The 48978-nt window shown below is 67.3% G+C and carries 47 protein-coding genes and 1 pseudogene; 30 read left to right on the top strand and 18 right to left on the bottom strand.

Going from position 1 to position 48978, the window contains the following annotated elements; genetic code table 11:
• Positions 1 to 586: 586 nt before the first annotated feature.
• The 4 genes from ABD260_RS30810 to ABD260_RS30795 all read left to right on the top strand — a co-directional run bounded on the left by ABD260_RS30810 (position 587) and on the right by ABD260_RS30795 (position 5055).
• Positions 587 to 1210: a ClpP family protease gene (locus ABD260_RS30810; RefSeq protein WP_184834850.1), complete on the top strand. Its 624-nt coding sequence runs from the start codon at positions 587 to 589 to the stop codon at positions 1208 to 1210.
• 29 nt (positions 1211 to 1239) lie between these two features.
• On the top strand, positions 1240 to 1851 hold the full coding sequence (locus tag ABD260_RS30805; RefSeq protein ID WP_184834848.1) for an ATP-dependent Clp protease proteolytic subunit: 612 nt from the start codon (positions 1240 to 1242) through the stop codon (positions 1849 to 1851).
• 158 nt (positions 1852 to 2009) lie between these two features.
• The gene (gene clpX / locus ABD260_RS30800) at positions 2010 to 3305 is read left to right on the top strand and encodes an ATP-dependent Clp protease ATP-binding subunit ClpX (protein ID WP_344239183.1); all 1296 of its coding nucleotides are present in this window, start codon (positions 2010 to 2012) and stop codon (positions 3303 to 3305) included.
• A gap of 103 nt (positions 3306 to 3408) precedes the next feature.
• Positions 3409 to 5055: an alpha/beta hydrolase gene (locus ABD260_RS30795; RefSeq protein WP_344239181.1), complete on the top strand. Its 1647-nt coding sequence runs from the start codon at positions 3409 to 3411 to the stop codon at positions 5053 to 5055.
• On the opposite strand, the pseudogene ABD260_RS30790 reads toward ABD260_RS30795, so the two are convergent.
• The 7 genes and pseudogenes from ABD260_RS30790 to ABD260_RS30755 all read right to left on the bottom strand — a co-directional run.
• Positions 5018 to 5950, bottom strand: a pseudogene (locus tag ABD260_RS30790) (aspartate aminotransferase family protein); the annotation flags it as partial. The gene ABD260_RS30795 and the pseudogene ABD260_RS30790 sit on opposite strands and share 38 nt — an antisense overlap.
• A 387-nt stretch (positions 5951 to 6337) precedes the next feature.
• Positions 6338 to 7693, bottom strand: coding sequence for a hypothetical protein (locus ABD260_RS30780; protein WP_344239178.1), 1356 nt, complete (start codon positions 7691 to 7693; stop codon positions 6338 to 6340).
• Positions 7686 to 8495: an amidohydrolase family protein gene (locus tag ABD260_RS30775; RefSeq protein WP_344239176.1), complete on the bottom strand. Its 810-nt coding sequence runs from the start codon at positions 8493 to 8495 to the stop codon at positions 7686 to 7688. The genes ABD260_RS30780 and ABD260_RS30775 overlap by 8 nt, the downstream gene beginning before the upstream one ends.
• Complete coding sequence (locus tag ABD260_RS30770; protein ID WP_344239174.1) at positions 8492 to 9250, bottom strand: amidohydrolase family protein; 759 nt, start codon at positions 9248 to 9250, stop codon at positions 8492 to 8494. The genes ABD260_RS30775 and ABD260_RS30770 overlap by 4 nt, the downstream gene beginning before the upstream one ends.
• Complete coding sequence (locus ABD260_RS30765; RefSeq protein WP_344239172.1) at positions 9243 to 11381, bottom strand: heparinase II/III family protein; 2139 nt, start codon at positions 11379 to 11381, stop codon at positions 9243 to 9245. The genes ABD260_RS30770 and ABD260_RS30765 overlap by 8 nt, the downstream gene beginning before the upstream one ends.
• Positions 11378 to 12433 (bottom strand): Gfo/Idh/MocA family protein, encoded by a 1056-nt coding sequence (locus ABD260_RS30760; protein WP_344239170.1) that lies wholly within the window; start codon positions 12431 to 12433, stop codon positions 11378 to 11380. The genes ABD260_RS30765 and ABD260_RS30760 overlap by 4 nt, the downstream gene beginning before the upstream one ends.
• 32 nt (positions 12434 to 12465) lie before the next feature.
• Positions 12466 to 13755 carry an ABC transporter substrate-binding protein gene (locus ABD260_RS30755; protein ID WP_344239168.1) on the bottom strand — a complete coding sequence of 430 codons (1290 nt, stop codon included), beginning with the start codon at positions 13753 to 13755 and terminating at the stop codon, positions 12466 to 12468.
• A gap of 178 nt (positions 13756 to 13933) precedes the next feature.
• Between ABD260_RS30755 and ABD260_RS30750 the strand changes: the two genes are divergently transcribed.
• The 4 genes from ABD260_RS30750 to ABD260_RS30735 are packed head-to-tail and all read left to right on the top strand — an operon-like array spanning position 13934 to position 17993.
• Positions 13934 to 14815, top strand: coding sequence for a carbohydrate ABC transporter permease (locus ABD260_RS30750; protein WP_344239166.1), 882 nt, complete (start codon positions 13934 to 13936; stop codon positions 14813 to 14815).
• The gene (locus ABD260_RS30745; protein ID WP_344239164.1) at positions 14815 to 15627 is read left to right on the top strand and encodes a carbohydrate ABC transporter permease; all 813 of its coding nucleotides are present in this window, start codon (positions 14815 to 14817) and stop codon (positions 15625 to 15627) included. Before ABD260_RS30750 ends, ABD260_RS30745 begins: the two co-directional genes overlap by 1 nt.
• 36 nt (positions 15628 to 15663) lie before the next feature.
• Positions 15664 to 17181 (top strand): hypothetical protein, encoded by a 1518-nt coding sequence (locus tag ABD260_RS30740; protein ID WP_344239162.1) that lies wholly within the window; start codon positions 15664 to 15666, stop codon positions 17179 to 17181.
• Positions 17178 to 17993: a fumarylacetoacetate hydrolase family protein gene (locus tag ABD260_RS30735; RefSeq protein ID WP_344239160.1), complete on the top strand. Its 816-nt coding sequence runs from the start codon at positions 17178 to 17180 to the stop codon at positions 17991 to 17993. Before ABD260_RS30740 ends, ABD260_RS30735 begins: the two co-directional genes overlap by 4 nt.
• An 85-nt stretch (positions 17994 to 18078) precedes the next feature.
• On the opposite strand, the gene ABD260_RS30730 is transcribed toward ABD260_RS30735, so the two are convergent.
• On the bottom strand, positions 18079 to 18930 hold the full coding sequence (locus ABD260_RS30730; protein ID WP_344239158.1) for an NAD(P)H-binding protein: 852 nt from the start codon (positions 18928 to 18930) through the stop codon (positions 18079 to 18081).
• A 124-nt stretch (positions 18931 to 19054) separates the two neighbouring features.
• Here ABD260_RS30730 and ABD260_RS30725 point away from each other — a divergent pair, with 124 nt between their 5' ends.
• The gene (locus tag ABD260_RS30725) at positions 19055 to 19954 is read left to right on the top strand and encodes an AraC family transcriptional regulator (protein WP_344239157.1); all 900 of its coding nucleotides are present in this window, start codon (positions 19055 to 19057) and stop codon (positions 19952 to 19954) included.
• On the opposite strand, the gene ABD260_RS30720 is transcribed toward ABD260_RS30725, so the two are convergent.
• Positions 19951 to 21000 carry a helix-turn-helix transcriptional regulator gene (locus ABD260_RS30720; RefSeq protein WP_344239156.1) on the bottom strand — a complete coding sequence of 350 codons (1050 nt, stop codon included), beginning with the start codon at positions 20998 to 21000 and terminating at the stop codon, positions 19951 to 19953. The two genes, ABD260_RS30725 and ABD260_RS30720, sit on opposite strands and share 4 nt — an antisense overlap.
• Before the next feature lie 142 nt (positions 21001 to 21142).
• On the opposite strand from ABD260_RS30720, the gene ABD260_RS30715 reads away from it, so the two are divergent.
• From ABD260_RS30715 to ABD260_RS30700, 4 genes are all read left to right on the top strand, one after another.
• Positions 21143 to 21514 carry a DUF1304 family protein gene (locus ABD260_RS30715; protein WP_344239155.1) on the top strand — a complete coding sequence of 124 codons (372 nt, stop codon included), beginning with the start codon at positions 21143 to 21145 and terminating at the stop codon, positions 21512 to 21514.
• 117 nt (positions 21515 to 21631) lie between these two features.
• Positions 21632 to 23173, top strand: coding sequence for an alkaline phosphatase D family protein (locus ABD260_RS30710; RefSeq protein WP_344239153.1), 1542 nt, complete (start codon positions 21632 to 21634; stop codon positions 23171 to 23173).
• Positions 23174 to 23175: 2 nt separating this feature from the next.
• Positions 23176 to 24429 carry a hypothetical protein gene (locus ABD260_RS30705; protein ID WP_344239151.1) on the top strand — a complete coding sequence of 418 codons (1254 nt, stop codon included), beginning with the start codon at positions 23176 to 23178 and terminating at the stop codon, positions 24427 to 24429.
• Positions 24430 to 24617: 188 nt separating this feature from the next.
• Complete coding sequence (locus tag ABD260_RS30700) at positions 24618 to 24995, top strand: COG4315 family predicted lipoprotein (protein ID WP_344239149.1); 378 nt, start codon at positions 24618 to 24620, stop codon at positions 24993 to 24995.
• 54 nt (positions 24996 to 25049) lie between these two features.
• Here the strand turns inward: ABD260_RS30700 and ABD260_RS30695 are convergent, their stop codons facing one another.
• The gene (locus tag ABD260_RS30695) at positions 25050 to 25511 is read right to left on the bottom strand and encodes a nitroreductase/quinone reductase family protein (protein ID WP_344239147.1); all 462 of its coding nucleotides are present in this window, start codon (positions 25509 to 25511) and stop codon (positions 25050 to 25052) included.
• Positions 25508 to 25930, bottom strand: coding sequence for a PPOX class F420-dependent oxidoreductase (locus ABD260_RS30690; RefSeq protein WP_344239145.1), 423 nt, complete (start codon positions 25928 to 25930; stop codon positions 25508 to 25510). Before ABD260_RS30690 ends, ABD260_RS30695 begins: the two co-directional genes overlap by 4 nt.
• A gap of 73 nt (positions 25931 to 26003) precedes the next feature.
• Here ABD260_RS30690 and ABD260_RS30685 point away from each other — a divergent pair, with 73 nt between their 5' ends.
• Together ABD260_RS30685 and ABD260_RS30680 are read left to right on the top strand one after the other, a co-directional pair.
• Positions 26004 to 26444 (top strand): MarR family winged helix-turn-helix transcriptional regulator, encoded by a 441-nt coding sequence (locus tag ABD260_RS30685; protein ID WP_344239143.1) that lies wholly within the window; start codon positions 26004 to 26006, stop codon positions 26442 to 26444.
• Between the two features lie 132 nt (positions 26445 to 26576).
• Positions 26577 to 27503 (top strand): AEC family transporter, encoded by a 927-nt coding sequence (locus ABD260_RS30680; protein ID WP_344239141.1) that lies wholly within the window; start codon positions 26577 to 26579, stop codon positions 27501 to 27503.
• Here the strand turns inward: ABD260_RS30680 and ABD260_RS30675 are convergent.
• From ABD260_RS30675 to valS, 3 genes are all read right to left on the bottom strand, one after another.
• A complete protein-coding gene (locus tag ABD260_RS30675) occupies positions 27492 to 28931 on the bottom strand; it encodes an ATP-binding protein (protein WP_344239139.1) in 1440 nt (479 codons plus the stop codon). The two genes, ABD260_RS30680 and ABD260_RS30675, sit on opposite strands and share 12 nt — an antisense overlap.
• A 131-nt stretch (positions 28932 to 29062) precedes the next feature.
• Positions 29063 to 29812 (bottom strand): hypothetical protein, encoded by a 750-nt coding sequence (locus ABD260_RS30670; protein WP_344239137.1) that lies wholly within the window; start codon positions 29810 to 29812, stop codon positions 29063 to 29065.
• Between the two features lie 195 nt (positions 29813 to 30007).
• A complete protein-coding gene (valS, locus tag ABD260_RS30665; RefSeq protein WP_344239135.1) occupies positions 30008 to 32578 on the bottom strand; it encodes a valine--tRNA ligase in 2571 nt (856 codons plus the stop codon).
• A gap of 74 nt (positions 32579 to 32652) precedes the next feature.
• Between valS and ABD260_RS30660 the strand changes: the two genes are divergently transcribed.
• The 9 genes from ABD260_RS30660 to ABD260_RS30620 all read left to right on the top strand — a co-directional run bounded on the left by ABD260_RS30660 (position 32653) and on the right by ABD260_RS30620 (position 41678).
• Positions 32653 to 34137: a bifunctional folylpolyglutamate synthase/dihydrofolate synthase gene (locus tag ABD260_RS30660; protein ID WP_344239133.1), complete on the top strand. Its 1485-nt coding sequence runs from the start codon at positions 32653 to 32655 to the stop codon at positions 34135 to 34137.
• On the top strand, positions 34134 to 34496 hold the full coding sequence (locus ABD260_RS30655; protein ID WP_344239131.1) for a DUF4233 domain-containing protein: 363 nt from the start codon (positions 34134 to 34136) through the stop codon (positions 34494 to 34496). The genes ABD260_RS30660 and ABD260_RS30655 overlap by 4 nt, the downstream gene beginning before the upstream one ends.
• A gap of 3 nt (positions 34497 to 34499) precedes the next feature.
• Positions 34500 to 34910: a nucleoside-diphosphate kinase gene (gene ndk / locus ABD260_RS30650; RefSeq protein ID WP_344239129.1), complete on the top strand. Its 411-nt coding sequence runs from the start codon at positions 34500 to 34502 to the stop codon at positions 34908 to 34910.
• Positions 34911 to 35157: 247 nt separating this feature from the next.
• Positions 35158 to 36186 carry a rod shape-determining protein gene (gene mreB / locus ABD260_RS30645; protein ID WP_272948512.1) on the top strand — a complete coding sequence of 343 codons (1029 nt, stop codon included), beginning with the start codon at positions 35158 to 35160 and terminating at the stop codon, positions 36184 to 36186.
• 10 nt (positions 36187 to 36196) lie between these two features.
• Positions 36197 to 37132 (top strand): rod shape-determining protein MreC, encoded by a 936-nt coding sequence (gene mreC, locus ABD260_RS30640; RefSeq protein ID WP_344239127.1) that lies wholly within the window; start codon positions 36197 to 36199, stop codon positions 37130 to 37132.
• 4 nt (positions 37133 to 37136) lie between these two features.
• The gene (mreD, locus tag ABD260_RS30635) at positions 37137 to 37667 is read left to right on the top strand and encodes a rod shape-determining protein MreD (protein WP_344239125.1); all 531 of its coding nucleotides are present in this window, start codon (positions 37137 to 37139) and stop codon (positions 37665 to 37667) included.
• A complete protein-coding gene (gene mrdA / locus ABD260_RS30630; RefSeq protein WP_344239123.1) occupies positions 37664 to 39715 on the top strand; it encodes a penicillin-binding protein 2 in 2052 nt (683 codons plus the stop codon). Before mreD ends, mrdA begins: the two co-directional genes overlap by 4 nt.
• A 10-nt stretch (positions 39716 to 39725) precedes the next feature.
• Entirely contained in the window at positions 39726 to 40892 is a 1167-nt protein-coding gene (rodA, locus tag ABD260_RS30625; protein WP_344239121.1) for a rod shape-determining protein RodA, read from the top strand.
• Between the two features lie 69 nt (positions 40893 to 40961).
• Positions 40962 to 41678, top strand: coding sequence for a hypothetical protein (locus ABD260_RS30620; protein WP_344239119.1), 717 nt, complete (start codon positions 40962 to 40964; stop codon positions 41676 to 41678).
• 57 nt (positions 41679 to 41735) lie between these two features.
• On the opposite strand, the gene ABD260_RS30615 is transcribed toward ABD260_RS30620, so the two are convergent.
• On the bottom strand, positions 41736 to 42155 hold the full coding sequence (locus tag ABD260_RS30615; RefSeq protein ID WP_344239117.1) for a MarR family winged helix-turn-helix transcriptional regulator: 420 nt from the start codon (positions 42153 to 42155) through the stop codon (positions 41736 to 41738).
• Positions 42156 to 42212: 57 nt separating this feature from the next.
• On the opposite strand from ABD260_RS30615, the gene ABD260_RS30610 reads away from it, so the two are divergent.
• From ABD260_RS30610 to ABD260_RS30600, 3 genes are all read left to right on the top strand, one after another.
• Positions 42213 to 42725, top strand: coding sequence for a DUF6790 family protein (locus ABD260_RS30610; RefSeq protein ID WP_344239115.1), 513 nt, complete (start codon positions 42213 to 42215; stop codon positions 42723 to 42725).
• Positions 42726 to 42792: 67 nt separating this feature from the next.
• Positions 42793 to 43224 carry a carboxymuconolactone decarboxylase family protein gene (locus ABD260_RS30605; RefSeq protein WP_344239113.1) on the top strand — a complete coding sequence of 144 codons (432 nt, stop codon included), beginning with the start codon at positions 42793 to 42795 and terminating at the stop codon, positions 43222 to 43224.
• Positions 43173 to 44063: a sigma-70 family RNA polymerase sigma factor gene (locus tag ABD260_RS30600; RefSeq protein ID WP_344239111.1), complete on the top strand. Its 891-nt coding sequence runs from the start codon at positions 43173 to 43175 to the stop codon at positions 44061 to 44063. Before ABD260_RS30605 ends, ABD260_RS30600 begins: the two co-directional genes overlap by 52 nt.
• On the opposite strand, the gene ABD260_RS30595 is transcribed toward ABD260_RS30600, so the two are convergent.
• Positions 44054 to 44464, bottom strand: coding sequence for a DUF2000 domain-containing protein (locus ABD260_RS30595; protein WP_344239109.1), 411 nt, complete (start codon positions 44462 to 44464; stop codon positions 44054 to 44056). The two genes, ABD260_RS30600 and ABD260_RS30595, sit on opposite strands and share 10 nt — an antisense overlap.
• 79 nt (positions 44465 to 44543) lie before the next feature.
• Between ABD260_RS30595 and ABD260_RS30590 the strand changes: the two genes are divergently transcribed.
• From ABD260_RS30590 to ABD260_RS30580, 3 genes are all read left to right on the top strand, one after another.
• The gene (locus ABD260_RS30590) at positions 44544 to 44999 is read left to right on the top strand and encodes an Lrp/AsnC family transcriptional regulator (RefSeq protein WP_344239107.1); all 456 of its coding nucleotides are present in this window, start codon (positions 44544 to 44546) and stop codon (positions 44997 to 44999) included.
• A 10-nt stretch (positions 45000 to 45009) separates the two neighbouring features.
• The gene (gene pcaD / locus ABD260_RS30585; RefSeq protein ID WP_344239104.1) at positions 45010 to 45753 is read left to right on the top strand and encodes a 3-oxoadipate enol-lactonase; all 744 of its coding nucleotides are present in this window, start codon (positions 45010 to 45012) and stop codon (positions 45751 to 45753) included.
• A 72-nt stretch (positions 45754 to 45825) separates the two neighbouring features.
• Entirely contained in the window at positions 45826 to 47757 is a 1932-nt protein-coding gene (locus ABD260_RS30580; protein WP_344239102.1) for a TIGR03960 family B12-binding radical SAM protein, read from the top strand.
• Between the two features lie 252 nt (positions 47758 to 48009).
• Here ABD260_RS30580 and ABD260_RS30575 read toward each other — a convergent pair whose 3' ends face one another.
• Positions 48010 to 48387, bottom strand: a complete 378-nt coding sequence (locus ABD260_RS30575; RefSeq protein WP_344239100.1) for a hypothetical protein — start codon at positions 48385 to 48387, stop codon at positions 48010 to 48012.
• 276 nt (positions 48388 to 48663) lie between these two features.
• The coding region (locus tag ABD260_RS30570; RefSeq protein ID WP_344239098.1) for a hypothetical protein at positions 48664 to 48978 on the bottom strand (315 nt) is incomplete at its 5' end.

The raw sequence follows: 48978 nt of genomic DNA, 5'->3' as shown, positions 1-48978 counted from the left end.
ACCCCAGCCCAAGCACTAGCCGAACTACTCGTTGCTTAGACCACTGGACCCCGCCCCTCAACAGCAGTGGATATCCACCGGTGTGGGCGGGCGTACGCAGATCCGCGTGGGTCGTACGAAGGGCCAGGTGGGCGCGCGCGGACCGCGCCGTGCGGCGAGCATGCGCCGTACGCATTTTGCGAACCGGTTGAGAAGAAACTGTCGGCTGGACCGCCTACGGTGGACGGTGAATCGATTTCCAGCTGAAAGGACCGGTGTGGCCGCGCTGTTGCAGGAGCCGGAGGTGCTGGTGGACCAGGAGCACCCTGGGCGCCGGCAAGCACCGAAACCGGGAGCGCGCGGAACAGCGCCTGGAACAGCGCCTGGAACAGCGCCTGGAACAGCGCGCGGAACAGCGCCTGGAACAGCGCGCGGAACAGCGCCCGGAACAGGGCTCGAGGCAGCGGCCGGAGGGACGGTCGCCGCGGCGGCTGAGGAGCCCGGGTCCGTGGTTCTCTGCGGCTGGTGATTCACCCGCGATGCGCCGTGAGCGAACACCTCCGGCCCAGCCTTAGGTCTGTCGCCGCCGACCAGTAATGTCGGGTTCGTGAACGAGACATTTGCAGCCAGCCCCAAAGCCGCGGGCGGCAACGGATCCGGCGGACTCGACGACCACATCTACCAGCGCCTGCTGCAGAACCGGATCATCTTCCTGGGGTCCGAGGTTCGCGACGACAACGCGAACGCGATCTGCGCGCAGATGCTGCTCCTCAACGCCGAGGACCCCAACCAGGACATCTGGCTGTACATCAACTCGCCGGGTGGCTCGGTGGACTCCGGCATGGCGATCTACGACACGATGCAGTGGATCTCCAACGACGTCGCCACCGTCGGGATGGGCCTGGCCGCCTCGATGGGCCAGTTCCTGCTCTGCGCCGGCGCGAAGAACAAGCGCTACGCGCTGCCGCACGCGCGGATCATGATGCACCAGCCGTCCGGCGGTATGGGTGGTACGGCGTCGGACATCAAGATTCAGGCCGAGCAGTCGCTGCACATCAAGGCGCAGCTGTTCAAGCTGATCGCCGAGCACACCGGCCAGCCGCTGGAGCAGGTCGAGAACGACGCCGACCGGGACCGCTGGTTCACCGCCGACGCGGCCAAGGACTACGGCTTCATCGACCACGTCGTGGCCAGCGCCGCCCAGCTGACCTCCGGCAGCCCGAACTCCTGATCTCCCACTCCGTCAGTTAAGGACGCACCATGAACTACTTCATCCCGCAGTGGGAGGAGCGCACGTCGTACGGCATGCGCCGGATCGACCCCTACACCAAGCTGTTCGAGGACCGGATCATCTTCCTCGGCACGCCGATCACCGACGAGATCGCGAACGCGGTGATGGCGCAGCTGCTCTGCCTGCAGTCGATGGACTCCGACCGCGACATCAGCATCTACATCAACTCTCCGGGCGGCTCGTTCACGGCGCTGACCGCGATCTACGACACCGTCCGCTACATCAAGCCGGACGTCCAGACGGTCTGCCTCGGCCAGGCCGCCTCGGCCGCCGCGGTGCTGCTCGCGGCCGGTACGCCGGGCAAGCGGCTGGCGCTGCCGAACAGCCGGATCATCATCCACCAGCCGGCCACCGAGGGCACCTACGGCCAGTCGAGTGACATCGAGATCCAGGCGAACGAGATCCTCCGGCTGCGCGCGCTGCTGGAGAAGATGCTCGCCGACGCCAGCGGCAAGTCGCACGAGGAGGTGTCCCGCGACATCGAGCGGGACAAGTTCCTGACCGCGGAGCAGGCGATCGAGTACGGCCTGATCGACGATGTCCTGCAGACTCTGAAGACCCCGGTTCCGGCCGGCGTCTGAACGAGTTCGAAAACCAGCCCGGCCGGTTCGGCGGGCTGTCAAGGGCCTGACGCGTTCGCCACCGGCGTAGTCACAAGCTGGTGGCGAGCGCGGTTTTTGGGCCCCGGACGGGGTACCGTCGAAATCGGTCCGACTGCGCATAGAAGGGATCTGTCCCGGTGGCACGCATTGGTGACGGCGGCGACCTGCTCAAGTGCTCGTTCTGCGGCAAGAGTCAGAAGCAGGTCAAGAAGCTCATCGCCGGTCCCGGCGTTTACATCTGCGACGAATGCATCGATCTCTGCAACGAGATCATCGAGGAGGAGCTGAACGAGGGCTCCGAGGTCGGACTCACCGAGCTGCCGAAGCCGCGGGAGATCTACGACTTCCTCAATGCGTACGTCGTCGGTCAGGACGTGGCCAAGAAGGCGCTCGCGGTGGCGGTGTACAACCACTACAAGCGGGTCCGCGACGGTCAGGGTTCGTCCAGCGCGGGACGGCACGCGAAGGACGAGGCGGTGGAGCTGGCCAAGTCGAACATCCTGCTGATCGGCCCGACCGGCTGCGGCAAGACGTACCTGGCCCAGACGCTCGCCCGGATGCTGAACGTTCCGTTCGCGATCGCGGACGCGACCGCGCTGACCGAGGCCGGATATGTCGGCGAGGATGTGGAGAACATCCTGCTGAAGCTGATCCAGGCCGCGGACTACGACGTGAAGAAGGCCGAGACCGGGATCATCTACATCGACGAGGTCGACAAGATCGCCCGCAAGAGCGAGAACCCGTCGATCACCCGCGATGTCTCCGGTGAAGGTGTCCAGCAGGCGCTGCTGAAGATCCTGGAAGGCACCACCGCGAGTGTGCCGCCGCAGGGTGGCCGCAAGCATCCGCACCAGGAGTTCATCCAGATCGACACCACGAACGTGTTGTTCATCGTCGGCGGCGCGTTCGCCGGGCTGGACCACATGGTCGAGCAGCGGGTCGGCAAGAAGACGCTCGGCTTCAACACCTCGCGGGAGCCGGAGAAGCCGAAGGAGCTCGGCGGGTACGCCGACGTGATGCCGGAGGACCTGCTCAAGTTCGGTCTGATCCCGGAGTTCATCGGCCGGTTGCCGGTGATCACGACGGTGTCGCCGCTGGACCGCGACGCGCTGATCAAGATCCTGTCGGAGCCGAAGAACGCGCTGGTCAAGCAGTACCGGCGGCTGTTCGAGATCGACAGCGTCGAGCTGGAGTTCACCGACGACGCGGTCGAGGCGATCGCGGACCAGGCGCTGCTCCGCGGCACCGGCGCCCGCGGCCTGCGGGCGATCATGGAGGAAGTGCTCCTGAACGTCATGTACGAGGTGCCGAGCCGTGACGATGTCGCCAAGGTGGTCGTCACCGGCGATGTGGTGCTGGAGAACGTGAACCCGACGCTGATTCCGCGCGAGCAGATCGAGCGCAAGCGGGACCGCCGGGAGAAGAGCGCCTGACCGAAGTCTCGTGATGGAGGCCGGGGTCCGCTGAACGGCGGAGTCCCGGCCTCCTTCTCGTGGTGGACGCGCCCGGAGTGGTCAGCCGCCTACGGTCGGTGCCATGACGCCCAGAACAATTCTTCGAAGACTGTCGGCTGCCGCTGTGGCGCTGGTGCTGCTGACCCCGATGACCGCTGCCGTCGCGGAAGCCAAGAGCCCAGTGCAGATTCCGGGGCAGGCCAGGCAGCTGAAAGTGCCGGCGATCGCGTGGGGCAGTTGCGGCGCCGATCCGAAGCTGAAGCCGTTCCAGTGCGCGTCGGTCGAGGTCCCGACCGACTACGACAACCCGCGCGGCGCTACCACCACGATCGCGCTCACCCGGCTGCCGGCCGGCGACCCCGCCCACAAGATCGGCACCCTGTTCACCAACCCCGGCGGCCCGGGCGGTTCCGGTGTCGACTTCGTCCACAACGCCGCCCAGGTGGCGTACACGCCGGAGCTGCGGGCGAAGTTCGACATCCTCGGCTTCGATCCGCGTGGGGTCGGGCACTCGGACCCGGTGACCTGTTACCCGACGGCCGCCGAGGAGGCGAAGGCGACCGCGGGCTGGCCGCCGTTCCCGGTGGGGGCGAAGGAAGAGCGCCAGTTCATCGTCGACGGCGCGAAGCTGGCGGCACACTGCCAGACGACGTCGCCGGATCGGCTCGCGCACTTCTCGACCGCGAACGTGGCGCGGGACATGGACCTGCTCCGCCAGGCGGTCGGCGATACGAAGCTGACGTACGTGGGCTACTCGTACGGCACGTACCTCGGCGCGACGTACGCGAAGCTCTTCCCGAAGAACGTCCGCGCCCTCGTACTCGACGGCACTTTGAGCCCGGAGTCGTATTCCGGATCGAACGGTGACAAGAACCCGGTCGGCGTACGCCTGAAGCAGGGCGAAGGCGCTTCGGACACGTACGAGCAGTTCCTTGCCGAGTGCAAGAAAGCAGGCGCGAACTGTGCGCTGAACAAGCTCGGTGACCCGAAGACCGTTGTCGAGAGCACGTTCACCCGGCTGAAGACGCACCCGCTGGACGTTGCGTTGCCGGACGGTTCGACGCTGAAGGTGACGTACGCGCTGGCTGTGGCGCTGACGTTCTCCAACCTGTACGACCCGGCCGGCTTCCCGGCGCTCGCCGACATGTGGGCGCAGTTCGCCCAGCTGTCGAACCCGAACCAGGCGAAGGCCAAGTCCGCCGCCAAGGCACCGCAGGCGCTGATCGAGTGGAACCGCCGCAAGGAGGAGTACTCCACCTCATTCGGTACCGTGCTCCAGCCGTGCGTCGAGGCGAAGCAGTCCGGTCGCCCACTCGCGTACCCGGCGTACGCAGCGGCCGCCGATCGGCGCGCCCCGCACTTCGGCAGCTACCGTGCTTGGGTCGGTCTGCAGTGCGAGTTCTTCGGTATCAAGGACGCCGACGCCTTCCTCGGACCGTGGCAGAACCAGGTGAAGCAGCCGGTCCTGGTGTTCGGTACCCGGCATGACCCGGCGACGCCGTACGAGGCGACCCGTCCGTACGCCGACCTGTGGCCGGACGCGCGGATGGTCACGGTCGAGGGCTTCGGGCACACGACGCTGCTGAAGAGCGCCTGCGCCGACCGGATCACCACCGAGTACCTGACCGACCTGAAGGCGCCGGCCGACGGCTCGACGTGCAACCAGGACCGGAAGGCGTTCGATCCATCGCCTACAGGGAAGAAAGCACTGACTCTGCTACCGCAATAGTCTCGTCGACCTGGTCCGCGGTGTGCTCGGTGGACAGGAACCACAACCCACGCGGGACGATGCTGATCCCAGCAGCGAACAGCCCGGCGTGGAACCGAGCCATCGCGGCCCGGTCGCAGCGGGCGAACGAGCGGTAGTCGGTGACCGCCGGCTGGTCGGTGATGTAGGTCTGGAACACCGGACCGGGACCGTCGACCAGCAGCGGTACGCCGTGCCGCTCGGCCGCTGCACGCAGTCCAGCCATCAGCCGTTGACCCGTAGCGATCAGCGGCGGGTAGATGTCGTCGCGGTGCTCATCCAGTTGGCGCAGCACCGCGTCGGCAGCTGCCATCGCGACCGGGTGGGAGTTGAAGGTCCCGGCGTGCGCAACCTTGCCGTCGGCAATGGTCCCCATCACCTCCGCCGAGCCGACCAGTGCGGACACCTGCATGCCGCCGGCCATCGCCTTGCCAAATGCCGCCAAGTCGGGTACGACGCCGAACAGCTCGCCCGCGCCGCCCGGAGCGACCCGGAAGCCGGAGATGATCTCGTCGAAGATCAGCAACGCACCGTACTGGCTGGTCAGCTCTCGTAGTCCTTCGAGGTAGCCGGGCTGTGGTGTGATGCAGCCGGTGTTGCAGAGCAGCGGTTCGAGGATGACGGCAGCGACCTCGTCACCGCACTGCGCCAACACATCAGCAACAGCCGTAAGGTCGTTGTACGGAAGGACAATCAAGTCATCCGCGTCATGGCGTGGCTGACCTGCCGTACCGCCGACCGCTGTGGGGTGCCGGGCATCTCCGGCGAGTGCGAGGTCCGGGTGCACGCTGTACAGCACCGGGTCGAGCCAACCGTGGTAGTTCCCCTCGAACTTCACGATCTTCGGCCGTCCGGTGTGCCCACGGGCCAGGCGGAGTGCGCCGTGTACAAGTCGGAGGCCAAGCGGTCTTAGGAAGACAACTCACAAGACCAACTCCTTGGCTCACAGAACGACATGGCTACGATCCGACCTCGTGTTGCGCGGCGTACGCGACCCCGCGCCGTACTTGGGCAGACACCGCGTCCGCGACCAACGGTGCTGCGTGGCCTAGCAGGTTCGGACCCTGGCCGAGGACGTAGTCGAGGTAGCGGTTGCCGTCCACGTCCCACAGCTCCGCGCCGAGGGCGTGGTCCACGAAGAGCGGCCGGTCCGCGCGCCGTGCATCACTGGAGACGCCACCGGCGATCACCTGCCGTGCGCGCGCGTACAGGCGGTCGGCTTGGTCGTGTGTCTGCACAGACTCCTCCAAGAACAAGTTGGGAGTTAATCGAGCTTCTCGGTGAGCAGCCGGAACTGCTGGCGTGGTCGGCCTCCACCAGTGGACCGAGCCGGTGGCAACGGCCAGGCCAGCCCGGCCTCTACCAGCTCCTTCAGCATCCGGCGGCCGGTCCGCTGGGTGACCTGCATGATCGCGGCGACGCTCTCCACGTCTACGACCACCTGTCGTCCCGGGGTGGCGCTCATGGCCGATGCGATCGACGTAACGATCTCCAGCGCCCGCTGGTCGATCTGCGGCGTACTGTCCACGGGTGCGGCGTTCGCTGTCGCCGGACCGGGCTCCAGGTCCAGCCGATCACTACCGCCGTCCAGATAGACCGCGACCTTCCCGCCAGCGGCTACAGACTCTTCAACCGCCATCAGCGCGTTGGCCTCAGCTGCACGAGCTGTCTGACCGGTGCCGGCGCCTACAGCAACCGGTACGCCAAGCTGCGCTGTCAGCGCACTCAGGAAAGGCGCAACGGTGAACTGCTCAGTCAGGCGTACTAGAGCGCCGTGGGTAGTCGTGACCAGGAACAGCGTGTCGGACCGGCGCGTGACTGATGCTCCGACCTGACGTGCTTCCGACAGCAGCTTCTGGTGCGTCGACAGCGCCAGCTCCTGCTGCCAGTAGTCACCAGACTCAGCACGGGAGCCACCAGTCGGAATGACTTGGACAGCGATCATCGCCAGCTGGTGCGCGCCCATCCTGGTGCCTTGGCCGAGCAAGACCGCAGTCTCCAGCGCATCTCGTACGCTCGACCGGGTCGGTGCAATGCGCAGCACGGGCACGCCTTCCGTACGCAGCTCGCGCTCAACGGACAAGATCGTGGTGAGAGCGACTGTTGCCCGCTTCTGCCGGTGGAACGGAGCGAACTTGGCTACCGACTCAGGACCTTCGTACGGCAGGTCGTAGACGTGTGCGGTGTCCAGACCGATCTCCGCGTACGCCTCTGCGACATCGGCCTGCGAAAGGGAGTCGATGCTGACTCGGCGCAGGTCGACGTTCTCGATGGTCAGTGAGGCGCGTAGCAGGGCTGCGTACAGCGCGGCGCCGGTGAGGGGGAGATGCGTGGACGGAACAGTCAGCCAGTGGCCTGTCGTCGCCAGGTCGAATGCCCACGGACCTGGGAACACCGCGGAGTCGATCCGGTCGCGCAGCCGCAGGTAGCGCTCTTCGGCCTCGGACTGGTCGTCGTAGCCGCCGGAGAGGAACCGTACGCCGTGCGCGGACCGCTCCGCGACCTCTTGACCGACTTCCGCCATCGTCTTCACCAACCGGCGCGGACCGAACAGCCCGACCGTCACCGACGGCACCCGCTCGGCCGGTACTGGTTCAGTCGCCTGCGTCTCGTCACTCATCGCCAACCCCTCGATCTCCCGTCTCTCCCGGTAGTGGCCGCCACCGGAACAGCTTGCGGGCATTCCCGCTGAGAACATCTTGACGTTGACTCTCCGTCAGCGGCGCGTGCACCACCCGGCCCAGCGACATCCGCTGGTCGATGAACGGGAAGTCCGAACCGAACAGCACCCGGCCACTGCCGACCTGCTCCACCATCGAGCAGATCAGCGGGCCGGTCATCTGCGAGCCACACACCTCAAGCCACAGCGAGCCGTACCGGGTGGCTGCCGCTATCGACTCGTCCACTCCGGCCGGTGTGATGCCCGCGTGCCCGAGAATGACCGGTGCGCCCGGGAACCGCTCCGCGACCGCCTCGAAGAGCGCCGGCGCGTCGTACGGGGACTGGTGCTCGGAGTGGCTGAGTACGGGGCAGCCTGTTGATTCGGCGAACTCCCATACCGCGGAATAGCGCGCACCGGTCACCGGGTACTTGTGCAGGCTGGGATGCACCTTGATACCGACGAAACGGGTGTCGCCGGCGAGTCGCTCCAGCTCTCGCTCCGGTGACTGCCACGGGTTGATGACGGCGTACGCCGCGATCCGGTCCGGGTACGCGTCCACCGCGGCGAGCGTTTGCGAGTTGCCAAGGTGTGCGTCCTGCTGGATGGCGCGGTTGGCAGCGACCACAGTGACCTCAGTACCGGTCCGGTCCATCACCGAGACCATGGTCGCGGCGTCCGGGTCAGGGATGTGGAAGAGCGAGTACGGGCCGAGGTGGGCGTGTACGTCGATCACGTGATGTGCTGGTTGGCGGGCGATCACACGGCACCTCCTGTACTGAAGAGTCGGGCCGCGTTGAGTGAACCGACCAGGCGGACTGTCGGGTCGTCCACGCCGGACCAGGCCAGCCGGGCGATGCTCTCACCGGGGTCGCGGACGCCGAGGCCGGTCGCGAACAGCAACCGGTCGGCCAGACCGTTGGCGGCCAGCCACTCAACGCCTTGGTGCGAGGCGAAGTCGACCAGGTCCACGTGCAGATTGGTGTGCGCGCTGAGTGCGGCCCAGAGTTCACGCAGTTTGCGGTAGCCGAGGTTGGATACGACGATCGGCAGCTCCGGGTAGGCAGCTGCGATGGTGGTCAGGTCGGACCAGCTGATCTCCGCGGAGTCGATGCACAGCGGCAGGTGGTGTTGTTCCAGTGCGGCGTAGAGGTCCGCGAGGAGGCCGGGGGAGTAGCCCTGTGACAGCGGGTGGATGCGGAAGGCCGCTACGCCGTTGTCGATGGCGCTGTCGACCAGTGCGGTGAGTGAGCGGAGTTCGCCGGGTGTTGCCGGGACAGCCGTCCAGCAGGCGCGTACGCCGCGGTGGGCGAGCGTCTGCGCGACAGCTGAGGCTTCCGCGTTGCCCGTGAGCGGGTCGTGCAGCCAGGAGGCCATGGCGCTCACCAATGCACCGGACATCGCGTAGCGCTCCAGATGCGTGGCGAGCGCGTCTACGTCGGTAGCCGGCAACAGCCCGGCCGGATGCGCACCGGTCACAACCCGAGCGTCGAACCAGCCACTCGTGACCTCACTCATGCTCAACCACCCAGGACCCGGCGTACGGCAGCGTCAGCTGCCCCCAGTCACCAGCAGCGACGTCATCCACGACGATGCCGTTCAGGCGAGTGGACTGGCCCAGACGGACCCACACCGCGCACCGCGCGGAGCAGGTGATCTCCAGGCGCTGTGTGCCGTCGGCAACCCGGGCGACGACGTCGACCGGCTCTGACGTCCGGAGCAGTCCAGGCAGTTCGAGCGTGCGCCAACCGGTTGCCCACGACAACTGACCGTCCCGCTCCCGCACCCAGTAGGACGCACCGATCCGGTCAACCGTCGCGCCCTGAGTGACCACCAGGGCGCTGTCCGTCCGAGTAACTTCAACATCCGGCGCAGTCCCCGCGTGCGGCACCAGCACAGTAGTGAAGTCACCACTAGACCGCTTGAACGACAACGTGTGCAGCGGTCCGTACTCCGCATCCCGCCGCTCCAGCACCGGCCGCCGCGCGACCCCCTCACTGGTCTCAACCGCAGTCGCCGCGCCACCAGCCTCAATCAGCAACAGCCCAGGTCCATCACCGGCGTTGTACGCCAACGGACCAACCTGCTGCCACGGATGCAACGCATGCCACCGCGCCGTGAACGTATGCTCCCCAGCGCCCCGATCCTCCACCACAACGTACGCCGGCTCCACACGCACCATCGCAACTGTGCGAGCCTGCGGTACGCCGTACCCGCGGTGCCGCGCCGAGAACACAGCAACCTCCGGAGTGTCGACCAACGCGTCGACCTCCACCCCACGATCCGTGGACAACTCCAGCTCGTCCACAGTCACGGTGTTGTGCCCCCGCCCGGACTGGAACCAGGTGAGGTATCCCGGATCGTCGTAGCTCGGCGGACCACCCGCCTCCCACAGCAACGGCTGCTGCCACCCATCGAGTACGAGGTCCAGCACCGCCCGGTGCGAGTGCGACTCCAGCTCATGCTCGATGTGCGGACCGTGGTTGATCACCGCGCGCAGCTCATTACTCCGCAGGATCGTGTACCCCGACTCCGGCAGCACAGTCGCCTGCGGGAGCGCCTCCACCAGTGGCGCAGTGCGCAGCGTACGTACCCACCTGTCCTGCCGCTCAGCGTCCTCCCAGGCAGGGAACGTCGCTGCCTCCGTAGCTAGTTCAACCGGAGTCAACCACTGTGCAGCGACCTGTGCCAGTGCAGGCGAGTCCAGCAAGTAGCTGCCGCGCAGGAGTGCCGTAGCCGGCCAAACGATCCCACTGTCCTGCAGATGCGGCAGCCAACCACCAGACGACGCCAGCTCAACCAACCACGTGTGCATGGTGGTGAACCGAGGATGCGCCGCGACAGCCGGGTCAATCCGGGCAGCGGTCTGCAAAGCGCTCAACACCATCCCGTGGTACCCAGGGGAGCGTTCGTAGTGCCCACCGTCCGGATAGATGTCCAGCACCAGGTGCTCTTCGATCCGCTCCCTGGCACGCTCCGCCCACGCAGCCGACTCCACCAGCGACGGCAGCACTGCGCTGAGGTGCAGCAGCTCGGTAGCGCACACCAGTTGCCAGTTCCCGTGCCGGAAGACGTCATGCTCGTCGTACGCCCAGCGCGCGCCACCGACGAGTGTGGCGAGCAGACGTCCCCACACCTTGTCGGACAGCGCAGACGGGGTCAGTACCTCCAGCATCGGCAACAGGTGCCGGCAGCGCGCCCAGGTGCCGAGTGAGTACCAGATGACGTCCAGCCCCGGCCACTCACCGGTCACTGAGTCACGCTGGTCCACCCAGTCGTCCAAGTGCTGTTCAAACGCCTGCAAGTACCGGTTGTCACCGGTCAGCAGCCACGCCTCCGCACCAGCTGACAGCCAGCGCAGGTAGTGGAAGCCGTACAGCTGCGACCGCCCACATCCCCGTCCAGTCACGTCCACCCCGTCCAGCAGCGGAGCAGCCGTAGCGAGTACGGCATCCGCGGCCGGAGTTGATCGGATCGCGTCGGACCACTCCGGCAACGGCCAGGCCGGCCGCTGTAGCTGCGCGTCGACGAAAGCGCGCAGACCGCTCAGCTCCGAGGCGGGTGAACCGAACGCCTTGATCAGGTCGTCCGTACCGATCCGGTTGATCCGTGCGTCGATGTGCCGTGGCTTCTCCGGTCCCGTACTCATGCCGCCCCGGGATCAGCGAGCATCGTGACGTCGACCGGCTGACGGGTCTCGATCGACTGGTGTGCGGCCTCCAGGACGGCCGTCACATTGCGGCTGCTCTCGATCGTGATCAGCGGCTGGCGACCGGTACGGCAGCAGTCGACCCAATGCGCGATCGCATCCGCGTACGCCCCGGCCGGTACGCCGTGCATGACCCGCTGGAGCATGTTCCGCGGGTAGCTGTACCCGTCCGGCTTGGCCAGCACGACGCTCTCCTTCTGCCGGTCGAGCTGCACCACGCCGTCGTCGGCGATGACCGAGACGTACGAGTCCACTACCGTCGGGAACGTGTTCGGATAGATCCACGCCGACTCGAACGTCGCGACCGCACCGCGCGAGTACTCCGCCTGGATCTGAATCCCGTCCGGTGTATCGATCCCGAGCGACCGCAGCTTGCCCCAGCGCGCGGTCGCGTACACCCGGCGGACCTGGTCGCGCAGCAGCCACGAGACCAGGTCGATGTCATGACTGGACAAGAACCACGCACAGGTCGTCCGGTCCGCCCAGGACAGCATCTCGGTCGGTACGAAGATCGTGTCGTCCTTGCGGGCGTACGCCACCGCGCCTTCGCCGAGATCAGCGAGCAGTTCGTACGCCTGCGCGTACGCCGGAACCCACCGGTGATTGAACAGGCACATCGCCACCACGCCGTGCTCGCGGATCGCCCGCACCGCTGCGTCGGCCTCCGCGACCGAGGTCGTCATCGGCTTCTCGACAAGAATGTGCTTCCCGGCTTGGGCCGCACGCACCATCATCTCGCCGTGCACGTCATCCGGCGTGGTGAGTACGACGGCGTCGACCGCACTGTCCGCAAGCAACGCCTCAAGATCCGCATGGACCGCGGGTCGCGCGGCGCCACGACCTGAGATCTCACCGGCGAGCTGTTCCGCCGAGGAGGCCGATCGGCTGGTCACGGCCGTGATCTCGGCGTCGGCGCGGCCGGACAACGACAACGCGTTGCCCCGCCCCATGATGCCGGCGCCGACGATCCCGATCCGCAGCTTGTCCGTCACGTGAATTGCCCTTCTCTGATGATCGAGGTGCCCTATTTGGCCTTGGCCAGCGTGTCGTTCCACGCCTTTTCGGCGTCGTCCAGCGCCTGCTTGGCCGGCTTCGTGCCGGACATGAACGCCCGCACCTGGTCGTCGAACAACTGCCGCAACTGCTCGTCGTTCCCGGAGCCCAGCGACGCGTCGACGCTCTGCTTGAACGTGTCCACCAGGATCTTGCGGGCCTGATCCGCCGGCGTGCTGCCGCTGATCTGGGTGAAGAACGGGTCCTCCAGCGCCTTCACCGAGGACGGGTAGATCGGCACCAGCTTGCACAGCGCGAGCTGCTGCTCGGGCGCGGCGACGTACTTGAGCCACGCGGCCGCGGCGGCCTGGTTGTCCGACTTGGCCGGAATCCCCATCACCTGCTGGCCGGGCATGTAGTACTTGCCGCCGGCACCGGTCACCGGCGGACCGACCACGATCGACGAGTACACCGCCGGCGAGTTCTTCTCGACGTTCAGCAGCGAGCTGGACACGGCCACCGGGTTGAACGCGATCAGCTTGTTCTCCAGCGACTGCGGCAGATCACGCTGGTTCTCGCCGAGACTGCCCGGCGCGATCACGCCCGAACTGAACAGCGTCTTGAACTTCTCCAGCAGCGCCAGCGTCTCCGGCGTGTTGAACGCGGCCTTCTTCTTGTCCTCGGAGAGCAGCGGAATCCCATCGGCCTGCACGACACTCGAGTACGCCATGAAGTTGGTGGCCGACTTGCCGGTCGCATCGTGGTACTTCGTCGCCAGCGCGAGCGCATCGTCGTACGTCTTCGGCGGCTGCGCCGGATCGAAACCAGCTTTGGCCAGCAGATCCTTGTTGTAGAACGCGAGCGACGTACCGCCGTTGTACCAGGGGATCGCGATGCGCTTGCCGTCGACAACCATCGGTTCGGCCAGGTTCGGCAGGTACGCGGCAACGTCCTCCTTGCTGAACAGGCTGTTCAGGTCGGTCATCGAGCCGCCGAACAGCCCGCTCGTCGCCGAGGTGAAGTTGACGACGTCCGGCACCTTGCCGCTGGCGATCGCGGCCAGCAGCTTGGTGGTGATGTCCTGTCCCGGCACATCCACCCACTTGATGTGTACCTTCGGGTGTTCTTTCTGGTACGCGTCGATCCACTTCTGGATGTCCGAGCCGTAGTTCTTCTGCAGGTTGATCGTCCACCACTCGACGTCACCGGAGTACGCGTCGCCGGACTGTTTCGGTTCGTCGCCACCGGCCGGACTGCCGGAGACGCAGCCGGCCAGCGCGAGCACGAGAGTGGCAACGAGTGCGAGTCGGAGTCGGGCCATTGATGGCTCCTCAGAATGAGATGTCCTAAACACACTTTACAGACACCAGAGTGTTGGGCATCGCATCGAAGGAGTCAACGGATCACGCCAGATAATTCTGGAGTTGGCGCTTCCAGCCGAGCAATCTCTACGCTACGGTTCCGGTCTGAAAGCTAGGTTTCAGACACAAGGAGCATGTATGCCGGGTCTGAAGGGCCGCGTCGTCGGCCAGCACTGGTACACGCCGTATGCCTTCATGCTGCCCGGCCTGCTGTTCTACGCGGCGATGTTCGCCTGGCCGGCCGTGATCGCGATCCAGCTCGCGTTCTCGGACTACGACATCGTGCACCCGGTCCGCTTCTCCGGCCTGGACAACTTCATCGAGCTCGGGCACGACCCGCGGGTCTGGATCGCGCTCCGGAACTCTCTGCTCTTCGTGGTGATGTTCCTGCCGCTGACCGTCGTCGTGCCGCTGTTCCTGGCGATGCTGGTGAACCTCAAGCTGCGCGCGATCCAAGCGTTCCGGATGCTCTATTACCTGCCGGTGATCACGTCGATGGTCGCGGTGGCGGTCGCCTGGCGGTACGTCTTCAACCGCGAGGGCGTGGTCAACTGGATGCTCGGCCTGTTCGGCGCCGGCCCGATCGACTTCCTGCTCGACCGGCACTGGGCGCTGCCGACCGTCGTCCTGCTGGAGGCGTGGAAGAGCGCCGGGCTGTTCATGATGATCTACCTGGCCGGCTTGCAGGCGGTGCCGTCCGAGCAGGTCGAGGCGGCGACGATCGACGGCGCGAACGCGTGGCAGCGGCTCCGGCACGTCGTCGTCCCGGCGCTGCGGCCGACGTTCGCGGTCACGCTGGTGCTCAGCATGCTCGAGGCGATGCGCGCGTTCGAGTCCGTTTACGTGCTGACCCGCGGCGGTCCGCTCGACTCCACTCTCACCCTCGGCTACTACATCTGGTCGAAAGCCTTCGAGGACTACGACATGGGTTATGCGAGCGCCGTCGGCCTGCTGCTCTGGGCGATCATGATCGTCCTGGCCGGCTTCAACCTGCTGGTGACCCGGCGGAGGGACGTCTGATGCGCCGCCGGATCGCGCTGTACATCCTGCTGATCGCGGTGGCCGCGCTGTTCATCGGCCCGTTCCTGATCCTGCTCAGCTCGGCCACCAAACCGGCCAGCCAGGACGTGTTCGGGTTCCCGCCCGACCTGATTCCACGTCCGCCCGTCGCGACCTGGTTCCGGGAGGCATGGACGACGATTCCGTACGCACGGTTCGTCCTCAACTCGCTGATCTACGTCGGCATCACGATCCCGGTGTACCTGGTGGTGTCCGCCCTGACCGCGTACCCGTTGGCGCGGATCGCCTTTCGCGGTCGCGGACTGTTCTTCATGCTGTTCCTGTCGATCATGTTCCTGCCTGGTGAGCTGATGCTGATCCCGCGGTTCCTGGTGATGAGCCAGCTCGGACTGACCGACACGTTCGCTTCGGTGATCCTGCCCGCGATCCTGTCCTCGCTCGGGATCTTCCTGCTCCGCCAGGCGTTCTCGCAGATCCCCGACGAGGTCATCGAGGCGGCCCGCGTGGACGGTGCGAACGAGTTCGCCATCTTCTGGCGGATCTGCATCCCGATCGTCGCGCCGACGCTCGCGGTGCTGGCGATCCTCGGATTCGTCTCGGTCTGGAACAGCTTCATCTGGCCGCTGGTCGTGCTGACCAGTCAGTCCAAGTTCCCGATCGCGCTCGGCATCGCGTACCTGAGTGGTGTCTCCGGGACCGATGTCCGCGGCCTCGCCGCCGGCACGGTGATCTCGCTGATCCCGGTCGTTCTGGTCTTCCTGCTGCTGCAAAAACGCATCCTCAACAGCATGGGCGGTGCCGTCAAAGGCTGACCACCGCCCTGCATCCCGTCCACCTTGTGAGGAAACATGCACCCACAGCTCAGCCGCCGTACACTCATCCTCGGAACCACAGCGGGCGGCGTCGCCGCCTGGGCCGGTCTCCCAACCCTGTCAGCCTCCGCGGCACCACTCGTGTACGACTCACCCGAAGCGTTCGACGCGGCCCAAGCCGGCTATCTCGCGTCCAACCCACAGAACAACGAGGCCGGCCTGTACGCGTGGGGCGAGTCGTACTTCCTGCTCGCTCTGCTCCGGATGTACGAGGCGCATCAGGACGAGCGCTACCTGCGTACGTTCGAAGATCGCGCCCGGCACTTGCTGGCAACCACCGACCACGCGCGGCACGTACAGGACTACGCCGGCCGATCCGGCAAGGTCTGGCGCACCGCCGGCAACTACACCGCGGGTCATGGCGTGCTACCCGACGGAACCGGCCAGGCTGCCGTCCAACTGCGCTGGGCCGGATCTCGCTCGGCCGAGTCGACAGCTGAGGTATCCAACGTTGCCAACGGGTTTTTCGACCTTGTGCTCCGGAACCCCGCGACCACGGCGGTCGTGACGCTGCGAGGCGTGTCGCTCGACCCTACTGCACCGACGTATGTAGTTGCCGCAGTCAACAATGCGTACAACGCTTCGCTGCGTTGGACGGCTGCCGACCTCCGGCCGTCTCCTGCCGCCGCGCCCGCACCGGTCGCCGCGACGATCACCTTCCAGCCGCAGTACTACGTCTTCGCCGTGCACACCGGCATGCTGGCCTTCCCGCTGGCGCGGTACGCGCGGATGGTGCTGAAGTCGGCGAAACTCCGGCGCGGCAAGCGGCAGCAGTTCGCCCGGGACTTGCTCGCGGCGGCGACGGAGGCGGTCGCGTTCCACGATCCCGAGTGGGTTTCGCGCCCTGACGGCACCGGTGATTACGTCTGGCCGAAGGGTGCGCCGATCCCGTTCGACGGCACGATTCAGCCGTACAACCAGAGTCAGGGCATCGGGCAAGTACTCGTCGAGCTGTTCCGGGCGACCGGGAATCCGCATTACCGGAGCCGGGTAGTGCAGCTGCTCAAGGCGTACGTACCCGCGCTGCGAGTCGTCGACGGTGCCTACGTGTGGACGTACTGGCCGCCGTACAGCGAGTTGTACGCCGGGTACGCCAAGACCGCCGGGATCTCCGAGTACACCCCGTCGTACCCGGCCTCGAAGCAGATCGAGGATCTGAGTCACGCGGCGATCAGTACGGAGTTCGTGCACGCCGCGTACGACGCCGGGATCACCGCGGGACCGGACGTCCAGCTGTTCACGAAGACGTTCACGCAGAAGTTGATCCGGTCCGCGACGGAGGTCTGGTACCGGGTGGACGGGACCGGCGATGCAGTACCTGCCAACGCGGTGCAGTGCGCCCGATGGGGTGCGTACGCCGAGCAGGATCTGCTGGTGTACCAACAGTCGTTGCGCGTGTACGACGCCGTGCAACTCGTACCTGTGCAGGGATCGCATGCACTCGGCATCGCGTACCTGAACTGGGCGAAGAACTCTGGTTGGAGGAACAAGTGAGACTGCTCCGAATCCACACCGACGACGGGCTACGGGACGCCGTCCTGACCGACGACGGCCGGGTGGCGACGTTGCCGGGCGCGGCCGAGCCGTTCGACCCGGTGCGGTGGCGCGCGCGGGCCTCGGAGGCGGAGGCGGCGGTGGACTTCGACAGCGTGCGGATCGCGCCGCCGCTGAGTCCGGGAAAGATCGTCTGCGTCGGCTTGAATTACGCCGACCACGCGGCCGAGGGAGGGCAGCAGGCACCGGCCGAGCCGATCCTGTTCCTGAAGGCGCCGGACACCGTGGTCGGTGCGTACGACGACGTGGTGATCCCGCGGGGCGGTGAGAAGACCGACTGGGAGGTCGAGCTCGGCGTCGTGATCGGCCGCACCGCCGCGTACCTGGCCGACGAAGCCGAGGCTCACGAGCACATCGCGGGGTATGTCCTGGTGAACGACGTGTCCGAGCGGCACTTCCAGCTCGAGCGCGGCGGGCAGTGGGACAAGGGCAAGAACGCGGCGACGTTCTGCCCGCTCGGTCCGTGGATTCTGACCGCGGACGAAGTGCCCGACCCACAGGCGATCAAGCTCGGCCTGGACGTGAACGGTGCGGTGCTGCAGGACAGCTCGACGGCCGAGATGATCTTCGGCGTCGCGCACCTCGTGCACTACATCTCGCAGTTCATGACGCTCTATCCGGGCGACGTGATCAGCACAGGTACGCCGGCCGGGGTCGGCGCGGGGCAGAAGCCGCCGCGGTACTTGCGGGCGGGGGATGTGATGCGGAGTTGGGCGGAAGGGTTGGGGGAGCAGGTTTGTAGGGTGCGCTAACGACAGGACGTAGTCATCTACGTATACGACCGCGCACGCCTGGGGTGTCCGCGAAATCGGCGGATTTCGCGGACACCTCCTGTCGTTAGCGTCCCAATGCGGACGCGATGGTGCTGGCGATAGGGGTGGTGGGGCGGGTGATGAGGGTGCTGAGGTCGGAGCCGCGGCTGGAGAGGAGGCCGCGCTCGATCGCGTTGTCGACGCCGACCAGGATCGGCGCGAACTGCTCCGGGACGCCCGCAGCGGTGAGTACCTGCAGGTGTTCCGCGGGCGAGACGTTGTTGTAGGCGACGTTTTGGCCGGACTGCTTGGCCAGCTCGGCGGCGTACTCGGTCAGGGTGTAGGACACGTCGCCGTTCAGCTCGTACGCCCGCTTCTCGTGCCCGTCGCCGGTCAGCACGACAGCCGCGGCGGCCGCGTAGTCACGGCGCGCGGCCGATGCGATCCGGCCGTCACCCGCGCTGCCGATCACGCCATGCGCGAGCTGGACCGGGATCTGGTCGGTGTAGACCTCGCTGTACCAGCCGTTGCGGAGGAACGTGTACGGCAGACCCGAATCGAGAATGGCCTGCTCGGTGGCGCGATGGTCGTCCGCCAGGTCGAAGTCGGCCTCCGGGCCGCCGAGCACACTCGTGTACGCGATCCGCGCGACGCCGGCCTCCTTCGCGAGCGCGATCACGGTCTTGTGCTGGTCCAGCCGGTTCGGATCGAGGCCCGAGATCAGCAGCACCGTGTCGCCGGCGCCGAACGCCTTCGCCAGCGCGTCCCGGTCGTTGTAGTCGGCGATCCGCACCTCGACGCCGCGCTCGGCGAGCGGAGCGGCCTTCGCGGCGTTCCGCGCGACCGCGACGATCTGATCGGCGGGAACCCGCTGGAGCAGTTCGTCGATGACGAGACTGCCCAGCTGGCCGGTGGCGGCGGTGACGACGATACTCATCCGTACTCCTTCGGTGATGTCAGCTTGTGTCACCGACGTTAGGCGGCTGGACCGAGCGGCCGTATGTCTATCAAGCGCATATTTATGTCTGATCGTCTTGATCGGCGCGAGTATCATGATCAGTATGGACGTACTGGCCGATGTCGTCACCGCGATGAAGACCGGCCCGGCGACCTCCGGGCGGTCCGACGTCCGCGGGCCGTGGGGGCTGCGGTTCGTGCGCTCGTCCGGCGCCACCTTCCACCTGGTCCTGCAGGGCACGGCGTGGTTGCTGCCGCCGGAGGGCGATCCGATCCCGCTCGGGCCGGGCGATGCCGTACTGCTGCCGCGCGGCCTGGATCATGCGCTTGCCGACCACCCTGACTCCCCGTTGGTCGACTTCGATCCGACCATGGAGGAGCCGCTGGACGGACCGGGCGCCCGCGCGCTGCTGTTGTGCGGGACCTACCGGTTGGATCGTGAACGGCCGCATCCGGTGTTGAGCAGGCTGCCCGACGTGGTCGTCGTGCCGGCCAATCCGGGGCGGCACCGGTCGTTGCATACGGCAATCAGTATTTTGGGCGAGGAGCTCGACGCTCGGCGGCCTGGTTCGGCGGCTGTCGTGCCGGCGCTGGTTGACGCGTTGCTGGTGCTGATCCTGCGGGCTTGGTTCGAGGACAGCAACTGCCCGACCGAGAGCGGGTGGGCGCGGGCGTTGACCGATCCTGCTGTGGTGCAAGGGTTGGAGCTGATTCACGAGCAGCCGGGCGCGGCCTGGACGGTTGCCGAGTTGGCGGCAGGTGTGGGGTTGTCGCGGGCGGCGTTCGCGCGCCGGTTCACGGATGCGGTGGGGGAGCCGCCGCTGACGTACTTGTCTCGCTGGCGGATGACGACCGCGGCGCGGTTGCTGCGAGACCACGACCGGCCGCTCGCCACGGTCGCGAAGCAGATCGGCTACACGTCGGAGTTCGCCTTCGCGAAGGCGTTCAAGCGCGACTTCGGGGTAGCGCCGGGGACTTACCGCAAGCAGCTCGCCCTGGCCTAACGGGTAGTGGTCGGGTCGTCCGGGCGCAGTGTTGCGACCAGTTCGCCGCGGCTGCGGACGCCGACCTTGGTGAACGCGGACTTCAGATGGTCCTGGACAGTGTGCGGTGAGATCGACAGCCGGTCCGCGATCGCGGCCGTGGATTGGCCGGTTATCACCTCGAGGCAGATCTCTTGTTCGCGGGCGGTCAGCCCGTACGCGGCCAGCAGCATGCCGACCAGGTGCCGCCCGGACGCCGGCTCGATCGTCACAACCACCTCGTCCTCGGCGTCGCCGATCAAGCGGCTCCCTTGTAGTACGACCCAGCCGCCGGACGCCGTTTGTACGCGCGCCTGGAACGTGCCGGATCGCGCCGCCTGGGTGCCGGTGACGACCGCGCGGAGCAGTACGCCGAAGCGGCCGGGGGCGATCTCGTTGAGTTCGTCCTGCCAGATCCGGGCGGCCGCGGTGACAGCGCGCGGTACGCCCGTCGGCCCGGTGACGACGATCGCCGGGCCGCCTCCGCCGCGGTACCCGTGGGCGTCCGTCCGCACCGCCACCCGGGTCGCGGCCCCGATCACCGGCGCGACCGACCCAAGAAACTCGATCTCCCGATCGTTGAAGTCCGAGCCGGCGCGGACGAATCCGGCCGCGCCCCAGCAGTCCCCGTCGACGGTGAACGTGGTCCGCACCTCGTGCTCGAGGCCGAGCGGCCGCCACACCTCGTTCAGCCGCCGGTGCCCGACCACCTCGCGGTACGGCAGGTCGGAGAGCCGCGCCACCGGATGCCCAGTGCGGGCCAGTTCGGCGAACGAGTTGGGTACCGATCCGGCGTACTCGGTCTCGGCCAGCCGCGGCTCGTACTCGGCCGGAATCCGCGCCCGGCCGCTGGTCATCGAGCTGATCACCAACGTGCCCGGGTCGATTCCGGCCCAGCAGGTCAGCTCGCTGCCGACTACCCGCTCGACCACTTCGATCGTGGCCGCGTGCAAGTCCACGACGCCCATCCCCGACGTCCCCAGCGCCGCGATGTCCCGGCGCGCGGCCCGCGCCCGGCCCTCCCACATGCGCTCAGTATGCGCCGCCGCCCGCCCGCCGCCTATCCCACAAATGTGGGGAATCCGGACCGGTGATCGAGCCTCGCGGTGCGGGATTCCGGCCGCGTACGTGGGTGCTTAGCGTCGCTCGCATGGACATTGGGGTGCTGTTGTGAATGGCGCCGCGCAGGTGCTTGCGGTGGTGATCGCCGCCCTGCTGGCGTCTGTCTGGCTGATGGAGTCGTTCTTCTACCGCAATCCCCGGCTGTATCCGCTGTTCCTGCTCAAGCCGGGCGACTTCGGCGCGGTGCGGTTGTGGATTGTGAATCTGGGTTTCTACAACCTGACAACCGGCGTCGCGCTGGCGCTCGGCGTCGCGCTGGCCCGGACCGGGCACGTTCCGCAGGGGGAGGCGCTGGTCGCGTTCACCGCGGCTCAGCACATCTTCCTGGCGCTCGTTCTGCTCGTCACGGAGCGGCGACTGTGGCTGAACAGCCTGCTGGAAGGCGTTCCTGCCACGGTTTTGCTCATTCTCGTCCTGTAGGAAAGTTACCGAAACTGCGCAATCATGGGCATGAACCACCAACACACTCTCAAGGTTCCCGAAGAGTTCGACTGATCCGGGAGCCTGCCGCCCTGAGTGCCCGTGAAGGTGAGGCTCATGAGCCCAATCAGTCGCAGGACCCTTGTTCTCGGCGGACTCGCCGTGGCTGGGGCCGGCGCCCTACCGGCTGCCGCCCAGTCCTCGGTGATCACCGCCACCGCCGCCGTCCCGTACCCGTTCCAGCTCGGCATCGCATCGGGTGAACCAGATGCGAACAGCGTCGTGCTCTGGACCCGCCTGGCTCCAACGCCCTTGAATGCCGATGGTCAAGGCGGCATGGCGAATGCGGATGTCGCCGTGGATTGGCAGGTGTCGACCACAGACACGTTCAGCACGCTGGTCGCTTCCGGTACGGTCACCGCCAAGTACGCCGCTTCGCACTCCGTACATGTGGTCGCCGGCGGACTCAGCCCGGACTCCGACTACTTCTACCGCTTCCGCGCGCAGGGCCACCTCTCACCGGTTGGCCGGACACGTACTACGCCGGCGGTCGGTGCGGCCGGTCGTGACCTGTTGATGGCGTTCACCTCCTGCTCGCACTACGAGGAGGGGTACTTCACCGTCTACCGCCGCATGGCCGAGGAGAACCCGGGCGTCATCCTGCATCTCGGCGACTACATCTACGAGTACGGTGCGACCGCCGGCCGTACGCGGCTGCACCTCGGCAACGAGATCGTTTCGCTGGCTGACTACCGCCGCCGGTACGCGCAGTACAAGACGGACCCGGATCTGCAGGCGGCGCATGCGGTCGCGCCGTGGATCGTCGTACCGGACGACCATGAGGTGGAGAACAACTACGCCGGGACGATCCGCGAGAACAACACGCCTGCACTGACTGCGGCGCAGTGGACTGCGCGGCGGTCAGCTGCGTACCAGGCGTACTACGAGAACATGCCGCTGCGTCCGGCGCAGGTGAACAGCGGCAACAGCATCCAGTTGTACCGGCGGTTGCGTTGGGGGAGTCTGGCGACGTTCCACATGCTCGACACGCGTCAGTACCGCAGTGATCAGGCCTGTGGCGACGGATGGAAGCAGTGCTCGGACGCCGACCTCGCGAACCGCAGCCTGCCCGGCAATGCCCAGGAGAGCTGGCTCCTGGACGGTCTGGGCCAGCACCTGGGTACGTGGGACATCATCGGCCAGCAGGTGTTCTTCGCCCGGCGGTTCAGCTCCACCGGCGCGAGCATGGACTCCTGGGATGGGTACCGCGCGTCGCGGGCGCGCATCCAGCAAGGCTGGGTGGACCGGAGCGTACGGAACCCGGTCGTACTCACCGGTGACGTGCACCGTGCTTGGGCGAGTGACCTGAAGGCCGACTACAACAACGCGAACTCGGCGACCATCGGCACTGAGCTGGTGACCAGCTCTGTCACGTCCAGCGGTGACGGCGATGGCGCTACCACGGTGCCTGATGTGGGTATGAACCCGTGGCTGAAGTTCTACAACAACCGGCGGGGCTACGTACGCGCGACGTTGAGCCCAACCGAGCTGCGGGCCGATTTCCGGAACGTGGCAAAGGTGTCCGAGCACGGGGCCGCTGCGGCGACGGTGAAGTCGTTCGTCGTCCAAGAGGGCCGCCCCGGTCTGCAGGCGGTGTGATGATGAAGAAGATCTTCGCTGTCACCGCACTGACTGCCACCGTGCTGGCTTGCACTGCTACCACTGCCAACGCGCATGTCGCGACACCGACCTGGGTCACTGCGAACAGTGTGTCCACCGGTGACCAGGACACCCCGTCGATCGCCACCAACCGCAACGGGTACGTGGCGGTTGCCTGGGAGGACGACCGCGATACCGACAACGCGACGGACAACGTACACAGCGAGATCTACCTCCGGCTGTTCCACAACGGCGCTGCTGTGTACGAAACGAAGCTGTCTGCCGGTGGCAGTAGTGGTGTGACCAACTGGAGGCATCTGCATCCGGATGTAGGGCTGGACGACAAGGGCAACGCTGTAGTGGTCTGGCAGGACGATCCGGATGGCAACGGGTACTACAACATCCCCTATCGGGTGGTCAGTACGGCTGGCGCGGTTACTGCATCTGGTACCGCGAACAGCAGCGCTACCGGGCAGCAGATCAACCCGCGGGTCGCCGTGGACCCGGATGGTGCGCCAGCCGGTGCTGCTGTCGCATTCACTGTGGTCTGGGAGGACATCCAGACCGGTGGGCAACCGACAGTGAAGGCAGCTGGGTACACCGGTCCGACCACTCGTGCCTGGGAAGTCAGCGCGTCAGCCACGACCGGACAGAACCACAACCCGGACGTGGCTGTGTCTGCTTCTGGTGATGCGGTTGTGGTGTGGGACGACGACAGTGACGGCAACGGCTTCTACCAGGTCGGACTGGTTCGGCTTGGTCGCACCAACGGAGCGGCCACGCTGTCGCGGCGGTCGGCCAATGCGACGGCTGATGGTCAGCAACAGCACGCCGCGGTGGCAGCTGACTTCAACGGCGACTTCGCGGTCGCCTGGGAGTCGGACCACACCGGTACTGCCGGCGTCTGGACGCGGAGCTTCACGTCCACCGGTGCTGCGCGGTACGCGGACACGGAGGTTGGTGCTGGTGGCAGTGCGCCGTCCGTCGGGATCGACGATCAGGCGCAGACGGTCGTCGGCTGGACGGTGCAGGGTGCCGATCCGGACGTGTGGGTGCGTGGTTTCGGGACGGACGGCACTGACACCGGTCGGTTGTCCGCGCAGAAGCTCAGCTCGGTGACGACAGGGCGCCAGGAGCAAATGACGGTCGCGGTCTCCCCGTACGCCGAGGTCGCGGTGGCGTACACCGATGACAACGACGGCAACACGTACGACCAGGTGATGCTCGGGACGGGGATCTCGAACAACGGCTGGTGAACCGGTTGGGGCGATCGTGCGTATCTGTGGCTGAGAGGTGATCTCAGATGAAAACCACAGTCTTGTTGCTAGGAGCAACGGTAACCGCGCTGGGCGCCCTGACGGCCTGCGGGAGTAGTTCCACTGGAACTAGTAGCAGTGGAACTATTTCTCCGCCGGCGGCCGGTGGCGCGGTCTCCGTCCATGATGTGAGCGGTGTCGGTCAGACCCTCGTGGACCCGGCCGGGAACACGCTGTACTTTGCCGAGCAGGAGACCGGCGGCATGATCAAGTGCACCGGCGCTTGCGTGAGCGTCTGGGTTCCGGCTACCGGTACGTCCTCGGAGACCAAGGCGGTCAGCGGGCTGGGGCTGATGAAGCGGTCGGACACCGGGCAGGAGCAGCTGACGTACCAGGGCAAACCGTTGTACACGTTCAAGCTGGACAACGGGCCGAGCCAGAGCAAGGGAAACAACGCCAAGGACTCGTTCGGCGGGATGAACTTCACCTGGCACGCGGCAACCACCGGCGCAGCTGCCGCACCCTTCGTCGGGTACGTCCTCAGGGCCGTCGTCCGCACCGAGTAGTAGTGGTGGCGGCAACGGCTACTGAGCTGCTCTTTATTGCTTCTGGCAACAGCTTCAGTCGCGCGGGACCAGGCGAATGACCGGCAGCTCCCGGTCGGTCTTCTCCTGGTACTCGGTGAACCGGGGCGCCTCCGTCGTGATCAGCTTCCACGCCTCAGCGCGCTCCTCGCCATGCAACTGCTCGGCTCGAACCTGCACGGTTTCACCACCGACATCGATGCTGACCCGGTCGGGATGCGCGGCGAGGTTGTAGTACCAAGCCGGATTACTGGCCGCGCCGGCCGCAGATGCGACGATCAACTTGCTCCCATCGGCCGCCTGGAACCACCCGACCGGCGTCAGCCGCTCAGCACCGGACTTGCGCCCGATCGTCCGCAACACCAACGCGTCGACGCCCATCATCTTGCTACTGCGCCCACGCTGCAGCCGCCGGGACACCAGCACATTCGCCCACCGCAACACTCGCCCCTTGGGCTGCCGAGCACCGCGCGTACCCGCCCGCGTATCGAAACTCATCCTGCCTCCACCACTTCATGCACAGTGCGAGTGGTTCGCCCCGTGTCGTCGTGCCCGAACGGCTTCCCGTCCAGGTTGAAACTCCAGGAAACCGTCGGCGCGATCCGCAGGTACGTACCCACGCCGAACCGCCCATCCCGCTCGACCAGCTCCGCCTCGCCGTAGATCCGCAGATACCGCGGCACCCACGGGTCGACCGACGGCAGATCGTCCAGAATCGCCGCGACCTTGGTGTTCCCGGCCCGCACGTTGCGGAACTTCCGCGTCCGCGCCGGGTCGATCCCGCCTATGTAAAGGTGCGTTCCGTCGTACTCGAAACCGACCGGCACCGCGTCCGGCTGGCCGTCGGTGCTGACGGTCGCGAGCCGGGCGATCCGCTGGGACCGCAGGTAGGCGAGCTCCTCGTCGCTGAACGACATGCTGCGCTCCTTCGATGGTTAACGACACATACTGTACGCCCCATTAACCGTACATGCCATGTACCGTAGTTCCGTGGGTGAGACGTGGGCCGAGCAGCTTGATGCCGGTACCGGGCTGATTCAGCTGACCAGCCTGGTGCAGGGCATCTTCACGTCTGTTTCGGAGCGTCACGACCTGACGCCCGTACAAGCCCGGCTGCTCTGCGTGCTGATCGGTGGACCGCGTGGCATGGCTGAGTTGGCGCAGCTGTTCGGGGTGGAGAAGGCTGCGCTCACCGGGCTGATGGACCGGATCGAGAAGCGCGGGCTGGCGGCGCGTTCCGCGGTACCCGGCGACCGGCGGGCGGTGCAGGTGACGCTGACGGACGCGGGCCGGCAGGCGGCGACCGCGTTCCACGCCGACATCGGCGCGGCGCTCGGGCAACTGACCGACGCGATCCCGGCCGCCGACCTCGAGCGCTTCCGCGCCACCATCGCCGGCATCGTCACCAAGTGCCGCCCGCCACTGCCGTGACGAGCAACTGCTGTGACGAGCCGCCGTCGTGACGAGGTGCCGCAGGTCACCGTCCAGCGGATGAGCAGTCCGGCGCCTCGGACAGCGTTTACCCCTACCATCGGAGCGTGTCCGAGCCGCTGAGTACCTGAGGTGTCCGCCGTCGTCGGTGCTTTCGGCGCACTGGTCGCAGTGGCCGTGCTCGGGTACGTCGTCGGCCTCCTCGGCGTACTGCGCTCCCATGACGAACTAGTACTGTCCCGGCTCGCGTTCTACGTGGCCACACCGGCGCTGATGTTCACCACGGTCGCCCGCGCGGACCTGCGAGCGATCTTCTCGGTCGTACTGGTCACCAACCTGGTCAGTCTGTTCGCGGTACAGGTGCTGTTCCTGCTGGTCGCCGTTCTGATCTGGCGGCGCACCCGCTCCGAGGCGACGATCGGCGTACTCGCATCCTCGTACGTGAACGCCGGCAACCTGGGCGTACCGGTCGCCGCGTACGTACTGGGCGACGGCGCTTTGGTGGCGCCGATCGTACTGTTCCAGGTCCTGGTGATGGCACCGGTCGCGTTCGCCGTACTGGACGGTGACCGCCAAGGCAGCGGCCGCCGGGTATCGCTCCGCACGGTCATAACCCGCCCCCTGCGCAACCCGCTGACGGTCGCGTCGCTACTAGGCCTACTGGTGTCACTCCTGGGCATCCATCCACCAGACCTACTGATGCGCCCCATCGACCTGGTGGCAGCCGCCGCAGTCCCAGTAGCACTGATCGCCTACGGCCTAAGCCTCAGCGCCGGCACCAAGAACTCAATCACCCTCCGCCGAGACGTAGTCCTGGCGGTAGCCCTCAAAACCCTCGTCCAACCCCTGATCGCCTACACCACCGCCCGCTACCTCCTGGACCTCCACGGCCCCGCCCTACTGGCCCCCACCCTCCTAGCAGCCCTACCCACAGCCCAAAACGTCTACGTCTACGCCGTCCAATACCGAGCCAGCCAAACCCTCGCCCGCAGCGCAGTCCTCCTCAGCACCCTCCTCTCCATCCCCGTCATGGTCCTAATAGCCGGCCTACTCGCCTGACCCACCCCACGCCGTCAGCAGTTGGTCAGGCGTCACCGACTGAACCCCGTCGACGGAAGTACCAGCCCGGGAGACGGCGATCAGTGGCGTGGCGTCGTCCGCCCCCGGCAGCTGCGACCTGTGGACGAGCAACCGTGCCAGGTCATGCGCGTCGAACGCCTTCTCAAGCCACTTGATCGACCCCACCGCGGTGATGCGCTGAGCGATCGGACCCCGGTCCGCCGCGACCAGGTCGATCTCCGGATCGTTGGTCCTCGTCCAGTACCCGCCGACTGTGCCGGTGCCGGCCGGCAGACCGCCCTCGCGCATCCGGAAGAGGGACTCGCGAACGACGGGCTCGATGGCACGTCCGCGCCACGACGACCACGACTGCCTGATACGCGCCAGTGTCAGGTCGCCACGGCCTCGCTCGACCTCCGCGAGATGCGGCCCCAGAAACGCGAGCCAGAAGCGCAGATGGGAGTCGGCGACGTAATAGCGAGTCTCCTTGGACGGGTGGGTCGACAGCGGCGTCACAGCTTCGATGACACGCTTGGAGCTCAGGAGGTGGAGTGCTCGATTGAGGCTGGTTGCCGGCATGCCACCCGCGGCCCGGCCGATCAGTGTGCGGGTACGCTCGCCGGACCCGATCGCCGACAGCACCAGCCGGGCCTGCGCGTCGGCTGGGAACTCGGCGGCCAGGGATCGTTCGCCGCTGACGATGAGGGCGGAAGTCGGATCGGTGACGGCGTCGGCCAGGTAGTCGAACGGGCCGCCGTTGACTGGCCATTCCTCGAGCACCAAGGGCAGGCCGCCGGAGACCAGAAAGGCATCGAAGGCGTCGGCCGGTCCGAGTCCGAGCATCTCGGCGACATCGGCCGGGCTCAAGGGCGGTACCACCATCTCGGTACCCCTTTGGTGGAACGGCCGGTCGTACTCGTTCAGTCGCTCCATCATCGCGAGATCCGATCCCACGCAGAGCAGCAGCATGGGCTTACGGGACAGCTCGCGGTCGTACAGCTTCTGCAGAGTGCCTTCGAAGCCGGGGTCGTTGGCGATCAGGTAGGGCATCTCGTCGAGTACGACGATGCTGGGTTGATCGGCCGGTATGGCGGCCGCGAGCAACTGCAACGCGGCATCCCAGTCGCGCGGCAATTGTCCCGCGAACAAACCGGCCTGTGGGAGCGTCGATGCGGCACCAGCCTCGACGAACAGTCGCAGGTCGGTGGCGGTATTCGACTGTGCCGACGCGGTGAAGAAGAAGCTTGGCAGCCCAGAGCGCTCGATGAACTCCTCGACGAGGCGTGACTTCCCAACCCGCCGCCGCCCTCGAACGAGTACTGCCCGGCCCGGTCGCCCGGTCAGCCCGCGGCCCTCGACCCGGTGCAGCAGCCGGCTGAGGGCAGCGAGTTCGCGAGCACGGCCGTAGAAATGGTCCACTGATTCCACCTCGGATCATTCCACACTTGATACATCCAAAAATGAACATACCAAATTTGGACATCTTCTTCGATGGAGAGGTCCGGACAGCTTCAGGCTTCGGTGAGCGGGATGCCTGGTGGCAGTTTGGTTCGAGTGGGTCAGCGCATGGCTTTGAAGGCTTCTTCGGCTACGGGTTCTACCTGGTCGACGTTGACGCCCTCGTTGGCGGACTGGGCGATGACGGTGAGGGTGTTGGAGCCTCGGTAGCACTGGGTCGGGAGGTTGCCGGTGGATTCGACGCAGGTGGACTTGCCGACCTTCTTGATCTTGTCCGGGGTGGCGCCGGAGTCCGCGACGGTCTTGTCGATGTCGACCTTGCCGCGCAGGGCGATGATGACGAACATCCGGTTGCCGTCGACGGTCCCGTACGCCTCGACTGTTGCTTGTTTGCCGTTGTTGATCCGGCTGAGCGCTTCCCGGGTCTGATCGAGCTGCAGCTGGTCGCGGATCTCCTTGTCGGTGATCCGATCCAGCCCGGCGAGCTTGGCGGGCGGGTTGATCCCGCGCTTGGCGTTCAAGGTGCTGAGCGGCCCCAGCCCCCACTGGTACCCGGCCACCGCCAGCACGACCAGCAAAACCACCGCCCCACCAACAGTCACCCAAGCCCCACGCAACCCCCGCCGCTTCTTCTTCCCCTCCGCCTTGGAATCCTCCGCCGCTTTGGAATCCTCCGCCGCCTCGGGGTCCGCGACCTTTGTGTCCGCGACCTTGGTGTCCGCCGGTCCAGAACCCGCGACCTTGGTGTCCGCCGGTTCAGCATCCGCCACCTTCGGGGCCTCCGCCGGGACAGCCGGGATTTCCGTGGTGTCGGCGGTTGTTTCGGACTTGGGGTTGGTGGGGTCGGTCATCGGGTGGCTCCTCGGACGTACGGTCGCGGGGTGCGGCTCATCGGTGGTCCCGATGCTTCCACATCTGGGCAAGCTGGTGTCGCAGGGTAGTCGAACACCGTGTACGCAGCGATGCCCGCCTCCCCAGCCGGAGAGACGGGCACCACTCACAACCAACCAACGCGAATCGGCAAACCACCGACGCGCCCATCAACCTCAGAGCGTGGCGACGACCTTTACCGTGTCCGAGTCGTCGGCGTGCCAGATGATTTCGCCGGTGATGCGGCCGGCGGCACGGAGGTCAGGCTCCGCGCGCTCGGCCAATGTCAGCCGGGCGGCCGGTCCGGAGACCTCGACCTTGCTGACCTCGGTCTTCATCGACACCTGCGCTTCGGACTTCGCGCCGCGGATGCCGGCCAGGACCTCCGACACCGCGTCCAGCACCTCGGGCTCCTGCTCGGCGACCGCGAGGTCGGCCTCGACCGTCGGCCAGGACGCGACGTGGATCGAGCCGTCCTGCCACCACGACCAGACCTCCTCGGTCGCGAACGGCAGGTACGGCGCGAGGAGCCGCAGCTGCACCGACAACGCGACCGCGAGCGCCGCCTTCGCGGAGGCCGCGCCGGCCTCGCCCTGACCGCCGTACGCGCGCTCCTTGACCAGCTCGACGTAGTCGTCGCAGAACGTCCAGAAGAACCGCTCGCTGATCTCCAGCGCGCCGGTGTAGTCGTACCGCTCGAAGGCCGCAGTGGCGTCCGTGACGACTGCCTGCAGCCGCCGCAGCATCGCCAGGTCGACGGCCTCGGTGACCGCCGCCGGGTCGGCCTCGACGACCGCCTCCGGGTCCGCCTCGGTCGCGCCGAACCCGAGCACGAACTTCGACGCGTTCAGGACCTTGATCGCCAGCCGCCGGCCGACCTTCATCTGCGACTCGTCGAACGGCGAGTCCAGCCCCGGCCGTGCCATCGCCGCGCGCCAGCGGACCGCGTCCGACCCGAACTTGTCCAGGATCTCCGACGGCACCACCGCGTTGCCCTTGGACTTGGACATCTTCTTCCGGTCCGGGTCGACGACGAACCCGGAGATCATCGACCGCGCCCACGGCAGCGTGCCGTTCTCGAAGTGCGCGCGGACGACGCGGGAGAACAGCCAGGTACGGATGATTTCGTGCGCGTGGGTGTTCAGGTCCATCGGGAACGTCCGCCGGAACAGGTCCTCGTCACGCTCCCAGCCACAGACGATGTGCGGTGTCAGCGAGGACGTCGCCCAGGTGTCCATCACGTCGGGGTCGGCCTCGAACCCACCCGGCTTGCCGCGCCGGGACTCGTCATATCCCTGCGGGGCCTGCGAGGTCGGGTCGATCGGCAGCTCGGCCTCGGACGGCATCAGCGGGTGGTCGTAGTCGACCTCGCCGTCGGCGTCGATCGGGTACCAGACCGGGAACGGGACGCCGAAGAATCGCTGGCGGGAGATCAGCCAGTCACCGTTCAGGCCCTCGACCCAGTTCAGGTAGCGGTGCTTCATGTGCTCCGGAACCCAGGCCAGCTCGTTGCCGCGCTCGATGAACTCCTGCTTGAGCCCGGCGTCGCGGCCGCCGTTGGTGATGTACCACTGCCGGGTGGAGACGATCTCGAGCGGCTTGTCGCCCTTCTCGAAGAAGTTCGCCATCCGGTCGGTCTTCTTCGGCTCGCCGTCCAGGTCGCCGCTCTCGCGCAGCTTCTGGACGATCAGCTCGCGGGCGCTGAACACGGTCTTGCCGGCCAGCTCGCCGTACAGCTCCGCCGCGGAACCCTCCAGCCAGGCCGGGGTGTCGCGGAGCAGCCGGCCGTCGCGGCCGATCACCGTCCGGACCGGGAGCTGCAGCTCGCGCCACCACTGGATGTCGGTCTGGTCACCGAAGGTGCAGCACATCGCGATCCCGGCGCCCTTGTCCATCTCGGCGGCGGGATGCGCGAGCACCGGAACCTCGACCCCGAAGAGCGGCGACTTCACCGTCGTCCCGAACAACGGCTTGTAGCGGTCGTCGTCCGGGTGCGCGATCAGCGCGACGCAGGCCGGGATCAGCTCCGGGCGGGTGGTCTCGATGTAGATCGGTCCGTCGGCGCCGTGGAAGGAGATCCGGTGGTACGCGCCCGGGTACGGCCGCGGTTCCAGCTCGGCCTGCGCGACGGCGGTCTGGAACGTGACGTCCCACATCGTCGGCGCCTCGGACAAGTACGCCTCGCCGCGGGCGAAGTTGCGCAGGAAGGCGCGCTGCGACGTACGCCGCGACTCCTCGGAGATCGTGGTGTAGAGGTACGACCAGTCGACGCTCAGCCCGACCTGCCGCCACATCGCCTCGAACGCCTGCTCGTCGATGTGCGTCAGCTCACCGCACAGGTCGACGAAGTTCTGCCGGGAGATCGGGACCTGCTTCTTCGGGTCCGGCTTCTCCGGGGGCGTGAAGTCCGGGTCGTACGGCAGTGAGGGGTCGCACTTGACGCCGTAGTAGTTCTGCACCCGGCGCTCGGTCGGCAGGCCGTTGTCGTCCCAGCCGATCGGGTAGAAGACCTCCTTGCCGCGCATCCGCTGGAAGCGGGCGACCAGGTCGGTGTGGGTGTAGCTGAAGATGTGCCCGACGTGCAGCGAACCGGACACCGTCGGCGGCGGCGTGTCGATCGAGAACACGTCGGCGCGCTCCGCGGTGCGGTCGAAGGCGTAGGTCTGCTGCTCCTTCCATACGGCAGCCCACTTCTCCTCGAGACCGTCGAGGCTGGGCTTGGCTGGAACACGGGACGTCTGGCTCATGCGCACAATGTTAGTGGTTGTCAAGGGGTGCTCCGACCGCTTATCCACAGCCCCCTCCTAGACTGGGCTACCTCATGAGCGACCTCTCCTATGCCGAGGTATCGGCACGGCTTCAGCAGCGCTGGCCGGAGCACAAGATCGAACCGTCCCTCGAGCGCGTCCGGCGGCTGGTCGAGCTGCTCGGCGATCCGCAGCGGGCGTACCCGGTGGTGCATCTGACGGGGACGAACGGCAAGACGTCGACTGCCCGGATGATCGACAGCCTGTTGCGCGCGGCCGGCCTCCGCACCGGACGGTTCACCAGCCCGCATCTGGAGTCGGTCCGCGAGCGCATCACGCTCGACGGCGAGCCGATCAGCGAAGAGCGGTTCGTCGAGGCGTACGAGGAGCTCGCCCCGTACCTGGAGGTCGTCGACGCCGAGCAGGACCACCCGCTGACGTTCTTCGAGGTGATCACCGCGATGGCGTTCGCGGTCTTCGCCGACGCGCCGGTCGACGTCGCGGTGATCGAGGTCGGCCTGGGCGGGAGCTGGGACGCGACCAACGTCGCCGACGGGACCGTCTCGGTGATCACCCCGGTCGCGGTCGACCACGCGCATCTGCTCGGTGCCGATCCGGTCACGATCGCGGGCGAGAAGTCCGGCATCATCAAGCCCGGCGGTACGGCGGTGATGTCCCAGCAGAGCCTCGAGGTCTTCGAGGTGCTGCTGCGCCGGTCCGCCGAGGTGGGCGCTCAGGTCGCGCGGGAGGGCATCGAGTTCGGCGTGGTCAGCCGTACACTCGCGGTCGGCGGGCAGGTGCTTTCGATCAAGGGCCTCGGCGGCGAGTACGACGAGCTGTTCGTACCCCTGCACGGTGAGTACCAGGCGCACAACGCCGCCACCGCGGTTGCCGCGGTCGAGGCGCTGTTCGGCGCCAGCCCGGAGACCGAGGGCCGCGTCACGACGGAACTGCTGCAGGCCGGGTTCGAGCAGGTCACCAGCCCGGGCCGGATGGAGGTCGTGCGGCAGAGCCCGACCATCGTCGTCGACGCCGCGCACAACCCGCACGGTGCGGAGGCGACCGCAGCAACGGTCTCCGAGGTCTTCCAGTTCCAGCCGCTGATCGGCGTCCTCGGCTGCATGAAGGACAAGGACGTGTACGGGCTGCTGGAGGCGTACGAGCCGATCATGGAAACCGTGGTGTGTACGCGGAACAGCTTCGTCGAACGCTCGATGCCGGCCGAGGAACTGGGTGAACTGGCTGCCGAGGTGTTCGGTGAGGACCGCGTACTGGTCCGGCCGCATCTGATCGACGCGATCGACGACGCGATCCGGCTGGCCGAGGAGAATGCGGTCGCACTCGGCTCCGGCGGCGTCCTGGTCACCGGCTCGGTGATCACTGCCGGCGAGGCCCGCGCCCTGCTGGTCCGCAAGCCGAGGTCCGACCAGCCGACCGGCCTGCACCTGGCCGGGGACGAGCTCAGCGGGGACGAGCTGAGCGGGGACGAGCTGAGCGGGGACGAGCTGAGCGGGGACGAGCTGAGCGGCGATGAGCAGCCGGAGGGTGAGCCGCGGTGAGGTCGCTCGCTTCGATCGTGCTGGCGTTCGAGTCGATCGTGCTCGCACTCGTCACGCCGGTGATGATCTCGGTCGCGAACGTCCGTCCGGCGGTCGCGGTCCCGGTCTGCCTGGGGCTGTTCCTGCTGGCGCTGATCTCGGCCGGGCTGCTGCGGTTCCAGGCGGGCTACGTCCTCGGTTCGATCGTCCAGGTCGGCGCGGTCGGCCTGGGTTTCGTCGTACCGGTGATGTTCGTCCTCGGCATCGCCTTCGCCGCCTTCTGGGTGGCCGCCATCGTCCTCGGCCGCCGGATCGAAGAGGCAAAGAAGGCCAACGAGCAGCTAGGCTCATCCGCCCCGACTACTTCTAGAGAGAGTTGACAGATGTCGCAGCGAACCCTGGTCCTGCTGAAGCCCGACACGGTCCGCCGCGGCCTGGTCGGCGAGGTGCTGGGCCGGTTCGAGGCCAAGGGCCTCCGGATCGTCGCCATGGACCTGCGCACGATCGACGCCGACCTGGCCGACCAGCACTACGCCGAGCACGTGGACAAGGCTTTCTACCCGCCGCTCCGCGATTTCGTCACCAGCGGTCCGCTGGTCGCGATGGTGCTCGAGGGTGACGAGGCGATCGAGGTCATCCGCGCCCTGAACGGCGCCACCGACGGCCGCAAGGCGGCTCCGGGCACGATCCGCGGCGACCTCTCGCTGTCCAACCGCGAGAACCTCGTCCACGGCTCCGACTCCGAAGAATCCGCCTCCCGCGAAATCAAACTCTGGTTCCCCGACCTCCCCTGAATCTGCAGCTGGACAGTACGTATACGTGTGCTAGCTGCGCGGGCGCGCCTTGGAGCCGCCTGGATTGTCCACCAGTGGACGCATACGTACTGTCCAGCCGCCGGTCTTCTCCGCTGCTGAAGGCCGCTGCGGACTGCAGGTGAAGGGACGGATACGATAAGTGCTTGGGCGGACGTGGTCGTGTCGGTCCACGGGCTGAGGGCGGGTCGCGCTTAGCCTGGTCGGGGACCGAGTGGGAGGTGCCGCGGTGGCGAACAGCATGCTCGGCCGCGACATGGCGGTCGATCTCGGGACGGCGAACACGCTGGTGTACGTCCGCGGCCGGGGCGTCGTGCTGAACGAGCCGTCGGTGGTCGCGACCCGGACGGACGAGCCGCGGGAGGCGGTCGCGTTCGGGCACGAGGCGAAGAAGATGATCGGCCGGACGCCGGGCAACATCACCGCGATCCGGCCGCTGAAGGACGGCGTGATCGCCGACTTCGACGCCGCCGAGCAGATGCTGCGGTACTTCATCCAGCGCGTGCACCGGCGGCGGTACTTCGCCAAGCCGCGGATCGTGGTCTGCGTACCGTCGGGCATCACCGCGGTCGAGCAGCGTGCGGTCCGGGACGCCGGGTACATGGCCGGCGCGCGCAAGGTGTACATCATCGAGGAACCGATGGCGGCCGCGCTCGGGTCGAACCTCGAGGTCCGGGACGCCACCGGCAACATGGTGGTCGACATCGGCGGTGGGACCACCGAGGTCGCGGTGATCTCGTTCGGCGGCATCGTCACCAGCCAGTCGATCCGGGTGGCCGGTGACGCCATCGACAAGGCGATCGTGAACTACTGCAAGAAGGAGTTCTCGCTGCTGCTCGGCGAGGCCACCTCGGAGCAGATCAAGATGACGATCGGGTCGGCGTTCCCGACCACCGACGGGCCGGACAGCGAGATCCGCGGCCGGGACATGGTCTCCGGTCTGCCGCGGACCGTGAAGGTGTCCTCGGCGGACATGCGGCAGGCGATCGAGGAGCCGATCACGGCGATCGTCGACGCGGTCAAGGCGACGCTGGACAAGACCCCGCCGGAGCTGGCCGGTGACATCGTCGACCGCGGCATTGTGCTGACCGGTGGTGGCGCGCTGCTGAAGGGGATGGACGAGCGGCTGCGGCACGAGACCGGAATCCCGATCCACGTCGCGGAGAACCCGCTGGACGCGGTCGTGCTCGGTGCCGGCAAGTGCGTCGACAACATCGAGACCCTCAACCGCATCCTGGTCACCGACAACCGGCGCTGAGACTCCACCGATGCTCAAAGACCTCGGTACCCCGGCCCGGAGCGCGATCCGGTCGGCGGGTACGCCCCTGCGCTCAGCCGGATTGCCCCGGGAAATCCGCCGTCGCCGGACCGTCCTGGTGCTGGTGATCCTGGCCAGTCTCACTTTGATCGTGCTCGATGCCCGCCGCTCGGCCGGTTCGCCGGTGGAGCCGTTGCGCTCGGCCGCGGCGAGTGTGTTCGGCCCGCTGGAGTCGACCGCGAGCGAGGCCCGGCAGCCTGTGGACAACCTCCGCGACCGATTCGCCGAAGTGGATAGGTTGAAGGCAGAGAATGAAAAACTGAAAAGTGCCAATGAAGATCTGACCCGGCAGCTGAACACCTCCGACTACGCCCGCAGCCGGGCGCAGGAGCTGGACAAGCTGCTCAAGGTGGCGCCGGCGTTCACGATGACGCCGGCCCGGGTGATCGGGATCGGCAGCGCGCAGACCTTCAACCACACGGTCACGATCGACGCCGGTACGGCTGATGGCGTGCGGCCGGACATGACGGTGATGAACGGGACCGGTCTGGTCGGCCGGGTGGTGCGGACCACCCAGGGGACCGCGACCGTGCTGCTGATCGGCGACCGCAACTCGACCGTGGGCGGCCGGCTGAACGCGACGATGGCGCTCGGCTTCGTCTCCGGGCGGGGCGACGTGGCCGGCACCCTCGACTACAAGCTGGTCGACCCGAAGGCGCGGCCGAAGGTCGGCGACCGGATCGTCACCTGGGGCTCCACCGGCGACGCGCCGTACGTACCTGGTGTCCCGATCGGCGTCGTCACCTCGGTGACGCCGAACGAAGGCGCCCTCGGCTCCACCGCGACCATCAAGCCGTATGTCGATCCGACCCGGATCGACACCGTCGGCGTGGTGACCGGCCCACCGGCCCGGCCACCGCGTACTCAACTAGGGAAGGGGAACTGACCACGTGATCGCACTACGCATCGGCCTGGCGGCCCTTTTCCTGATGGTCGCCGTAACCGTGCAGACCTCCGTCCTGTCGAACATCGCCGTCGCCGGGGTGACATGTGACCTGACGCTGATCGTGGTGATCGCGCTGGCGCTGTCGCGCGGGCCGGAGTGGGGCGCGATCGCCGGATTCGCCGGCGGTCTGCTGCTCGACATCGTTCCGCCGGCCGATCACACCGCCGGCCGCTGGGCGCTGTCGCTGGCGATCGCGGGGTATGTCGCCGGCGTGATCCGCCGGCAGAACTCGAGCGGTCCGGTCGGCCCGCTCGGCGTCGCGCTGACGGTCGTGCTCGGGACAGCGATCTCCTTCTTTCTGTACAGCGCGACCGGCTCGCTCCTGCACGACCCGTCGGTCGACTGGGGTCAGTTCGGTGTGCGGCTGGGCATTTCCGCCGGGTACGACGTGGTCGGCGCGATCGTGGTGATCCCGCTGGTGATGTGGATCATGGGTCGCGTACAGCCTGCGCGTGAGCGACGGGTCGCGCCGTGAACTGGGACGGCTTCGAAGCGCCGCTGAAGGCACGGTTGCGGTTGATGGTGATCGGCGTGCTGGTCTTCTCACTGCTCTGCACGCTGTTCGCCCGGCTCTGGTACATGCAGGTGATGTCGGGCGCCGACTACACCCAGGCGGCGACCGCGCAGCACATCCGGAAGGTTCTGGTTCCGGCGCCGCGCGGCACGATCGTGGACTCGCAGGGCCGCACGCTGGTCGGCAACCGGGTCTCGCTGATGATCACGGTCGACCGGTCGGTGCTGGCGAAACTGCCACAATCGCAGCAGAACGTCGTACTCGCCCGGCTGGCGAAGGTGCTCGGCCAGAAGCCGGCCGACCTGAAGGCGCGGACGATGCTCTGCGGCGAGCCGGGTGCGTCGAAGCCGCCGGCCTGCTGGAACGGTACGCCGTACCAGCCGATCCCGGTCGCGAAGGACGTCAGCGAACAGGTGGCGATCGAGGTGATGGAGCGCCGCGAGGACTTCCCGGGCGTCTCCGCCGACTCGCAGACCCTGCGCGCGTACCCGGAGCCCTACAAGGTGAACGCGGCGCACATCCTCGGGTACCTGTCGCCGATCACCACCGAAGAGCTCGACGAGATGGACAAGGCCGGGCAGGACTCGGTGCCGCACCGGTCCGATCTGGTCGGCCGCGCCGGCATCGAGCGGTCGTACGACGAGCTCCTGCGCGGGACGCCGGGTCAGAAGGACGTGATCGTCGACGCGGTCGGGTACACGACCGGTGTCCAGAAGCAGACCGCGCCGGTTCCGGGCGCGACGCTGGTGAGCACGATCGACTCCCGCATCCAGGCGTCGGTCGAGGCCCAGCTGAAGAACGCGATCATGACCGCGCGGAAGCAGACCGACCCGGTGACGCACCGGAAGTATGTGGCCGATTCGGGTGCCGCGGTGGTGATGGACACGAAGACCGGTCGCGTGGTCGCGATGGCCAGCTACCCGACGTACGACCCGGGGGTCTGGGTCGGCGGGATCAGCCAGCGCGAGCTGGACGCCCTCTACTCGGCCAAGTCCGGTACGCCGCTGGTGTCCCGCGCGCTGCAGGCACAACTCGCGCCGGGATCGACGTTCAAACCGATCACCACCGCGGCCGCGATGGGCGCCGGGTACAGCCCGAAGACCCGGCTGGACTGCTCGTCGTACTTCGAGGTCGGCAACCGTAGGTTCAAGAACTACGAGTCCGCGTCGTACGGGATGATCGGGTTCGACCAGGCGCTCGCGCTGTCCTGCGACACGTTCTTCTACCGGATCGCGTACGCGCTCTGGCTGAAGGAGGGCGGTAACTCCAGCGACATCAACACCCGTGATCCGCTGGTGGAGATGGCGCAGAAGTTCGGTCTGGGGACGCCGACCGGGGTCGATCTGCCCGGTGAGGTGAGTGGCCGGATCGCGGACCGGAAGTGGAAGAAGACCTACTACGACTCGCAGAAGGACTACTACTGCAAGCTGGCGAGCAACCCGCCCGCGGGCACCTCGGCGTTCTTGAAGCAGTTCTCCCGCGAGTTCTGCGTCGACGGGTACAAGTACCGGGCCGGTGACGCGGTGAACTTCGCGATCGGCCAGGGCGACACGATCGTCACCCCGCTGCAGCTGGCAACCGTGTACTCGGCCCTGTCGAACGGTGGCACCTTGTACGAGCCGCGCGTGGTGCAGTCGTGGATCGGCGCGAACGGCAAGTCGCACCAGATCAAGCCGACCGCGAAGGCGAAGCTCCCGGTCCCGGCGAACACCCTGCGCTACATCGACAACGCCTTGAAGCAGACCACCTTGACCGGTACGGCGGCGTGGAAGTTCCAGGGCTTCCCGCTGACCCAGATCCCGATCCGCGCCAAGACCGGTACGGCCGAGGTGTACGGGAAGCAGACCACGTCCTGGCTCGCGTCGTACAGCGACCGGTACGCGGTCGTGATGATGATCAGCCAGGCGGGTACGGGTTCCGGCGCCGGTGGTGACGCGGTCCGCAAGATCTACGAGACGCTGTACAACATCAAGCCCACCCCGCCGCCCGGTAAGCAGCCGGGGCAGTGAGGAGCCGGGCATGGCGTTGCTGACTCCGATCCGGACCAGGCCGCGGATGGACCGCCGGTCGACCGTGTGGCACGTGGACTGGGTGCTCGTACTGTGCGTGGTCGCGCTGTCCTTCATCGGCGCGATGCTGATCTGGTCGTCGACCCACAACCGGACCACGCTCACCGGCGGCAACCAGTACGCGTTCCTGGCCCGGCACGCGCTGAACTTCGCGATCGGTCTGGTGCTCGCGGTCGGTGCCGCGATCACCGATCATCGCCGGGTCCGGATCCTGGCGCCGGTACTGTACGCGGGCTCGATCGTCGGACTGATCCTGGTGCTGGTTCCGGGCGTCGGTTCGACCATCAACGGCTCCCGGTCGTGGATTCACCTGCCTGGCATGTCGATCCAGCCGAGTGAGTTCGCCAAGCTCGCGGTGATCGTCGGGATGGCGCTGCTGATCGCCGAGAAGGGCGAGACCGACCGGAACGAGAACGCCCGGACCGTCGACGTCGCGCAGGCGATCGGGGTCGCCGCGATCCCGGTGATCCTGGTGATGCTGCAGCCGGACCTGGGCACGGTGATGGTGCTCGGCTCGATCGTGTTCGGGATCATCGCCGTCTCCGGGGTACCGAAACGATGGATGCTCGGCCTGCTCACCGCGGGCGTGCTGGTCGCGGCGATCGCGATCGAGCTGCATGTGCTGAAGACGTACCAGCTCGAACGCTTCACCGCCTTCCTGCATCCGTCCACGGACCCGCAGGGCATCGGGTACAACGTGAACCAGGCCCGGATCGCGATCGGCAACGGCGGCGTGTTCGGGCAGGGGCTGTTCCACGGCGGCCAGACGCAGAATGCGTTCGTCCCCGAGCAGCACACCGACTTCGTCTTCACGGTCGCGGGGGAGGAGCTCGGGCTGATCGGCGCCGGCGCGATCATCGCGCTGTTCGCGGTGATCCTGTTCCGGGGCCTGCGGATCGCGGTCACCGCGCGGGACGCGTTCGGCCGGCTGGTGGCGACCGGGATCGTCTGCTGGTTCGCGTTCCAGGCGTTCGAGAACATCGGGATGACGCTCGGCATCATGCCGGTCACCGGCCTGCCGCTGCCGTTCGTGTCGTACGGCGGCTCGTCGATGTTCGCCTGCCTGCTCGCGGTCGGCCTGCTGGAGAACATCCACCTCCGCTCCCACAGCTACTGACCGGAAGACCTGAGCAGTCAGGTACGCTGCACCCTGCTCGCCGCCTTGAGCCTCTTCCGGAAGGTCCGCATGACCAGGATCGTCTCGTTCGCGCTCGCTGCTGTTCTTGGGTTGTCGCTTGCCTCGTGTGGCAGTGAGGACAAGGAGAGCGCCGGCGCGCCGGCCAGTACGCCGAGTCCCACCGCGGTCCCGTCGAGTACGTCCGGTGTGCCGGTGACCCGGACCGAAGTGGAGCTGACGAAGGCGCTGCTCGAGCTGGCCGACCTGCCGAGTGGATTCTCCGAGGACAAGGAGGATTCGGCCGACGGCACGAAGCCGTTCTCGTCGCCGAGCGACCGCTGCAAGACGCTGGTGAAGTACCTGAACGCCACCAAGGCGCCCGGCTCGAAGGCCAGCGCGGCCCGTACGTTCACCGGCGGCCAGGAAGGTCCGTACATCGACTACGTCCTGGACTCGATGGGGACGGCCGACGAGGTCGGCGACCTGCGCGAGTCGTACGCGAAAGCCGTCGGCAACTGTTCGAAGGTGTCGCTGAAGACCAAGGGCGCGGGCAATACGTCGATGAAGGTCGAGGAGATCACCGCACCCGCGTACGGGACGAAGCCGTTCGCGTTCCGGCTGACCGGTACGAGCGGCTCGAAGCGCGGGCTCGAGTACACCGCGGCCGTCACCGGCGTAGGTGATGTGATGATCTCGGTCAGCATCCTCGCCGGCCAAGGCACCGAGCTGGAGCCGGCCACCGAAACCGCGGTGGTCAAGGTCCGCCACACCCTGCAGATCTCCTGAGCCCCTTGCCGATCTTCTGAAGCCCTGCGGATCTCCTGAGCGTTGCTGCTCTCCTGATCAGGACGATTCGAGGATCTCGGCCAGCCGGAGTGTGTCGGCCAGGTACCGGTCGTACGGGAAGTCCTCCGCCTGCAGCGCTCGGCGGAGCGCGTCCGCGAGCGGTTTGCCAATGGTGTGGTACGCCGTCCGGCCTGCCGGCGTGAGCTCGACCAGCCGCCGCCGCGCATGCTGCGGGTCTTGAGTGATGCGGACCAAGCCCTTCTCCTCCAGCGGCCGCAGCGCCCGGCTGACCGCCGGGTCCGAAACGCCGAGCACCTGAGCCAGCCGATGCTGCGTCGCCGGCTCCACATCCTCCACCGATCCCAGCAACCGCAGCTGGCTGTACGTCAGCCCGCCCTCCTCGCCGCCCTGTTTGCGCGCGGCGTCGCCGAGCAACGCCACCACTCGGTGCAGCAGATCCCCAAGTCCGTCGTCCACAGGGGCCACTGTACATGAGTGTTGACGAGTTAATATTAACCATGCAACATTGAAGTCATGGACACCACGACCTACCTGATCAAGACGTGTACGCCGCTGCTCTGGATCGTGATCGCCTGTGCCGGGGCACTGCTCCGGTCCCGCGACGTCGACGATCGGTCCGCCAGGTTGGAGATCTGGCTGCGCTGGTGGGCGATCGCGGCCCTCGGCTGCGGCAGCCTGTGGATGACGCTGTCGTTCCTGGCCATCGGCAACTACATGGCGGACACGATCGGCTTCGTCAGGAGCCCGTTCCAGTTCGAGATCGCCTTCGCCAACCTGGCGCTGGCCGTCGCCGCGTTCCGGGCCGCGTCCGGTTCCGCGCGGGAGCGGCTGACGGTCGGGCTGGTCGCGGCGGTTTTCCTCTGGGGTGCCACGATCGGCCACGTCTACCAATGGTTCGCGCACGGTGACCACCAGCCCGGCAACGGCGGCGGCATTCTCGTGTACGACGTCGGCATCCCCGCGGTGATGATCCTGCTCGCCGTCGCCCAGTCCCGCGCGCGAGTACCCGCGCCAGCCCTTGCGTGACCGCTGTCACACCAGCCAGTGTCACGCCCGACACCGCCGGGCCCGTCGTGTCGGTATGGAAGAGCGGATGAACTTCAGCAAGGTCTCGCCGCGCGGCTTCCGGGCCGTGTATGGCGTGGAGAACTACGTGCAGAGCGTTCTGGACCACACGTTGCTGCACCTGATCAAGGTCCGTGCGTCGATGCTCAACGGCTGCGCGTACTGCCTGAACATGCACACCACCGACGCCCTGAAGGAAGGCGAAACCAGCCAGCGCCTGTTCGGACTGGCTGCCTGGCGGGAGTCGTCGTTCTACGACGAGCGCGAGAGGGCCGCGCTGGCGCTGACCGATGCGGTCACGATCCTCGAGCGCACCGGCGTACCCGATGACGTGTGGGACGGAGTCGTGGAGCACTTCGGCGAGGAGGGCGCCGCGAATGTTTTGCTCGCGATTGGCACCATCAACCTGTGGACCCGTCTGAACGTCGCGACCAGGAGGCAACCGGACCTCGCCGGGTGACGGTGCTGGAGGAGTACCAGTCGGCGCGCGGCATGCTCGCGGGCCTGGCGTACCGGTTGCTCGGCAGCATGCACGACACGGAGGACGTGCTGCAGGAGGCGTACGTACGCTGGTCCGCCGCCGATCGCACCGACGTCGCCGAGCCGCGCCGCTACCTGACCCGGGTGGTGACGCGGCTGGCGATCGACGTACTCCGAACGCGAAAGGCACGCCGCGAGAGCTATGTCGGCGAATGGCTCCCGGAACCGGTGCCCGCGACCGCGCTCGACCTCGACGACGTGTCGATGGCGCTACTGCACCTCATGGAGCGGCTGACCCCGCCGCAACGGGCCGTGTACGTACTGCGCACCGCCTTCACGCTCCCGTACGAGGAGATCGCGGAGATCCTGGACCGTACGCCGGAGGACTGCCGGCAACTGCACCGCCGGGCGCTGCGTTCGGTCGACGAAGAGCCGCGATTCGAGCCGTCGGCCGATGAACAACGCCGGCTGCTGCTGGACTTCGTCGCCGCCGCCCGGGACGGCGACCTGCCCCGGCTCGAATCGATGCTCAAGGCAACGGCCACCTCGTACACCGACGGCGGCGGCCTGCGCCGGACGGCGCGCAAACCGGTGACCGGCCGGGACCGGGTGGCGACGTTCTTCGCCCACATCTACGCCCCGCCCGAGTTCAGCGCGACCCCGATCGACCTCGTCACCGGCCCGGCCGTCCACGTCATCGTCCGCGGCCGGCCGCACATCCTGACCCTGGATTGCGACGCGGACGGCATCGCCACCATCCGCGTCCTCGCCAACCCCGACAAGTTACAGAGGGTGTCTGAGACACCCTCTCAGCGATAGAGCGGTAAGGCTCCGGTCACGGAGTCGACGGCCGAGCGTGGGCCGTACAGCGCCAGGCCCAGGTATTCGATGTCCTCCGGCTTCGTCCCGCTCAGCGTCGTGGACATCTGGTCGTACGTGCGCGCCTGCTGGGCGACTTGGTGCATGTCGTGGATGGTGATTTCGGCGTACGTCGCGGCGCGGGCGCGCAAGGACGCGAGCTTGGCGGCGGGCGCGCGGAGTACCGGAATCGGATAGACGCACATCCCGGTGTGGGCCGCGCCGGAGCCGTCGACGGTGTCCGGGCCGACGCAGTCTTCGTGATGGCTACCGAGGCCGACCCCGAGTAGCGCGGCGGTGTTGAGGGCCTCGCCGGGCGGAGCTTCGTTCGCGATCACCAGGACCATCTTGTTCGTCAGCACGCCGGTGAAGGTAGTCCAGTGCGCGGAAGATTGGCGTACGCTCCGAACATCGTTCGGTGAATCTGCAAAACTGGGAGATGTGGACGAACTTGATACGGCGCTGCTGCGGATGCTGCAGAACGACGCCCGCCGGACCAACCGGGAGATGGCGGCCGAGCTCGGGATCGCGCCGTCGACCTGCCTGGAGCGGATTCGCGGCCTGCGCGACCGCGGCGTGATCAGCGGGTACCACGCGGCCGTCGACCTGAAGGCGATCGACCGGTCCACGCAGGCGATCATCTCGATCAAGCTCCGGCCGCAGGCGATGGCGGTCGCGACCTCGTTCGAGGCATACGTGATGGAGCTGCCGCAGACGCTCGCCATGTTCATGGTGTCCGGCGGCGTGGACTTCCTCGCCCATGTCGCGGTCAAGGACACCGAGGCGCTGCGCGACCTGGTCCTGGCGCTGGCGAAACGGCAGGAGATCGCCGACATTCGCAGTTCGGTCGTCTTCGAGCACCAGCGGCGGACGACGATCATGCCGCTGACTTCGTAGGGTAGGGGACATGCGACTCAACTACGTGGAGACCGGTCCGGCCGAGGCGCCCGTGGTGCTGCTCGGCTCGTCGCTCGGCGCCGACCACCGGATGTGGGCGCCGCAGCTGGACGTACTGTCCAAGCGCTTCCGGGTGGTGGCCTTCGATCACCGCGGGCACGGTGAGTCCGAGGCGCCCGATGGCCCGTACACGATCGAGGACCTCGGCGGCGATGTCCTGGAGTTGCTGGACACGCTCGGTGCGGAGCAGGCGTCGTACGTCGGGATCTCGCTCGGCGGCGCGGTCGGCTTGTGGCTGGCCGAGAACGCGCCGGAGCGGTTCCACCGGTTCGCGATCATCTGCCCGCCGTCCAATCCGGCCGCGAATCCACAGCAATGGACCGAGCGCGCCGCGCAGGTACGCGCCGAAGGCACCAAGGCGATCGCCGACGCCACGCTGGGCCGCTGGTTCCTGCCTGACTTCACCGAGATCGCGCCCATCCGCGAGATGCTCCTCGCCTGCCCGGCCGAGGGCTACGCCGCCTGCTGCGAGGCGCTGAGCACGACCAATCTGGTCCCTGACCTCGCCACCATCACTGCCCCAGTGCTCCTGATCACCGCCGACTCCGACACCTCCGTCCCACCGGAAACCGTCGTCCCGCTGGCCGCCCAGATCCCCGGCGCCCACCTGGAAATCGTCGAAAACGCCGCCCATCTGGTCACCTACTCCCACCCCGACCTCGTCAACCCCCTACTCCTGGCCCACCTCGCCTGAGCCTGCGATTCCAGCGTGCGTGACTCGCGGCGTTAGTCTGGTAAGCGCTCTGATCGCTGACTGGAAGTGGCTATGACTGTCGAATCGCTGTTCCCCCGCCTGGAGGCGCTGCTGCCGGGTGTGCAGAAGCCGATCCAGTACGTCGGTGGTGAGTTGAACTCCGTCAGCAAGGAGTGGGACGCGGTCAGTGTCCGCTGGGCCCTGATGTACCCGGACGCGTACGAGGTGGGACTGCCCAACCAGGGCGTCCAGATCCTGTACGAAGTGCTGAACGAGCGGGATCACATCCTGGCCGAGCGGACGTACTCGGTCTGGCCGGACATGGAACAGATGATGCGGGACAGCGCGATCCCGCAGTTCACGCTCGACTCGCACCGGCCGGTGCGTGCGTTCGACGTGTTCGGGCTGTCGTTCTCGACCGAGCTCGGGTACACGAACATGCTGACCGCGCTGGACCTGGCCGGCATCCCGCTGCACGCCGTCGACCGGACCGACGAGGACCCGATCGTGCTGGCCGGCGGGCACGCGGCGTTCAACCCGGAGCCGATCGCGGACTTCGTCGACGCCGCGGTGATGGGCGACGGCGAGGAGATCGTGCTGGCGATCTCCGAGGTGATCCGGGAGTGGAAGGACGAGGGCCGCCCCGGTGGCCGGGACGAGGTGCTGCTCCGGCTGGCGAAGTCCGGTGGCGTGTACATCCCGAAGTTCTTCACCGTCGACTACCTTCCGGACGGCCGGATTCAGCGCGTCACGCCGAACCGCCCCGGCGTACCGTTCCGGACCGCGAAGCACACCGTGATGGACCTGGACGCGTGGCCGTACCCGAAGAAGCCGCTGGTACCGCTGGCCGAGACCGTGCACGAGCGGTTCTCGGTGGAGATCTTCCGCGGCTGTACGCGTGGCTGCCGGTTCTGCCAGGCGGGCATGATCACCCGGCCGGTGCGTGAACGCAGCATCACCACGATCGGCGCGATGGTCGAGAACGGGCTGAAGCAGTCCGGGTTCGAGGAGGTCGGGCTGCTCAGCCTGTCATCCGCCGACCACAGCGAGATCGCGGAGGTGGCGAAGGGCCTCGGCGACCAGTACGAGGGCAGCAACGTCTCGCTGTCGCTGCCGTCGACCCGGGTCGATGCCTTCAACATCACGCTGGCGAACGAGTTCTCCCGCAACGGCCGGCGCAGTGGGCTGACGTTCGCGCCCGAGGGCGGGTCCGACCGGATGCGCAAGGTGATCAACAAGATGGTCACCGAAGAGGACCTGATCCGTACCGTCGCCGCCGCGTACAGCCACGGCTGGCGGCAGGTGAAGCTGTACTTCATGTGTGGTCTGCCGACCGAGACCGACGAGGACGTCCTCGCGATCGCGGACCTGGCGAAGAAGGTCATCGCGACCGGGCGCGAGGCGTCCGGCCGGCGGGACATCCGCTGCACGGTGTCGATCGGCGGGTTCGTACCGAAGCCGCACACGCCCTTCCAGTGGGCCGCGCAGCTCGGCTCGGAAGAGACCGACGCGCGGCTGGCGAAGCTCGGCGCGGCGATCCGGGCGGACAAGAACTACGCGAAGGCGATCGGTTTCCGGTACCACGACGGCAAGCCCGGCATCATCGAAGGCCTGCTGTCCCGCGGCGACCGCCGCATCGGCCGCGTGATCGAGGCGGTCTGGCGCGACGGCGGGCGCTTCGACGGGTGGAGCGAGCACTTCTCGTACGACCGGTGGATCGAGTGCACGGCGAAGGCGCTCGCCGGGGAGCCGGTCGACCTTGCCTGGTACACGACGCGGGAGCGCGAGTACGCCGAGGTGCTGCCGTGGGACCACCTGGATTCGGGGCTGGACCGCGACTGGCTGTGGGAAGACTGGCAGGACTCGCTCGAGGAGGACGGCGCGATCGAGGTGGAGGACTGCCGCTGGACCCCGTGCTTCGACTGCGGCGTCTGCCCGCAAATGGGCACCGAAATCCAAATCGGCCCCACCGGCAAAAAACTCCTCCCACTGTCAGTCGTCTGACCCCCGCCCCGCCCCCGCCCCGCCCCCGCCCCGCCCAACTCGGCCCCCGCCCCGCCCCGCCCCAACTCGGCCCCCGCCCCGCCCAACTCGGCCCCCGCCCCGCTCCGCTCCGCTCCGCCCCGCCGTGCCCTTTGCGCTCTTGCCATTTGAGGGGTCAACCCCTCGTGTTGTGCCTTCACCACCCGCATGCGAGTGGTGAAGGCACAAGGCCGGTGGTTAACCCCGCAAATGACAGCCGCGGCTTGGCTGGGGTCAGTTGCAGTAGTACGCCGGGGTGGGGGTTGTCTCGGTTTGGGATTGCCAGTGGGCGACGCCGATGTAGTACCCGCAGCCGGTGCCGCCGTCGAACCAGGCGCCGCCGCCGGAGTACGCGTACGTCTCGGCGACCGTGCTGAACGGGCCGGAGGCGCTGGCGCCCTTCTGTAGCTCCACGCGGACCTCGGTGACGCTGTTCGAGCACCCTTCCAGACCGACGGCGACGAACAGCATCGACGCCGAGTAGCCGACCGACTTGGCTGTCACCAGGTCACACGCGGCCGTGGACGCCGGTGCCGCCTGGGCCGGTGCGGCCACGATCAGTCCGGCTGCTGCCGCGGCGGTTGCGGCTACCGCGCTTACGAGCTTCCTCATCTGCACACCCTCCGGTTGAAAACCTACAGAGAGTCAGCAGATTAGGTCATTGAGTAACATCCGTCGACCCCTTCGACCGTACTGAAACCAACCGGCTCGTCAGGCGGTGTACTCGGGCCGCGGCAAGGTGCGGGTGGGTGCCGCTTAGCGCTTCGCGGGCCGGTCAGGTGGATGTCGCTTGGCGCTTCTCGGGCCGGGCAGGTGCAGGTGGGTGTGGCTTGGCGCTTCTCGGGCCGGGCAGGCGCGTATGCGCGCCGCCTCGCGTGATTCGGGTGGTCAGGTGTGGTGTACGGCCGCCGGCCGCTCGGCGTGCTCGAACAGGCTCTCCCCGGTGTGCTGCACAGCCGCGGCCGGCAGCGAACCGACCGCGAAGACCGCAATCGCCACCGCAATCAGCACCGGGCGACGACGCGGCGGCGGCCCCAGCAACGCCCGAACCCGAGCCTCCAAATCACCCCCAGTCGCCCCCACCACCGCCCGATCACCCGTGGTTGCTCCGCCGACCGGCTGGTCACCGGTGGTTGTTCCGCCGACTGGCTGGTCACCGGTGGTTGTTCCGCCGACTGGCTGGTCACCGGTGGTTGTTCCGCC

It is taken from the genome of Kribbella hippodromi (genome assembly GCF_039531045.1).
GTDB classification, from domain to species: domain Bacteria; phylum Actinomycetota; class Actinomycetes; order Propionibacteriales; family Kribbellaceae; genus Kribbella; species Kribbella hippodromi.
The sequence above is the reverse complement of the archived record's forward strand: the minus strand, read 5'-3'. Positions and strand labels throughout refer to the sequence as shown.

What these genes read in the sequence shown, in the direction of transcription:
- ABD260_RS30805 (WP_184834848.1), top strand. Translation starts at nt 1,240, where the DNA reads ATGAACTACTTCATCCCGCAGTGGGAGGAGCGCACGTCGTACGGCATG.
- ABD260_RS30795 (WP_344239181.1), top strand. Translation starts at nt 3,409, where the DNA reads ATGACGCCCAGAACAATTCTTCGAAGACTGTCGGCTGCCGCTGTGGCG.
- ABD260_RS30780 (WP_344239178.1), bottom strand. Translation starts at nt 7,693, where the DNA reads ATGAGTGACGAGACGCAGGCGACTGAACCAGTACCGGCCGAGCGGGTG.
- ABD260_RS30770 (WP_344239174.1), bottom strand. Translation starts at nt 9,250, where the DNA reads ATGAGTGAGGTCACGAGTGGCTGGTTCGACGCTCGGGTTGTGACCGGT.
- ABD260_RS30765 (WP_344239172.1), bottom strand. Translation starts at nt 11,381, where the DNA reads ATGAGTACGGGACCGGAGAAGCCACGGCACATCGACGCACGGATCAAC.
- ABD260_RS30755 (WP_344239168.1), bottom strand. Translation starts at nt 13,755, where the DNA reads ATGGCCCGACTCCGACTCGCACTCGTTGCCACTCTCGTGCTCGCGCTG.
- ABD260_RS30750 (WP_344239166.1), top strand. Translation starts at nt 13,934, where the DNA reads ATGCCGGGTCTGAAGGGCCGCGTCGTCGGCCAGCACTGGTACACGCCG.
- ABD260_RS30745 (WP_344239164.1), top strand. Translation starts at nt 14,815, where the DNA reads ATGCGCCGCCGGATCGCGCTGTACATCCTGCTGATCGCGGTGGCCGCG.
- ABD260_RS30740 (WP_344239162.1), top strand. Translation starts at nt 15,664, where the DNA reads ATGCACCCACAGCTCAGCCGCCGTACACTCATCCTCGGAACCACAGCG.
- ABD260_RS30730 (WP_344239158.1), bottom strand. Translation starts at nt 18,930, where the DNA reads ATGAGTATCGTCGTCACCGCCGCCACCGGCCAGCTGGGCAGTCTCGTC.
- ABD260_RS30725 (WP_344239157.1), top strand. Translation starts at nt 19,055, where the DNA reads ATGGACGTACTGGCCGATGTCGTCACCGCGATGAAGACCGGCCCGGCG.
- ABD260_RS30720 (WP_344239156.1), bottom strand. Translation starts at nt 21,000, where the DNA reads ATGTGGGAGGGCCGGGCGCGGGCCGCGCGCCGGGACATCGCGGCGCTG.
- ABD260_RS30710 (WP_344239153.1), top strand. Translation starts at nt 21,632, where the DNA reads ATGAGCCCAATCAGTCGCAGGACCCTTGTTCTCGGCGGACTCGCCGTG.
- ABD260_RS30705 (WP_344239151.1), top strand. Translation starts at nt 23,176, where the DNA reads ATGAAGAAGATCTTCGCTGTCACCGCACTGACTGCCACCGTGCTGGCT.
- ABD260_RS30695 (WP_344239147.1), bottom strand. Translation starts at nt 25,511, where the DNA reads ATGAGTTTCGATACGCGGGCGGGTACGCGCGGTGCTCGGCAGCCCAAG.
- ABD260_RS30690 (WP_344239145.1), bottom strand. Translation starts at nt 25,930, where the DNA reads ATGTCGTTCAGCGACGAGGAGCTCGCCTACCTGCGGTCCCAGCGGATC.
- ABD260_RS30670 (WP_344239137.1), bottom strand. Translation starts at nt 29,812, where the DNA reads ATGACCGACCCCACCAACCCCAAGTCCGAAACAACCGCCGACACCACG.
- valS (WP_344239135.1), bottom strand. Translation starts at nt 32,578, where the DNA reads ATGAGCCAGACGTCCCGTGTTCCAGCCAAGCCCAGCCTCGACGGTCTC.
- ABD260_RS30660 (WP_344239133.1), top strand. Translation starts at nt 32,653, where the DNA reads ATGAGCGACCTCTCCTATGCCGAGGTATCGGCACGGCTTCAGCAGCGC.
- ndk (WP_344239129.1), top strand. Translation starts at nt 34,500, where the DNA reads ATGTCGCAGCGAACCCTGGTCCTGCTGAAGCCCGACACGGTCCGCCGC.
- mreC (WP_344239127.1), top strand. Translation starts at nt 36,197, where the DNA reads ATGCTCAAAGACCTCGGTACCCCGGCCCGGAGCGCGATCCGGTCGGCG.
- rodA (WP_344239121.1), top strand. Translation starts at nt 39,726, where the DNA reads ATGGCGTTGCTGACTCCGATCCGGACCAGGCCGCGGATGGACCGCCGG.
- ABD260_RS30620 (WP_344239119.1), top strand. Translation starts at nt 40,962, where the DNA reads ATGACCAGGATCGTCTCGTTCGCGCTCGCTGCTGTTCTTGGGTTGTCG.
- ABD260_RS30610 (WP_344239115.1), top strand. Translation starts at nt 42,213, where the DNA reads ATGGACACCACGACCTACCTGATCAAGACGTGTACGCCGCTGCTCTGG.
- ABD260_RS30605 (WP_344239113.1), top strand. Translation starts at nt 42,793, where the DNA reads ATGAACTTCAGCAAGGTCTCGCCGCGCGGCTTCCGGGCCGTGTATGGC.
- pcaD (WP_344239104.1), top strand. Translation starts at nt 45,010, where the DNA reads ATGCGACTCAACTACGTGGAGACCGGTCCGGCCGAGGCGCCCGTGGTG.
- ABD260_RS30580 (WP_344239102.1), top strand. Translation starts at nt 45,826, where the DNA reads ATGACTGTCGAATCGCTGTTCCCCCGCCTGGAGGCGCTGCTGCCGGGT.
- ABD260_RS30575 (WP_344239100.1), bottom strand. Translation starts at nt 48,387, where the DNA reads ATGAGGAAGCTCGTAAGCGCGGTAGCCGCAACCGCCGCGGCAGCAGCC.